Below are 54,748 nucleotides of genomic sequence, written 5' to 3' on the forward strand. Positions count from 1 at the left end.
CATATTTACTCCATTATTTAAACAATGCTCCCTAAAGTTATCATCTTTGCTTTCCTTTAGTGCTATCTCATGATGTATGATTTCCATTGGATCAGACTCATTTTTATCAACATAAACCAATTGAACCTCTTCAATATCGGATACATATTCAGGAATGCAAACATAAATATCTTTTCCTTTTGGAATATCTTTGATTTCTTTAACAGTCCAATCTTTAAGCATGACTTGTTCAAAAAACAATCTAGCTGCATTATCAAAATCAACTTTTCCTAAGTGAACTAAGAAATCATCTTGATAAGTACCGATTTCCTCTAACACTTCATTCAATGGCATATCATCAAATATGTATTCTTTAGTGTTCTTTAATTCATTTTCTCTTACAATTATCTTTGCACTATAATCATCTTCTGCCCAATAGACTAATACATCACTATCCATAGAAATATCACAATTCCACGCTTTATATAACTTCAACCTATCCCCTCCTTATTTTTGAACATTAATTTCAATATCTTTAAGTATGCCATTACATTTACAATGTTCTTTTGTAGCTTCATAGATTGTTAAGCATTTAGTACAGTATTTCTTATTCATACTCTCGCTCATTTTCCTTTTTCCATCTTGTATCATTCTTTTTCTTCTTTGCTTGAGATTGTAACTTTAAATTAACTGAATCTAAACCCATAACACACTGTTCAAAATCATCATTCATTTTATCGAAGAAAGGTAAAATACCTTTAAAGAATTCTTTTTCAACTTTCCTAGAAGCTCTATAAGCAGCCCTAAATACGATATCATCTAACTCAGCCATAGTCATTGTAACTAACATTTGATCCTTATTTTCCATTGCTCTGCTCCTTTTTTCTGATACTTACAATCAAAGGCTGGACTCAATATGAGTAAAGACACCAGCCCCTTGTAAGTACTAAATTAAATTAACATATATCAAGAGAGGATAATTAGCTATGAATGAACAAAACACCTAATAGCTAATATTCAACCTTTTCTTTAATGTCGGAGGTCAAACATTTGCGACAGTCAATATAGCTGCCGATACCGACAAGAATATTAATCTATAAATTTAATTGATAAATTAAAAATTTCTTCAATTTTTCGATTCACTTCAGGTGAGATATCCCTTTGATTCCGTTCCAGTAAACTCAAATAAGATTGACTCACTCCTAATTTCTCAGCTAAAACTTCCTGGTTCATACCACTAAGAAGTCTAAGCTTTTTCAACTTCGACATATTCACTTTAAAACACTCCTTCACCGCCTAACATTCTTATATCTAAAATATTTTATGACATTATGAATAAAAAAAGAGACAGTGCTTGCTAAAGGCACTGTCCATTAATGTTTTCTTTTGAACTAACAATTTAAGGAAAGGGGATTCCTTGTGAAGAGTATTACCTCTTCATATATATTAGAGAGTTCTATTATGTAATATTTTATTTTTAGAGTAATATTTTATTATACAATAAGTATTTTAACTATGTCAAACAATTCGTTTTCTACTTTTAGCTTTTTTGGCTGCACACCTTTTGCAAATGGATTTCAAGCCGTTTTTATTACGTTTGTCTACACCGTAATTGTTAGTACTAGCCATTTTTTCAACTCTGCATGAAGTACATTTCTTAATGTCCAAGCCTTTTTCTAAATCAGAATATGTATTAGCAATTGTTTTAGAGATACCTTTTTCAACCATTCTCATTATGTCTGTCTTAGTTTTCCTTTGTTGATATGTTTCGTTTATGTATAAAGCAATATATTCATAAGGATTTTTATTACCTTGAGTATAGATATTATATTGATGCTTACCCAGGATTAAATTCACTATATCTCTATCCATTTTAGTCAGATCAGCAACCTCTAACACTTCGATAAAGTCACTCTCAAGAAGGTTAAAAGCTTCATCTTCCCCACTCTTATACTTTTCCTTTATCATGATGTATAGAGGATGATATTCACCCACTTTTTTACCCTTCTGAATGGTCAACAGACCATTCACATGCTCTTGAATATCTAACTTCACCATTCCTAAAATAAAGGCTCCTGCATTCTCCTGAACAGCCTCAGAATGTTCTAAGGGTTGATTATTTTTCCTAACCTCTACTTGTTTAGATAATTGTTTTTGGATGACACTTAATTCATATCCAATGTTGTTATAATCCTTCAACAGTCGATAATACCTGTTTTTAGGTTTCGCTGGATGATTCTTTTCTTTGCTGAAGTGTTCAATCCACTGCTGCTTTAATTCCTCTTTTTGTTCAGGAGATAAACTTTCATCAAATCCATAACGCAAACCCATTTCCTTATAAACAATGTATCGTTCTTTAAGGGTAGGATATTTTTCAATACCTTCTAACACCTTTTTCTTTCTTAATTCCCTTTTGGTATCCTCACTGAAATTGAAAATGTCTTTTGCATATTTAGTATTCTGTTCCAGTTGATCAACATGAAATTCCCAACCTTTTAGAACTGTTTCACTCACACCATTTTCAAGAAAATCATCAGCTACACTTGTATCTAGCCCTACAATAGTTTTCTTGCTTCCTGCTTTCATTAAACGATTTAAATCATACTTGGATTGAACCGAATACTCATCAAGCAAAGGATTTTTTAATTCCCATTCCTGCCACTTTTCCATAATGTAATCAGAGATATTGGAAAGGCCGATTGCAAGATAAGTATCTTCATATTTTGGATGAGCCTTTTTCTTTTGTCCGTTTTGCTGCTTAAACAAGAAACTATTAATATATTCAAATATTGAATGAAAGTCTTCTTCATTATCGAAAACAAGCCTAATGTCAGGTAATAGTTGTTGTAAAAGTTGAATCCTTTCATCAATAGGTAATTCCTTTTTTAATTTAGCTTGAATACTTTTTAGTGATTTTCTATAATCAGTCATTAGTTAATACCTCCGATTCGATTGTTAGATTAAATTGTTTTGAAGCTTATGTATGTTTTATTCGATTAAAATATAGATGAAATATCAATAACTCGATTTTCCTCAATTAATTTTTTATGATTCTTATGTGTTTCATATATCTGCTTGCCAAAGTCTTCACCGTACTGTTCCTGATACTTTTTTAATTCAGCATCTTCATTTATTTCTATCATTTTTGGATTTCCACCTTCATTTGCTAAATCAAGAAATGTATCTATATTACTTGGAGTATGTATATGTTTTTCCTCAACATTTTCAAAAGGGTCTTCATCAAAGTAAGGATCGAATAAGTCTGGTTCACCCTGCACTATATCAACCTGTTTTTCTTCAACTTCCTTTTGTTTATTTTGTTTTAACGTCACATCTTGTGACTTTAATTTTTCACGCTGCTTCTTTTTACTTTTTGCTTTAGAATTGGCTCGATTAGTTATTGTGTCCATAGCTTCCTTATATCTGGACAACCAACCTTCCCAATGATTCATTTTTTCATTTGCATATTTATTGTTATCTTCAAATGTAATATGCTCATATTTGTATCCAGCATTACCACGCTTCTTATTTACCTTTCTGAATGAAACCATTAAGTAATTCCTATTCATATTAAATATCATTCTGTTGATTGTATCTTTGTCTATACCTAATACCTCTGCCATTGTTTCAATTCCCATGAAACAAACATTATCCTTACCTCTTTGCATCCTCTGAACCAGACAATGTAACGCAAAATGTTTTTCATCTAATTTAGCTTTTTCATATTGTTGTAATAAGTCGAATGAAACCCAAATATAAAAATCCTCTGTCTTATCAAAATCAGATAAGATAGTATAGGACTCTAATTCAGCAACAGTTATAAGTAGAATTTTCTCTTCCATCGGCTTACCATTTTCATCAAGCAGATACTCCCACCTAGATACACCTGCAATATTGATAACTTTTGCACCCTTTAACTTTTTCAATAAATTAAATACTTCCTCAGTTGTATAGCCTGTTTCTTTCCTTAACATTGAAATAGAGGTGATAAAGGTATGTTCATTTTCTTGATTGTGAATTCTAAACTTGTATAGTTGAAGATATAGGTAAAAACCTTTATATCCTCCCATTTTTTGAAACGTGTTCATTTTCCTTTCAGGTTGATCAAACCAACGTGAAGGAATACGAATAGATGTAACTGAATAATTCATAAGATTACCTCCTGATAGATTAATATATAGAGAACAAGGAAGATTCCTTATTCACAAGAGTAAATTTGATTTACGATTGTGTAATGTTATTATCTTACTTACTAAATATTTATTAACTTAATAACTCCATCCCCATTTAGAGATTTTACTCATTGGAAATAGAACTAAAATTGATACCCTTTTAGGAAAATATCATTGGGCTTAATAAACCTAATCACACTCAATCTCTTGCTGCTCTAAGGACAAAGAAGTTTTTTAATTTTGTATTCCCCATCCCTAAATCACTACTTTTATCATTTAAATTGCTTTAAAAGTACTAACCCTTATTATGTAAATATCAATATTTTTGTATCTGTTATGTACCCTTTTAGGAAAATATCAAGAGAATTGAATTTGATGCTTATGTATAGCCTTTTCTAATGTGGTTCATTTGTGTAAAAATCATAAAATTTGCATGCTACTTTTTCTTAATGAGTTTATAATCATCAATTGCTTGCTGAAGCTGACCATTCTTATGAAATATTGCATATATCCTGTCTGTTGTTGGATGCTTTGCCACAGCAATATAGTCAATCCCTTTTATATCTTTTATGAAGGTGTAAAGTCGCTTATTGTAGCAATAGAAAAAATCTGACTTAGTTAATATCATGATCACTACTCCTTTAATTTTGTTATCTTAAGTCCACATTTAGATTCATATATCGATTTATTCAAAATATATTAAGTTGACAATAGTTAAGGGGGGCTAAGCTAAATGAAAAAATTTATTGTGACTTTTTATTGTTCTGATGAGGGTTCCTATAATAAAACTTTTGAATCTAAAGACATTGACAGTTTATTGGCTCATATTAACTCGCAAAAATTTATAGTCTTTCCAGGTAGGATACATGATATTAAAAGTAAGAAATGGAAATCATATTCTGTGGTTTATATGAACAGTGTCCAGAGTTTAGATATTGAAGAAATTATTTATGAAGATAAAGTTAATCAACACACTCATTAAGTGGATGCTTTACCTATTTTCCGGAACCTTAAATGGTTCCTTTTTTATGTTTCAAGCTGAATCAAAAAGGATAAATTGATAAAAAGAGCAAAGCCAGATCCCACTTTTAACCCTTTCCCCCGTTGCTTTGCTCTTTTTATTTGATACTGTTACTGAGCAACTTAATCCATGCTGCAGTGTACTCCTTCCGAATATCCCGATTGTGTTTCTTATGTATGTAAACAGTGTCCTTTGATAAGTCTGGTTGTTGTATGTAGAATTTCTTATATTGTTTTTCTAATCGAACGCAATCCAACTGTACAATGCTCATGAATGATCTACTCCTATTTGATTTAAAGGGAGATTCACATTGAATCCCCCTTATTTAGTTTTTATGTAAATCATGTTGTTAAGTTAAAAAGTTTTAGATTCTTCCACCGCCTCCTGGATCATATTGAGGTGTTCCAGTATCAGCAGATTCTTTAGTGCTTACTTGGCTTGCTGCAAATACACCACTAGCCAACAAAGCAACAGCAACAATAATTCGTACTACTCTCATGTAATATCACCTCCTTTCAAGCCTTTGAGATTAAGAACTCAAAGCATTAAGAATTAAATCGTTAACTCCTCTTTTCTTTAATTCCAAAATAGGTAACTGTTTATAGAACTTTTCTCCACTTTTGTTAAACCACTTTATAGAGTCATAGAAATGCAATTGGTCATTGTGGAGTAATCCTGAATAAAAACAGTGAAAACCTTTCCTGTGACTTGTGAGGCTGTTAAAATCTATCTTCTGTATGGTTCGCAATGCTTCGCTTTTATTACTCTTTCTGATATAGAAAAACAATTCATTTGACAAGGTTCCATCCGGTTTAAAATATTCAGGTTTATTCCATAGTAAATAGGCAAAATTCATACTTTGATTTATTTCATGCTGAATCTTTTCTGTTGTATCTTCTAAGGCCAAACGATAGTAATGAAGTGACTTTTCACAACTTTTTAACATGAAGCTATTACCAATCTGTAAATATGTATGATCTTGTTGGAGGTAAAGCATTCTCTAATTGAAAACCTGATGTTAATAATTCACCTATCTTGTCATTGTGAAGGTTAATATCCACCTTCATCCTGAATATCCTGCCTTCATATGCATTGCGAATAAAATCATTTTTGATTAGCTTTACCTCATCCTCAACTTCCTTTAAAGCAGCTTTTATCATGCAAATGTTCCTGCAATCGTAATAGCAATAAGTCTGAGCAATTTTGGAATAAACTCTTGTTTCAACTCTGGAGTATTTCCTGGAGTTTAATTCGTTTATCCCTTCAATCAAACCTAATTTACCGATTGCAATAAGATGGTCAGTTTCATAAACGTGCAACCATTCTTTTGTTTCTGATTTAGTACTTTTTTTGAAGTTTTTAAGAATGATAGTTTTCAAATCATCAAAATGGTACAGAGTAGCATATTCAAGCATCATCCTTGCAGTGATCTTGTCAGGGTTTAATTTTTTAGCAAAATTGTTGAGTAATAAACGATAATCATCAGGAAACAGTAATTGAACAACTTTTATAAAACCATCTAATTTTTCAATTTCCTTTTCCTCATCCAAAAGGACTTTCCTGAATGCTGAACTACTTGAATAACCTGCAATTTCTGCATAATACTGTGACAAACCACGCTGCTTATCCAATTCGTTTACAACCATTAGCTTTAATGTTTTTGACATTGGATTCACCCTTTTATTAGATTTCCAAGGACATATGTTTTGAGATTTTAAGTTATGTATATATGAAATTACTCGTTTCCATTTAACCAAGCTTCAAAAACTGGACGAGCAACCTTTATTAATCGACCAATTCTAACTATGTGAAATTGACCGGAATTTACTAATTCATAAGCTTTTGTCCTACTAATACCTAAGTAATTTTGAATGTCTTCAACATCAAGTACCTGCTTATCTAACATTATTTCACCTCCACTTCTGTATCATGTAACTGTATCATATAATACAATATTGTATCATGTCAAACACTTTTTCTTCATAATTCACTATTTTATTTTTTGGGTGTTTGATGATATGATTATGATACAAAATGAAGATAGGTGGATTACATGGAAAAGAAGTTATCCTTTGGGGAAGTTATTAGGGATTTAAGGGAAAATCAGAAGATAGGATCTAGGGAACTTTCTAAGCTGGTTAATAAGGGAGCAGCTTATATAAGTCAGATTGAAAAGGGTAGAAATAAAAATCCTGATTATAGGATTGCTTGGACACTGCTAAAAATATTAGGAGTAGCAGAAAGTCAACGTGACGAATTATTAAGAAACTATGGTATTTATCCTCCTTCAAATGAGGAGTTACAAATTAATTTCGAGGAATCAATAAAAGAATTAAGAGAATCTTTAAATACCCCTGATAATGATGTGGTTTTTATAAAAAGAAGTAGTAAGGAAAAAAGAGAGTCAATAACGAAGAAAACAATTGAGGTAAATAAGTTTTTACAGGTGATACTTGATTTCAATCCAAATAAAGCAGAAACCATAATTAATGAATTACATGATTCACTTCGGGAACAAGCAAACAAAGTGATTGTTGAAAGAGTCCATGAAATTATTAAGAATACTGAAGACTTAGCAACAACCTTATCTTTAGGTAATCAGTTAGAAAAAGAAATTTCTCGAAGGGGTTTATCTGAGTCCTTAAATATTTCAACAAAGAAAGGTGAAGACAATAGTGGCTGGATCAATTCATAAATACAAGACAACCAAAGGCGAAACAAAATATATGGTTATGTTGGAATTGAGTGAGAACGGAAAAAGAAAGCAGAAAAAGAAAAGTGGATTTAAAACGAAGAAAGAAGCAACAGCTTACCTTGCTGAAACTCAAAATGCTTTGAATAAAGGAACATATATTGAACCGTCCAGGTCTTCCTTTAAAGAGTTTATTTCTGATTGGTTTACTAATATTAAGAAAAAAAGTGTTAGGACAAGCGATACGTATCAAATTTTAATTGATAAATATATTCTTGTTTATTTTGAGGATGTTCCATTAGCAAAGTTAAATAGTATGCATGTAGATAACTTCATTAATACTTTACATGACCAAGGCTATTCTGCATCTACAATTCGTAAGGTGTTTAATATTGTCAGCAATTCATTAGAATATGCTGTAGTTAAAGGCTTAATAATTAAAAATGTAGCAAAAGGAACCACTCTTCCTAAAGACGAGAAAAAAGAAATGCAGGTATGGACGAAAGCAGAAGTAAATAAATTTTTAGAAGTTGCTAAAGAGGATAGATTATACAGCTTGTTTGCGTTGGCCTTAATGAGCGGAATGCGACAAGGTGAACTGCTTGGACTCAGATGGAAGGATATTAATTTTGAAACAAATAAATTAACCGTTAGACAAGTATTGGCTCATAATAAAAATCAATTTTTTGTAGGTGCTAAAACTTCCGCTGGCGATCGTTCAATTGTGTTATCTCAATCACTAATTGAAAAACTAAAGGAACATAAAGACCTAATTGAAAAAGAAAAAGCTGAATTGGGACAATCTTATATTGATAATGACTTAGTACTCTGTACTCCAATGGGAACACCTCTTAATGGAGCAAACATAAGAAAAAGAGTATTTAATCCATTAATTAAAAAAGCTGATGTTCCAGCTATTCGTTTTCATGATTTAAGACATACACATGCAACCCTACTTTTCGAAGATGGAGTTAACGTAAAAGTAATTTCAGAACGTCTTGGTCACAGTAACATAAAAGTAACGCTCGACACATATTCTCATGTGTTACCTACAATGCAACAAGAAGCTGCAAATAAATTAGATCAAATGTTCAGCTTATGAGTATCGTTACTTAAAAATCGAATGTTACTTTTTCGTTACTTTTTATAAACGGACATGAATAAAGCCACTCTCACATTTAGCAAGAATGGCTTTAAATCAACGTTTTCTCGATGATCTGAGAGGGATTCGAACCCCCGACCCCTTCCCTGTCAAGGAAGTATTCTCCCGCTGAACTATCAGATCGCTTATTTAGTACATAAATAATTATATTTGAATTGGTTAGAAAGTCAATAGCTTTCCTGCCTTTCTTTTCTTCGTGTCTATTATTTAGATTTCTTAAGAAGTATTTTCCTAACCTAAAATAAAATTCAACTTGTTTGAATAAGGAACGTTTGTTCGTATATAATAGTAACAAAGGAGTGATAAATCAATGAATGGATTACTTTTACGTTCCCTTGAGGAAAAATTGCCGCTTGAGGTCATTTATCTTTCTGAAAAGCAGGAGATTTCCCAGAGAAAAATGATTATAAAGGAAATAAACAATAATACAGTAAGAGCTTATTGTCTTTTACGCCACCAGGTCAGGACCTTCCGCTTAGACAATTTTTTATCCGTTATGCCTGAAAAACGCTTGCTTCATTAAAAGCTATCTCGTGTACTGGATGTTCGGTCGCAGTTTTCTTTTCATTGCGATTAAAGTACCCGTATGCATACCTTCGTGATAAGTGTTCTAGCAAAGACATCTCCCATTGTAGTGATACCATGCTAGGATGGAGAAAGAAGTTTTTCTTCTAAGTGGTTATCAATAACGCTGGCTGTTCCTCCATGAGTTGTTTAATCGTTTCCATTGAGGGCACTGAGTCAAGATTCTTCCAATTCTTTGGGGAAGTTCCGCATCCAAGAATGCCGAAAACTCTTTTAATGGTATTACATCATGATTTTATGGTCGGACTATAAGTATTGGTCAGGTAAGATGTGACCTGCATTCCATCTGATAGAATTATTAAATCCCTCTGGAACAACATCGTTAATTCATCTTGAATATAATTTAATATCTCCAGAGTAATACTTCTTAAATCTTAAAAAGCTGCCATGCGAGTGATTCATTAAACTTCTCTCCCTCATCTCGGTCTTCTGCTATCCATATCCAAGTATCTCCTAAAAATCCTTCCTCCTTTCCAAAAAGCTTTTCTTATCCACTTATGATAAACTTCAAATATAAAAATAAATTGATTCAAGCCAGAAACGGGGGAGTTTAAATGGAGTTTCCAAGAGGAACCATTAATGAGATTACCATTGACAGTAAAGCCCTGGGAGAGAAAATGGATGTCCTGGTATACCTGCCGGCCAATTTTTCTCCGCTTTATAAGTATTCGCTTCTTATTGCTCAGGATGGACGTGATTATTTTCAGCTTGGCCGAATAGGAAGGATAGCTGACGAACTCCTGTATGAACATGAAATTGAAAATATCATTATTGCCGGAATCCCTTATAAAAATGTTAAGGATCGGCGCAGGAAGTATCACCCGGACGGAGATCAGCAGGATTCTTATACTCGATTTTTATCACACGAGCTCGTCCCATTTTTAGACAGTGAATTTCCTACCTATCATATGGGATCCACAAGGGCTCTTATTGGTGATTCTTTGGCAGCCACTGTCTCCCTAATGACAGCACTTCAGTATCCGCATACATTTGGCAAGGTACTCCTCCAATCTCCTTATGTGGATGAAAAAGTTGTGGATGCTGTAACAGCCTTTAGTGAACCCCAGCTTCTTGATATTTACCATGTTATTGGAACTAAGGAAACAGATGTTAAAACTACTTCCGGAGAAATCAGTGATTTCCTCACACCAAATCGACAGCTGGCCGATCTTTTAAAAAGCCGTCCTTTTCCTTATTTTTATGAGGAATTTGAAGGGGATCATACGTGGAAGCATTGGCAGCCTGATTTAAAACGCGCTTTGAAGAAAATGTTTTAACTGCTGCTTTTAGATAACCCAATATGCAAATAAGTTAATTTATTTCAGAAATTTGTTATAATAATATGAAAGCCTTTTCCAAAAGAGCCGTTTTTTTCTTCTGAAATTATTTAATCTATAATAAAAGAAGTAATTCCAACTAATGGAGGTAAATGTATGAAGTATGGTGTTGTAATTTTTCCATCAAAATCGCTACAGGATAAAGCTAATTCCTACCGAAAAAGATATGATTCACATTATGCCTTAATTCCTCCTCACTTGACCTTAAAAAGTTCTTTTGATGCAACTGATACAGAAGCACGGGAATTGGCCGGAAAACTGCAGACTATTTCAGAAAAACATAATCCTTTTACATTAAAAACAATAAAAATCAGTTCTTTTTATCCAGCAAATAATGTTATTTATCTTAAGGTAGAGCCATCATCTTTCCTTGAGAAACTTCACCAGGAAATTAACGGAGAATTAAAAATTGATGATTCAAATGGTTATGCATTTGTACCGCATATTACGATCGGACAGGACCTTTCCGATGATGAACATTCCGATGTATATGGATCATTGCGTATGATAAACATGGAACACGAAGAAACCGTTGATCGTTTCCACCTGCTTTATCAGCTAGAAAACGGTCAATGGACTGTATATGAAACATTCCGTCTGGGAAAGGAAGTATAACATCAATGAACGTTAAAATCGCAGCAAACCGGATGGAACTGGAGGACGCATTTTCAATCCGCAAAACAGTATTTATAGAAGAACAGAATGTGCCTGCCGAAGAAGAAATTGATCAATATGAAAATGACTGCACTCACTTTGTTCTGTATCAGGACGGTTTCCCTGCGGGAGCTGGCAGATTCCGTGTTACCGATGGATACGGGAAGGTAGAGCGTATCTGCGTTCTAAAAGAGCAAAGACAAAATGGTGCAGGCCAAGCTGTCATGAATGCAATCGAGGAATATGCACAGGAAAACGGAATCAAGAAACTGAAGCTCAATGCTCAAACTCATGCGATTCCTTTTTACAGCAAGCTTGGATATGAAACGGTATCCGAGGAGTTTATGGATGCTGGGATCCCTCATAAAACCATGATTAAACAATTATGATTTTCAAGAGTATATTAAGAAAAGCGCAAGCCCCACAGAGATGAAAACTCGCTTAGCGCTGGAGCTAGACAATATAATAGGTAAAACTTTATACTTTCCTATCCATTAAAAAAGCTCTTTTCCTGTCTCACCTGGAAAAGAGCTTTTATTTATTAGGATTAATTAGTTATACTGATTCATTAAACAATCTGCCGCGTCCAGTCATTTCTCCATATAGCTTTTGAACCCGTTCTTGCTTAACAGCTTTCTTTGAGGGTTTTTCCGGCATTATAAAAAATGGGGCCGGAGCCACTTCAGTATCCGCAAGGGCCGCCCTCTTCTGTGGTGGTGCTATGCGTGCAACCGGAATTATTTTATACGGGTCGTAGGAGACACCTATTTCTCTATTTTGATATTGTGCATATTCATATTGATTGATAGGAGCAATATATCCCATTTTCCGCACCCCAGTTCTCTTTTTATTATATAGTTCGTATGTTACTCGCTGTTTATGTACCCTGCTTGAAAGGGAAATAAACCTAAAGATGCTTTCAGGCTGCCAGAAATTTTGTTAAGATAGACTTTGTGTGATTTTTTATTTTAAATGAGGGAAAAAGTATGAAAACCGCTTTATATAACGGCAGGCTAATTAATTTAGATCTGCTTGATCGTTCTCAATTTCAAAAAATATATCTGGCAGGAAAAAACGGAGAACTTCAATGTCCCGTTTGTCATGAAAATATGACACTCTATCTAGGAATTGAAAAACTCCCCTGCTTTTTTCATATGATTTCAAAAGATAAAATATGCAAAGAGCCTGAAAAAGCTGTAGCGCCGCCACCAGCAGACAGGGAACTCTCTTCTGAACATAATGGCTTTACGCTGCCGCGTTCCAGATCGATAACGGAAGAAAAACCAATGTCCCCTTCCCTTTTTCAGCCTGCGAAGCGTATTTCGCTTAGCCTCACTCTACCCGAAAAGAATCTTAATACCACTCTTGATTCAGTACCAATGTATTTGGAGCTGCTCAAAGAAACAGGAGTAAATCTGGACAGCAGCCAGGCGTCAGCGGTTATGGATACAAATGGCCCGCTGCTGGTATTGGCTGGGGCGGGGAGCGGGAAAACAAGGGTGCTAACTGCAAGGACTGCATACATGCTTGAAGTTTTGAAAATTGATCCTGGCTCGATGATCCTTGTTACTTTCACAACAAAGGCAGCAGCCGAAATGAAAAAGCGGCTGTTAACCTATCCTGGTTTGGACATCAGAAAGGTAAATCGTCTGGTTTCTGGTACCTTTCATAGTATTTTTTATCGTATTCTTATGTTTCATGAGCCTCAACAATGGGCTTCAAATAAATTATTAAAAAGAGAATGGGAAAAAGAAAAAATTATTAAAGAGGCTGGAAAGGCACTCGATCTGTCCGACAAGGAATTTGCCTTTGACCTTGTCCTTCAGCAGATTGGATTCTGGAAAAACTCCATGCAGTTCCCTGCTGATGTTACTCCTACTACTGATTGGGAAGAAAAAGCTGTCTTCCTTTATGAAAAGTATGAAGACTATAAAAGGCGTGAAGGATTATTTGATTTCGATGATATGCTTCTAGGCTGTTATCAGCTTTTTAAGGATTCTCCGCAGCTTTTGGACAATTATCAAAATAGAATCCAATATTTTTTAATTGATGAATTCCAGGATATCAACAAGGTTCAATATGAATTAATTAAGCTTTTATCTGGCAAAAACAAAAATGTGTGTGCCGTTGGAGATGATGATCAAAGTATCTACTCCTTCCGGGGAAGCGATCCCTCCTACCTTCTGGAGTTTGAAAAAGACTTTCCTGGTGCCAGGGTAGCCCTTCTCGATCAAAATTATCGCTCCTCCAATGAAATCGTCTCTGCTGCAAACCATATCATTACGGCAAATAAATTGCGCCGTGCGAAAAAAATGAAACCGCAATTTGAATCGGGTCACCAGCCCGTCCTTTTCTTTCCTTATGATGAAGAGGAAGAGGCGACCATGATTGTAACAGATATTCAGGAGAGAATAGCGGCAGGTGCCAATCCTGGTGACTTTGCGATTCTCTTTCGTACTCATTCTAGTGCCAGATCCATATTTGAAAGGCTGGCAAGCTCTTCTCTTCCTTTTAAGCTTGATCAGGATTCTGAATCCTTTTATGAAAGGCGTATTGTAAAAAGCGTTCTGTCCTTTCTGCGATTAAGCCTAAATGAAGATGACCAGACTGCCCTTCCATACATTATGGCGCCGTTATTTCTAAAGCAAAATGCTCTTAGTGACATAAAGGCTTCAAGTATCCTTCAAGACTGCAGCTTTCTGGAAGCTTTACTTCACCTGAAAACAGGACATGCTTTTCAGGAAAGAAAGTTAAAGAAAACGGTTAGTATTATTCGTACTCTTAAGCATAAAAAACCTCTTGAAGCAATTGAGGCAATCGACAAAGAGATAGGTTTCCAGGATTACTTAAAAAAACGAGGAAATGAAGGCAATATGTTTGATAAGGGTTCTGACGATGTAAAAGATTTAAAGGTAGCTGCGAGAAACTTTGATTCCATTCAGGGATTGCTTGAGCATGCGGAGCATATGTCGGCCATGAATAAAGAAATAAAAAAATTAGCCAAGCATTTTGATCAGGCAATTACCTTAAGCACTATCCACCGCTCCAAGGGCCTTGAATATAACACTGTTTATGTTTTAGGGGCTGTTGATGGAAGCCTGCCTCATGATTATGCACTAGAAAGCTACCGCAATGGGGATACCAAGCCTTTTGAGGAAGAGCGAAGACTTCTCTATGTGGCGGTAACCAGGGCAAAAGAAAAATTATTTATTTCCGTTCCTGAGAATAGAAGAGGAAAGAAAGCAAACCGCTCCCGCTTTTTGCAGCCTATTTTAAAGGTACCGGCGAGAAAAGGGAATTTGAATATCAAAGTGAAAGGGGACCAATAATCTGGGTCCCCTTCTGTTATTTCTTATTAAGCATTTGTGAGATTGTATTGAAATCAAGCTGTTTACCATCGTTTACGATGGACTGAACAATCTTATCTTCCATTTCCTTGGCAACAGGTCTGTTGGCAATTTGAGAAACCCTGCGGATTACATTCCTTACCGTTTTTTCATCCTTAAAGTTCGCACTCTGCAAGGAGTTAGCCAGCTCAAAGATATCCTTCATATTGACGCCGGTTTTCTTTTCAATATTTTTAAAAAATCCATTATCCATTTAGTGATCACGCTCCTTCATAAACTACTTTATTGTATGAAGGAACAAAAAAAGTGTGATAAGAAAAGGGCTGTACCATGTGTACAGCCCTTCTTTTGGCAAACTGCCGCTATTAAGGATTAATAGAAGCTAGCGCCAACAATAATCAAGAGGATGAATAATACGACGATTAGAACGAAAGTGGAACCATATCCTCCACCGTATCCATAGCCGCCGTATCCGTAGCCACCACCACAGCCCCAGAACATATGCAGTCACCTCACTTTGGTTTTCTCTTTACCAACATATGAGGAAGTACATATATGTGTATAGGCGAGCTACCTAAGTTTGTTTTAGTTAACAGCCCAATTAGTAAACCCCTTTTTGCTTGGTGCTTTTATCCTTTTGGTTTAAAAATTAATGCTCCTATAAATCCAAAAACGATGGCCGCAGAAATACCTGAGCTTGTTACCTCAAACATGCCTGTCAGGACCCCTACTATACCGTGCCGCTGTGCTTCCTGCAGTGCTCCATGCACCAGGGAGTTTCCGAAGCTTGTAATGGGGATAGTTGCTCCAGCTCCAGCAAAGTCCACCAATGGTTCATATAGGCCCAGCCCATCCAACACCGCTCCCACTACTACCAATAAGCTAAGTGTATGCCCGGGTGTTAATTTTCCAACATCCATTAGCAGCTGACCAATCACACAGATTAATCCGCCAATTACAAATGCCCAAAAAAACATAGCAAGCATAGCTTCACCCCTTTTCTCCCTGCATTTCAATGGAAACAGCATGAGCAATACACGGAATGCTTTCCTTTTGCTGAAAGGTCAGCGGTGAAAGCAATGCTCCAGTGGCACAAACTAAAATTCTTTTAAATTCACCATTCTTCATCCGATTTAAAAGATGGCCGTAAAGAACCGTTGCAGAGCAACCAGCACCGCTGCCTCCTGACTGGACGGGCTGATCCTCTTTATAAAGAAGTAATCCGCAATCCTGAAACTTTTCTCTATCAATTTGGAGGCCGCTTTTTGTTAAAACTTCATAGGTGGCTTCCTGGCCAATTTTCCCTAAATCCCCGGTAACAATCAAATCATAATAGTTTGGTTCAATTTGCATGTCCCGGAAGTGGGCTTGAATGGTATCAGCTGCAGCGGGTGCCATAGCCCCGCCCATATTAAACGGATCCGTTAATCCCATATCAATCACTTTCCCGATTGTGGCGGAAGTAGTAACCGGATTTTTGAACGTCCCGTCATTCTTAGTAATGAGTGCCGCTCCTGCTCCTGTAACTGTCCACTGAGCGGTTGGCGGCTTTTGCCCTCCATACTCAGTTGGATATCTAAATTGCTTTTCAACAGCAGAGTTGTGGCTTCCAGCTCCTGTGAGTATATAATCTGCTCCAGCATTATCTATAATGAAGGAAGACAGCGCAAGCCCCTCCATGGAAGTAGAGCAGGCACCAAATAGACCGAAATAGGGAATTTGCATAGTCCTTGCTGCCATACTGGATGGCGTAATCTGATTAATTAAATCCCCTGCCAAAAGGAATTGCACTTTATCTTTTTGTAAGCCCCCTTTTTCAAGAGCTTTTTCCAGAGCCTCCTCCATTAAAACCCGATGAGCTTTTTCATATGAATCTTGTCCCATCCACAAATCCTCATGTAAAACATCAAAATCATTAGCCAAACGGCTATTTGCTTCGAAGGGTCCACCGGATACACCCGTAGAAGCTATTACGGGACGGTTTTGAAAAACCCAGGTTTGATGCCCCTTTAACAATTACAAAACCCCCCACATAACCAATAATGTTTTAATAAGCGCAACTACAAATGCAGAAAAGACACCAAATAAGATAACCGAACCGGCAAGCTTAAACATATTGCCACCAACACCTAAAACAAAACCCTCTGTCCGATGCTCAATAGCCGCGGATATAACAGCATTTCCGAATCCCGTTACAGGGACTGCGCTTCCTGCACCCCCAAATTGTGCAATATGGTCATATACGCCAAAACCGGTTAAGAGCATTGAAAAGAATACCATTGTGGCAACAGTAGGGTTTCCGGCCGTCTGCTCGGTAAAATTGAAAAAGTAAATAAAAAAATAAGTGACTGCCTGGCCAATCAGGCAAATAAGCCCACCTACCAAAAATGCTTTTATACAGTTTTTTAATACAGGTCTCTTTAATTCATGCTTCTTTTGCAGCTGCTGGTATTTCTGCTGTTCAGGTGTCAATTTTTTTTGCTTGTTTCCCATACTCTTTCCCCCTTATGTCATTTCCGTCTGCAGCTTAATAATTTTTTTCAATTCCTTTTCGGCTTTATCTTTTGGAAGGCCTTTTTTATCGATTCGCTCTTTTAGCCTGACCGCCTCAAGAAATACTTTATAATCGCTTGAAACAGTGAAGTTTTCTTTTGGATATTTTTTCTCAAGTCTTTTATTGAGTTCTTTTTCTATGGCTTTCATCCGAAACCTATGCATATGCTTTACCTTATAAGCAACAAGAGTATCCTTTTTTCCTTCAATAACAGCAACATCGTATATCTGAGACATTGAGCTAACATCTTTCTTTATCGTTTCTGCGTTATCTTTCCCTTTTGCTGCGATATTTAGGGGTTTCGGATTTGTTGCATTAAGAAGAGCATTATTGCTCTCGTTCCCGTTGTCCGCTCCACAGCCTGCCAGGAAAAAAACCATAAACACCGTAATACTGATTTGCCAATAATATTTTTTCAAACTTTTCACCATCCCTGACCCTCTCTTATGTAAACAAAAAATAAACCCATGCAATCGGCTGCAGGTTTGTACTTTTATAATTCAACAATTCAGGCAGTTATATGTATTTTTTTAAAGAAATTATCTTAAAAAGAAAACACCCATCAGTTTTAGATGATGAGTGTTCTCATGTTCTATTTTGTTTTTCTTCCGCAGCCACAGCCACCAGCTTTTCTACGCCTCTTCATATATTGCGGTCGAACTTTTTTATTTTCGTTCGCCTGATTTTGTGATTCTTTTGCTTTTTCCTTTTCGAATCCTTCCATTTATAAATTATCCTTTCTATATAGATTATTCTTTGGTTAAAAAATACTGAAAAAAAGATGCACATCCAGCAATGGCAAAAACTGTGATAACGGGTAATGAAATAGTTGGAATAAATTTATACGCAAGATAAAGTGTTAATGCTGACCAAAATCCAGTACACCAATGGCAGCTTAATAGCTCTCCTATCCAGTATTTAATTCCATTGCCCCTTATTTCGATAAAGGTTTCAGTACTCCCGTCTGGATTTGCCTCTTCAATAATAGAATGAAAGGGACTTCGAATAAATTCAGTTATTTTATCATAAACAATCAGACGGGTTAAACGTAAGCTGGCAAAAACCAACAATATAAAATCAAACCAACTATCCATACTTCTCCTCCTTTTCAAACAAACCTATCCCTTGCAAGATTGCTTTATTCCTTCTATCCTATGCAAATCAATTAAGATTGGATAGGTGTAATAATCAAGCAGTAAAAACTTTAAGTTTTCCATTTAGAAAACGCCTTTTCAGTAAAATAGACTAATACCCACACCAAAAAAAAGCGCCCTCATATTCTATTAAGGACATTAAGTCTAAAATAAATATAAGGAGTGGAAAACATGGTTTGTGGAAGTCATGGATCACATAGTGGTGACAATTGTGTATGCACAGTACTTCGAAGGATTGCTGATGTTCAGGAAGAAGTATCTCCTACAGTTTCTGGTTGTAATACGAGCTGTGAGAAATCCATTGATGAATTATTAAATGGAATTTCACCAGTATCAACAAATTTAGATACAATACCACTTATTCTGTATTGTGGATGTGACCCTTTCAAGGCAACGGGTGTCAAACTTAAATCACGGGGAAATGGAGGGAAAGTCAAGCTTAAATGTTTCCAGACTTTCTTCTTCAGAGTAACCTCAGTAGATGATGATTGCTGTGCCACATTGGAGTTATTAACTACTAATCAAGACCCTGGGGAGGACTTTGATGATCCTTGTGATCAAATCAAAGATCTACCAGATGAAACAATCTTTAAACGTACAGGTGTCTGTATAACCATGGACCTGCATTGCTTCTGTGGTGTAACTTGCTTAGACGCTGTAATGACATCATGATGAAGTAATTAGCAAAATGAGGATTACAAATGTAAACCTCCAGGCTGTTGAAAATCAACAGCCTTTTTTGCGTTCATATCCCTAAAGATGAATAAAAGTGTTGTAAAGGATACGATTAGAATGAAGGGAATTAACAGGAATAATCGCGGAAAACAAGTGACTGCTTCTATTGATCATCTGATACCAGAGAATTTTTTTAAAAGGAAGTTGAAGATATATTGGTTTTACCCTATTTTTTCATTATCAGCTTAGAACATAAGATGGAACAAGAGATTCAGATGAACAATGCTTATCATTGGTTTCTTGGATACCCCATTGAAGATCCAGTCAAGGATTAAATATCCTCAGAATACGGTTTCAACATAGAATCATTTTTTAGGACGTTTTAATGAGGTTGTCCACCAGGTACCACAATATGGCTAGTCACGGGAACACGCTTATATGACCGTAAATTGCCAAAACAGCAAAAATAGCCCTTCATCCCGCCAATAATGGTGGAATAAAGGACTATTTTATAAAGGTGAATAGTATTTTTCAATCAACTCGTTTTCTTGACAATTGAATAGGTTTACCCAAAAGAATTAAAGACCATTTATTGTTATATCAATCAGAGAGTCATACGAAATTCGCAAATATTCCTTTGTCTCAATACTATGGATAAGCAAGTCTCCTTCAATCTTAGAAATAAAGTATCCTAGGTACTGTTTATCCTTTGTAATAAAAATATAACGAATTTTAGCAACTGGATATGGAATGATCTTCATATATTCGCATTTTCCCTTTAAGTCCAAATTACGAAAGTTAGTTTTATTCATAGAAGTTGTTTTATCATTTTCTTGTTTCCCATCTTTTTCTTTAGTTATAAATTCCTCCTTTATATTTCCCTCTATTTTTTTACCTTGTACTTCGGCGTAATCTAAAACAGCTTCATAGCTGGGCTCCTTACTTTCCGCATTCGAATTGAACACAAGCTCATTTAAATCCTTTTCTTTAACATCATTATCTTTTTTCTCAATTTCGTTTTCGATTTCAATATCTTGTTTTTTTCCAGGCGGCTTCTTCGGTACATCATCTCCATTTGTTAAGGTTTTATAGCTGTTCTGCATTTGTGCTTTAGGCGGTTTCATAAATGGCTGATAAACATATAGCATTGGAATTATGGCTTTTATTTTTTTACTTTCCTTCATGTGGCTACCCTCCCTCAAAATCATAAATATAATATGAGAAAAGGTACGATTGGGTTCTTTAATTATCCTCAATGTTTCCTTAAGCCGTCATGCTCCCTAATTTTTTGTATAGATAAAAGTAAATCTATACTTCCCTGCAAAACTGGTCATATAATGTTAGAAACATTAACGTTAAGGGATAATGAGATGTGTTGATTCCGGATATTTTATAATTAATTTCTTCTGAAGCTGAAAAAATTAATGCATTTGTCGGAAAAAATCTGGATTTCCCAACAGCACCTTCAAACCAGGATATCATCGCTTTTAATTACTCAGTAAATAGGATAATTAATTCTGTAATAATGAAAGAGTGGCTTTTACTAAAAAAACTTGAAACACTACTCTCTCTGAAAGATAAAATAGCTGATGAAAAGCCTTTTGATATTGAGGAATTTAATGACGAAGAGTAAAGAGGTGAAATAAGTGGATTCTAAATTGCATTTAAAGTACATGGAATTATTTAATGATACGCAATTAGCCCTCAGCCACCATCAGGATTCCTTATATAGAATGAAATAAATGATACAAGAATTATTAAAAACTATTGTATTGAATCAATTTCTTTCCTTAACAACCTTCAGTTAAAAAAATTACAGTTATTTAATAACGCGCCCTATTCCGTTTTTCCTCTTGTTAACTTAAAAGCTCTCGAAAAACCGAACAAAATAAACTTACTCTTAATATGTCTCTGTTTAAAATTGATATCGAAGACTCAAATAGAAACATATCAAAAGAGGAGATTAGTCCATTGCCTCCCTGGAGACCAAAAACATAAAAAGATGATTCCAAAACAAATTACTAGGATCACTTTTTTAGTTTTATTATTTGTCTCTTTTCTAAAAGATCGCTGCAAATTGAAGAAACTGTGAGTAAAAAATAGGCGAGACATCACGAAAATACATTCGCATTTTCTTCGTGCCTGCTGATTTACTGAAGCAATCTCAACGACCGATGAGGCTCTCGGATTACCTGCGGAAGGCTAGTCTATTTTTGCTTTTATATAAAAACAAACCTTTACGAAAAGAGCCTATTATTTAGACCTTCTATATTCTTGAATTTGAAGTCATCTGCAGTTTAAGTTCAACGGCAACTTTTTTACAGGCAATAACATTTTTTTCAATTCTTTTTGCTTGAAAAATTATTGGCCTTAGCAAGCTTTATCCCCCCATCAAAAACGATTTAGAAAGAATATATAAGAATATTGTTATCAATATTGTTATCCTAATTCTACAATCACACAAACCCGCCTCTTAATAGAAGCGGGTTTTTAATTGGCTCTAACAGCTATTTTGATGGGAATCATAGGTACGAGACTCCAGTGGTAAAAGCGACCCAGCAGACTTCCGACCCGCCCACCTAAAAGCGAGCGCCGGTTGCGTACACCTGCTATTATTAAAGTATATGGTAACCGGAATCTACGTGAATGTTTTCTCCTGTAATACCGCGTGATAGGTCACTAAATAAGAATACTGCTGTATCGCCAACCTCTTCTGGTGTAGTCGGTCTTCTTAGAGGTGCTTTTTCTTCGATTTCCTTTAGGATTGAATTAAAGTCACTTATTCCTTTTGCCGACAGAGTACGGATTGGGCCAGCAGAGATGGAGTTAACACGAATTCCTTGTTTACCAAGGTCAGCCGCCAGGTAACGGACACTTGCATCTAAAGAAGCTTTAGCAACACCCATTACATTATAATTCTGAATAGCACGTTCTCCGCCAAGGTAGGTTAAAGTAACGATGCTTCCACCTTCTGTCATTAATTCCTTTGCTTCCTTTGCAACAGCCGTTAAGGAATAAGAACTGATATTGTGAGCTAATAAGAAGCCTTCACGAGTTGTATTCATGTAGTCTCCGCTAAGCTCTTCTTTATTGGCAAAAGCGATGCAGTGAGCGAAGCCATGAATCGTTCCAACTTGTTCTTTAATATCAGTAAAGCATTTGGCAATAGCTTCGTCGCTTGTAACGTCGCAAGGCAACACAATAGTACTCTCAGCTTCCAGTGAATCAGCAAGGTCGCGAACGCTGCTCTCAAGTCTTTCACCAGCGTATGTAAAAATTAGCCTTGCTCCAGCATTGTGAAGCGATCTTGCAATACCCCATGCAATGCTTCGTTTATTTGCTACTCCCATGACTACGTATGTTTTTCCAGCTAAAGAAAGAGTCATTATTTAAATCCCCCTATTATCACATGTTATTAGTAGTTGGTACTAATTTTACACTAACCCAGCTAAAATGAAAAGCCTCACCTCACCACATGTTTTAAGCTAACATGTTTCGCAAAACTCAAGTTCCCTTTTCAAATCATTCACGTACTCTTTCGAACCGCTGACGATTAAATGGTCATCCAGCTGCAGTTCTGTATCGCCATGAGGAATAATCGAGTCCTTCCCTCTAAAAATGCGTACAAAGATAATATCTCCTGTAAAAGGAAATTTCCGTATTGTCATACCGTCAAAACGTTTATTTTGCATGGAAATTTCATGAAGAGCTGTCTCCTGATTGGTTAAAATATTCATAATGCTAGGAGACTCAATTAATGCCCGGAGGAGAACCTTGGTTGACATATAAAGTGAATAGGTTTCCACCCCACTTGCCCGAAGGCCTTCCTCAAGAGTTGGAGTTTCAGTTCGGGTAATCACTCTTTCTACTCCCAGTTCCTTAAGCTTAAAGGCTAATTTAGCATTTACTTCCTCATCCTTTGTAGAGACAACAACAATATCAGTCTCAGATACATTCTGTTTCTCTAGGGTCTCAATAGAATAATCCACTATTTCTCTAATTTCAAACAAGGAATTAGAAATTTCCTCTTCTGATTTATCCAATTTGGTATGAAAAAGTACAGGTTCATATATAGAGGATTTGAGCTCGAGTGAAACCGGTAGGGTAACCTGGTTTGCCCCAATAAAGGCTACCTTGATTTTTCTGCCGGCAGCAGCTTCCTTTGGAAACAGCTTTTTAAAAACAATTGGTGTGATTATGGACGTAATGATTGCAACCAGAATAAGCGTACCGCTCATTTGCGGAGTAATAATCCTCATCCTTTCACCGATTGTTGCAGCAGCAATTACAAGCGATAAGGTACTTGTCAGCAAAAAGCCTGAAGAAATCACTGTCTTGGTGTCATACCATTTTTTTAGCAAAAAGACGGGCAAAAGTTTAGATAACAACAGCCCCCCTAATAAGAGCGGGATCAGCATAAGCAATCTTTTGTCACTGAAAAGTGACCAAACATCCAGATTAACCCCTACCATAACAAAGAAAATCGGTATTAGGAATCCATAACCAAACGAGTCAAGCTTATGGACCAAATCCTGATTAGGAGACAAAAGTGAGACCAGTACACCAGCAAGGAAGGCGCCTAATATATTTTCTGCCCCTACGGTTTCAGATAATCCTACCAAAACAATAATTAGTGTAAAAACTGCCCTCGTACCAATCTGAACTGTTCCTTTAGACAAAGCTTCTAGAAAGGATCTGTTTTTAAAGCCACGGCCTATAAAATAAAGGCCGATCCCAGCTGCAAATAAAACAAGCAGGAGCCATGTATTCCCATGGCTTTTCTCATTAAGTGAGACAAAAACAGCGAGCAGTATCATTGTAACCAGATCTGCAATAACTGCCACAAGCAGAATAATTTGGCCAATTCCTGTTTTCATCAGATGTGCTTCCTTTAGGGTAGGCACAACAACTCCAAGAGAAATTGTTGAAATGATAAGAGTCATAAGGAATGCGTTATGAATAAAGCCTGCAGCCACAAATACATAGGACAGTCCGAGTGAAACGGCAAAAATTCCTGCGAAAATAAGCCCGGCTACAGCAAATGTATTCGGCTCCGGTTTCCCCGATGGCAGCATCCCTCTCTTCTTATTTCCGGTAAAAGCAGTAAAATCAATTTCCAGGCCGCTCAAAAACATCAGAAAAATAAACCCGAGTGTTGAAAGTGTTGCAATCCAGGGATCCTTACCAATAAGATCAAAGCCGCTTTTTCCAATAATTAGACCCATGATAATCTCAGCAACTACAACCGGGATAAAGCCTAATTTTAATTTATGAAGTATGATTGGAGTAATAAATGCCGCAACAATCACGATGACCAGCGATGTAACTGATGAGTGTTCCATAACCAACGCCTCCTTTTGCCCCATTAAATAATATTATTCAGGAAAACATGTTATATAAATCATTTAAATATTTTCATCCATTATAAATGAAGGGTAAAGTGAAAAACTAATAATATGGATGCTTTAAAGGGAGGGATACATCTGAAAATCGATATTGTTGGTGATATACATGGATGTTTTAAGGAATTCAAAACAATTACACTGGAGCTTGGCTATAAATGGGATAATGGAATTCCCTTTCACCCTGATGGCAGGGTACTGGGTTTTGTAGGTGATCTCACTGACCGTGGACCAGAGTCACTAAAGGTAGTTGACCTTGTATGGAGATTGGTTGTTAAGGAGAAAACTGCTCAATATGTTCCCGGGAACCATTGCAATAAGTTATACCGTTTTTTCATTGGGAACAAGGTTCAGATAACACATGGTCTAGAAACTACAGCGGAAGAATTCCAATTGCTTGAAAAGAAGAACCAGCGCGAAATAAGGAACAAATTCATAGCTCTTTATGAATCTGCCCCGCTCCATCTGATACTAGATGATAAAAAACTGGTCATCGCCCATGCCGGTATTCGTGAGGACTATATAGGTAAAAATAATTCCCGAGTTAAAACCTATGTTTTATATGGAGATATTACTGGCGAAAAGCATCCGGACGGTTCACCGGTCAGAAGGGATTGGGCAAGGAATTACAAGGGGAAAGCCGTCATTGTATACGGGCATACGCCAGTAGCGGAGCCAAGGATTGTGAACAACACCTACAATATTGATACCGGCTGTGTATTTGGAGGAAAACTGACAGCTTTAAGATATCCTGAAATGGAACTTGTATCTGTCCCCTCCTCTATGCCTTTTATAGAAGAAAAGTTCAGAAAGATTGACGAAGAATAAGAAAAGCGTAAGCGCCCGTTCAGCGACGTATGGCCATTTGAAGAAAGGCTAAGGTCGCCACGTCCTCGAAAAAGCTGCGCTTTTCCTTCGTGCGATGATTAAGCTGACGAAGATTTCCTTGTCCTGTGGCAACGTCTTTCTGGACCAGCGTCCTGCGCGCCTCACTTCGACTGAGATAAAGGATAATGAAATGCTGAAGTGTCTTGACTAGGGGCGACAAGCATAAGACGAGCCGGCGAGAAGGTTGTTCTTTAACCTTCAGACGGATTGGCTTATGACCTCGAGCCCCTAGACACTGAAACTGGAGCTAGACAATTATAAGGGGCAAAAATTTTATACTTTATTATCTCTTTAAAGATAAGGCTGCCTGCTTTTTTAGGACAGCCTTTTTAAAATCGAGATCATATCATCGGGCATCGGAGCCTCTAATGACATTTCAGTTTCTTTAAAAGGATGGAAAAAAGTAAGTTTTTTGCAGTGAAGTGCCTGTCTTTGTATAATACTTCTTTCTCCACCATATAAGTCATCACCTAGTAAGGGATGTCCTAAATAAGCCATATGAACTCGAATTTGGTGAGTCCGGCCTGTTTCCAGGCGAAGTTCAATATGGGTGCAGCCTTTAAAACGCTGAATAACTCTATAGTGGGTGCAGGCGTACTGGCCGTCTTCCCGGACCTCTCTTTTGATAATACTGTCCGATCTTCTGCCAATTGGCCGATTAACGGTGCCCTGATCCTCAAAAAACCCCCCGCTTGCCAACGCTTCATACATTCGGTTCACTTTCCCTGCTTTCTGCTGCTTACTCATTAAATGATGAACATGGCGGTGCTTCGCAATAAGGACAATACCTGATGTATCACGGTCAAGACGAGTAACAATATGGGCAGTAGCTAAAATTCCTCTTAATTGATAGTATCCTACCAGAGCGTTTGCCAGACTCCCTGCTGGATGTTCCCTCGAAGGTATCGTATTCATATTCGCTGGCTTGTTAACGATGAGCAAATACTCATCTTCATATAAGATATCAAGAGGAATTTCTTCCCCCTTCAACCCATCTGAAGATTCCTCCGGAGGAAAAATAACCTTTAAAAGATCATTTACCTTAAGAATGTACCGAACATTTTCTTCCTGTCCATTCACGAGGATTTTTCCACCCTTAAATTTAATATCCGTAAGGGCCGTTTTAGAAATCTCATGTTCCTTTAAAAAGTGCCGGATGAGTTTTCCCGCACTGCTGCTTTTAATTTCCCAGTCCAAGCTAAATTCCGTTGACATATCTTATCAATCTCCATCAGCGATAAACGAATCATGTACCCTTTTCCAAAAAGGGAATGGCCGGAATCTGGCAAACCTGATTTTTTCCTCTGGAACTCTGAATTGAATCGATTTGACATCTTTATGAAGGAGAGTTAAATGATCAATTGTCACCTGGAAGTCCGTTCGATTAACAGGTTTAAGCATGCACGTATGATGAGCAGGCAAGATTAAGGGGGATCCGATTGTCCGGAATACCCGGTTATTAATCGATGCCATTTCAGCTACCTGAATGGCGGCAATCGACGGATGTATAATGGCTCCTCCAAGTGCCTTATTATAGGCTGTACTCCCTGAAGGAGTAGAAACACAAAGACCATCCCCGCGGAAACGTTCGAAATGCTGGCCTCTTATCTCTAAATCCATTACCAGGGTACCATCAATACTTTTTACTGTGGATTCATTTAAAGCAAGGTACCTTGATTCTTTCCCACCATGCTGATATCGGATAATGATCTCGAGGAGCGGATATTCAATTACCTGAAAAGGAGTTTTTGCAATGGCAATTACAAGCTTTTCAATCTCTTCAGGGACCCAGTCAGCATAAAAACCCAAGTGACCAGTATGAATTCCGACAAATGCCGTTTTATCCAGCCGGCTGCTATACCTGTGAAACGCATAGAGAAGGGTTCCATCCCCTCCTACTGAGATAACAATATCCGGCTGGTCCTCATCGTAAACAAGATCAAAATCAAGCAGATAGGTTCTTATCTTATGCATAAGCGTATTCGACTTTTGATCTCCCTTTGAGGTGATGGCAAATTTCATTTTTCAAGCTCCTTATTTTATAAGATTTTATCAGTTCTGATCTTCCTGCTTTTGATCCTTTTTTCTTGTAAAGAAAGCTTGCGCCTCTTGGATTTCCCCTCGAATAAGGGACATTTCCTCATCAAGCCTGAAAGCTGCTTCGGCTGCCCTCTTAAGCCTCAATTTTATATCCTGTGGAAAAGCCCCTTTATATTTATAGTTCAGCGAATGCTCGATTGTTGCCCAAAAGTTCATGGCCAGTGTCCTGATTTGAATTTCTGCCAGGATCTTTTTTTCACCATGAATTGTCTGAACAGGGTATCGGATCACCACATGATAAGAACGATAGCCGCTTACTTTTTTATGGGAAATATAATTCCTTTCTTCAACGATCTCAAAATCGTTTCTGTTTCTCAGGAGGCTAACCACTCCATGAATATCGTCAACGAATTGGCACATCATTCTTAGTCCGGCAATATCCTGCATTTCTTCTTCCAATTTATCAAGGGCAATCCCTTTATTATTGGCTTTATCAAGGATACTCGCTATAGGCTTTACCCGGCCTGTGACAAATTCAATCGGTGAATTGGAAGAGTCCATTTCAAACTGGCCCCTCATTCCTTTTAACTTTACCTTCAATTCTTCAACTGCCTGTTTATAAGGGGCTAAAAATTGATCCCAATGTTTCATTTTTCTATCACCCGGCCCTAAAACAAAATCTTAATGGATGAATGGCTGTTTATGAGAAAAACAAGTTAATCCTTTTAAGGTATTTACAAGTTCTCCTTTATCACATCTGTGGTCCTGCATTAAAAAACAGCTTCGACCTTTGTGACCATTTCCTCTCCGTAGTTACTATTACCCTTAATATTATCGGTTAAATATTCAAGTTCTTCAAACAAGTTTAAAAGTTCAATCTTTTGTGATCCATCTGATAAAATAACGGCAGCCTTTTGATCCAGCGCTGTTTTTAAAGATGGCCAAATGTTTTCCATAAGAACTATATATGTATAATCACCATTCTCCTCCATTAAGTAAATAAAGGCGAAACCGTCGGAATCAACAAGCATCTGCCCGGCAGGAACAAGACCGGAAACAGGCTGATCCGCAGACAGCAGCAATTGGTTCTTTTCTAATTTAGCTGTTTCTATTCGAAGCTTTTTTTTCATTATTTTCTACCTCCATATATACTCTCCTATTTTAGCATAAGCAGTTCAATTCTCCCAGAAATTGCAGTCGTCATAAATCAAGGAGATAATAAAGAAAAAGATATAGGAGGTAAATACCTTGTCACAACATCTTGAAATTGAATTTAAAAATATGCTGACGAAATATGAATATAACCAGCTGAAAGAAGCCTTTCAAATAAATGAAAACTACTTTTTCATTCATGAGAATCATTACTTTGACACAGCTGATTTTGCTTTGAAGGAAAAAGGATCTGCCCTTAGAATTCGCCAAAAAAAGGGCTCCTATGAAATGACTTTGAAACAGCCAGCCTCCCAGGGTCTTTTGGAAACCAACCAGATTCTTACCTCGAACCACGTTCATGAAGCTTTCAATGCAGGCAGGCTCCCTGAAGGTATAGTAAAGATGGCCGTTGAGGAATTAGGGGTCAATTTTAATATGCTTGCTTACTTTGGGGCTCTTAAGACAAAACGAGCTGAAGTAAAATATCTATCCGGCCTTCTCGTTTTAGATTATAGTACCTATTTAAATATGGAGGACTATGAGTTAGAATACGAAGTAGAAGACTATGAGACAGGCAAGGAAGCCTTCTCTGGATTATTGAAAGAATATAACATACCTGAGCGGCCAACACTTAATAAAATCCGCCGCTTTTATGAGGAGAAGTATCGTCAATCTACAAACTTCTCAGCGGAATAAAAATGCTTAAGGAGATTTTAGATGAGTATCGATAAATTAAAGGCCATGCTTGAATTAAAGGCCTTTCAAAGCTTTGGTTCTTCTTCAGAAGAACAGAATAACTCAAATATATTTACGGACCTTCTGACTCAACTTTTAGGGGATGAAGAGCCTAATTCTTTTACTTCTGATCCTTCTAAACTAGGATCATCGGGCGTAAGCCTGGTTAATGATCTAACTTTGCCTGAAATCTCAAATACTATTACTCCCATGGTTCCCGGCTTAAAAGCAGGCAATAATTCCCTTGGCTGGATTGGTAAGGTTCCTCTTTCAAATGTTCCTGCTGCTGGCCAGATTTCGTCTAAAAAATATGATGATATTATTGAAAAGGCATCCCGGCTTTATCAAGTGCCTGCAAAATTAATTCGTTCTGTGATACAGCATGAATCAAGCTTTAATCCTAATGCTGTCAGCAGAACAGGCGCCTCTGGACTAATGCAATTAATGCCTGGTACAGCACGCGCCATGGGAGCTGAAAATACACTTGATCCTGAACAAAACATCCTTGCAGGAACCAAGTATCTTCGTCAGCTTATGGATAAGTATGATGAAAATATCCACTATACCCTTGCAGCGTATAATGCTGGCCCGGGAAATGTAGATAAGTATGGAGGTATCCCTCCTTTTAAAGAAACACAAAATTATGTCAAGAAAGTAGCAAGCTCATTTTTAGCATAAGTTCAATGACACTCAAACAGTCCGAAATCTATAGTGAAGCCCCCCTTTTTGGGTGGCTTTTTTAGCTAATCATTCAGGAAATTACAGATTTTACCTTGATGATAACTTGAACTTGGCGTATTTAGCCTTTCATCATAAAAATAGGCCCATTGAATGCAGAAAAAAGAAGGGGGAACATTGGTCATGTTTCCCCTTCTTTCAGAATTACTCTACCTTTGCATACTTGCAATCTCAAATGGGCTAAACTCTTTGCCAAGCAGCTCCGAAATGTCATCGATAAATGTTAATGTAGTATGTGGCGTATCATAAAGAATATTGAAATATTCATCCCTTTTCCCAACTGGAGTTGCATCATACGCCAAACCGACCATCCAACGCCCATAGTAATAGGAAGGAAAATACGTTCGTTGAATTCTATCCGAGAAGAAACGGAATGCATTATTCGCTTCAATTGTATTAATACTTCCTTTATGAATCATATAATCAATAGCTTCCTCTTTGCTTCCTAGACCAAGATTATAAAGATAGCACGCATTCGTCGTGTACATCCTCTGCAGATCCAAATAATTGCGGGCCAAAATATATTGCTTCTTGGCTACCACATCTACTCCTGGGGTATCCTGGTCTAATTCATCCCATCCCAAGAAGTGAAGCGCTGTTTCCGGTCCTCCTTCAAACAAAGCATTCGTAGGACTATTAATTAAATAATAGGAAGCTTCTAAAGGAAGCTTTCCTTGCTTAAATAAATGATCCCAGCGGCAATAAAAAGCTTGATGACCTGGGTAAGCTTCGTGTGTCATGATTTGTGCCAAAATTGGCTCGCTCCATGGACGATCAATATTAAAAGTAAGATTACCACGATAATTTCCGGTGTATTTAGAATAACCACTCCAGAACACACCACGTATTGAGTTTATTGCGTCAATCCCGTCTTCTTTAGGAAGGGAAACAACACGGCTCAAAGTACCCGCCTTGCTTCGTTCCATAAACTTTTCTGCCACCTTCGTCACAAGTTCGGGTTCAATCAGCGTATCCTTTCGCCATTCTTCACCCATCTCTGCAACACTGCCCTTGTAGCCAAGGTCTTTTAGTCCCTTTTCCACCTTTTCTTTCATAAAAATAATTTTTTCATCGGAAATCAATACAGATGGAAGCTCTTGAATATTCAATATTAATTGATCATAGGGAACGTTATCACCTTGGAGGCTCCTGGCAAAATAACGGAAGCTGTTTACCATGGACCTTAAGTAACGGCCAGGATGTCCTTCTACCGATTTAATCTCCTTTTCCACTTCCTCAATCGTTTTGCCTATTTCATCAAAGGTATGAAGACTTGACCTTACCTCGCTGTAGCTGGCAGTTGCCACTTCCTGTTGATATAGCTTTTGTGCCTGATCATTTAAGCTTAAAACGATATCAACTATTTTTTCTCCTGTCTGCTCCTTCGTCCAACGCAACATGGAAGTTCCCCCTTAAATTTGAGTTTGTACTGTTTGGTTAACCTTCCACATGTCATCAAAGTCCTTTAACATGAGGGGAATCATTGCTTGATACAATTTTTCTCCTTTTTCCACAGTTGCTGCTCCGGCATTTCCTAAATAGCCTTCTGGAAAAATTGATTTCCCCCAGTCGCGGTACTTTATTTTTGGTGACAGCTCGATTTGGTGATTGCCTACTTGGCTAGTATCAGCAAGAGATTCTGAGATTGCCAGTACTAAGGAAGTCTCATCTTCACCGGCATGGCCAGGCTCTGCTGCAATAGTTTTTATCGTATCACGGTAATCCACCCACCAATTAATCATTAAAATAGTTAATCCTAAATCGGCTAACTTTTCACCAACTGTATTTAAGCTGTTCATGTTTCCACCATGCCCATTAAAAAACACTAGATTTTTAAAGCCGCTCCGGTGAAACTCCTTCCCTACTTCAAGTACATAGTTAGAAAATGCCTCGGCTGAAACATCAATGGTCCCTTTGAAAGATTGCAGCGCCCAGGAATGCCCATAAGGAATTTCTGCTCCAATAACTACTTTTTCACCTATGATTCTGTCAAGCCGTCTTAAAAACTCCCTAGGAATTAACACATCCGTTCCTAGCGAGCAATGGGGACCGTGTGCTTCAACCATACCAATCGGTAAAATGGCTGTATCAACACCGCTTCTTAACACATCTTCAAATTGGCGTAAACTTAAATCCATCATGTACATGAATCGTCACTCCCATTAAATATTTTTTTTCAATGCTTCAGCCAACAGTGCTGCACGATATGGCAGGTTGGCTAATACCACATGCTCATCATCAGAATGGGCTCCTGCTCCCTGTGGCCCAAGGCCATCTATGGTTGGGATTCCAAGGGCTGCGGTAAAATTCCCGTCACTTGCCCCGCCTGATGAACCTTCTTTCAATTCATATCCATGGCCGGCTGCAATCTCTTTAAGTTGTTCATATAACGTTATGACTTCATCATTCCTCTCCAGTGGATAACGGTTTATCCCACCGGTCACCTCAACTGCTGTACCATTTAAAAATGGCTTAAGGTTTTGGAATGCACGTTCCAACTCATAGGCTTGTTCCTTTGCCGTGAATCTTACATCCACTTCTGCCTGTGCATGCTTAGCAATAACATTGGGCCGGCTGCCGCCTTCAATTAATCCAACATTCACCGAAATTCCTTTTTCTTTGTCTGCTAACTTTTTCATCTCCACAATTTGCAATGCCAGCTCTTCAATCGCACTTGCACCTGCCCACGGATCTATACCGGCATGACCGGTGACTCCTGAAATATTAATCGTGAACCATCCAACACCTTTTCGAGAGGTTTTTACTGCTGCATCCGGAGAAATACTGGATTCTGGTACATAGACAATTGCGCTGTCTTTAGCCAGATTTTCAATTATTTTCCTGGAAAAAAGGCTGCCGATCTCCTCGTCCGAACTAACAAAGAAGACAACCTTTCTTTTACCAAAAATATTGAACTCTTTTAATGCGTTTAAGGCCCAAAGAGTAGTGGTTAGACCGCCCTTCATGTCAAACGTGCCTGGACCATACAAATTGCCATTTTCTTTTTTAATCGGGAGTGCCCCTTGGCTCCAAACGGTGTCATAGTGGGCAATGATTAAAATTTGCTCTTGTTCCTCACCTGTCCCGTATGTAAAACAATATTGGTTTCCGACACTATCCTGAGGAATAATCTCAGCCTTGCCGCCAACTAATCTTTCAAATTCCTTTTGCAGTACAATGCCGCATTGGTCGGTTAATTCTTTGTTAGTAGAGGGTGATTCCGCTTCAACTAGCCTCAAGAGCGTTTCTTCCATTTCTGACTGATGATCCTGTAAAAAAGACAATATATCAGACAATATTTCTCACCCCTTATTTAAATTCGCCCCTTGTTCAAAAGCACGAGCGATAAGTAATAATTCCCTATCTTTATTCAAAGGTCCTGCTAATTGCATCCCAATCGGCATTCCCTCATTTGAATACCCAAGATTAATTGTGACTGCAGGATGGCCAGAAACATTAAAGGGACCAGTAAATGTCATTTCATTTTTGTCATGGTCACCAATCACTGGATCCTCTGCGGGTGCAGAAAACGCGACCGTTGGCATCAACAGTGCATCCACTTTAGTAAAAATCTCAGAGACGGTCTCCCGAAACTCCTTTTGCTGCTGTAGTCCTTCAAGGTAATCTACTGCTTTTTGTTCCATACCAAGTTTTAGTTGACTAAAGGTCAGTGGTGCGTAATCCTGTTTACGATGCAGCCAATGTTTATGAATTTGCGCCGCTTCAGGAAGCAATATCCTCATAAGGATATCCTCTGTTTTCTCCCAGCCTGGAATCTCTACTGTTACGAGCTGCCAGCCAAGCGCTTCTGCAATGTCTAATGAGTGATTGTAAACTCCTCTTATATCAGACTCTATACTTCTTAAATAAGAGTCTGGGAGTATACCAATCCTCTTTATTTCATCTAATGAACCTTGGGTATTGGATTTAGAGATTGCATCCCAAACTAATAATAAATCCTCGGCTGTTTTGGCAATAGGCCCGGCGTGATCGAGTGACCGAGAAAGTGGGAAAACACCCTGTAGGCTAATCGCATCATAGGTTGGCTTTAATCCGGCAACACCGCAATAGGAGGCCGGAATTCTAATAGAACCGCCTGTGTCCGAACCCATAGAAAAAAAGCCGAGCCCGGCGGCTACTGAAGCTGCAGAACCGCCGCTAGAACCTCCAGCAGTTTTGTTCAAGTCCCAAGGATTGTTGGTTTGCTTATATTTCGGATGAACAATACCATAAGCAAACTCAAGCATATTGGTTTTCCCTATTAAAATAGCACCCGTGTCCATAAGCTTCTCTACCACAGCAGCGTTATGGTCAGGAATAAAGTTTTTCAATATCGTTGACCCACAGGTTGTTAGCCTTCCCCTTGTATAAAATAGATCTTTTAAGGAATACGGCACCCCAGTTAGTAGGTGAGTTGGTTTGCCTTGTAAAAATAGTGCTTCTGCTTTCTTCGCTGAAGCCAGAGCATCCTTCTCGAAAAGTGAAATAAACGCATTTAACTCTGGCTCTTCTTTTTCAATACAAGAAAACAAATAGCTTACAAGTTCGACTGGAGAAAGCTGTTTACTGCGATATAAATTTGCAATATTGATTATTGATCCTTTTAATATTTCCTTCAATCTATTCACCTACTGCAAGAAGTGGGTCATTTTCATTAATCGCTAATGAGGTTACCAGGAACAAGACAGCTCCATTTGTGTCAGAATGGAAGGTTTTCACCACTTGGCCAAACTCATCAGTTAAATCGCCAAGCTTATCGCCCTTACGAACCATCTCACCAATTTTCACGCTCGGGTACCATAAACCTCTTTGGTTGGCACGATACCAATCAAAAACCGATAAATATTTTGACTTAAACCTACTCACTTCTCCCTTCAGAACGCCAAGAGAACGAAGGATATTTTTCGTCCCTTCCTGTAAAAGGGTGGAATTCTCATCACTTAAAATTCCTTGCTGTCCCGCTTCTGCTATAATGGCAGGAATCCCTTGCTCGGCAGCTGCCCCGTAAGTAGAACCGGGAACCTGTCCGCTGCTGCCGACTACATATTCAATTTCAAAGAGTGATGCCATTTCTTTTGATTTCTCGGCCACCTGTTCGTCCTTTGTTAAATGGTAAATCGTAAAGGGAACCAAGGCTTCAATCATATCGCCGCCATGGAGGTCAATCAGGTAATCCACATTTTTAATGGCTGTTTCATTTAACCAGTACGCCAGTCGTTCCGCATCTGTGCCGTCTTCCTTCCCCGGGAACATCCGATTTAAATTTTTACCGTCACGGGGATGAACATAGATACTCCGGGAATAAAAGGAAGCAGGATTGGCTATTGGCAAAATAGCAACCTTGCCTTTTACTTCCTCTGGGTTAAGGCTCTGGCCGAGCTTTAAGGCTGAGTCAATTGAGGTATATTCGCAGCCATGAATGCCGCCAATAATAAGAACCCGGGGACCTTCCTGGCCATTAATCAAAAATAACGGAAGCTTTTCGTCAATGCCCGTAAGTTCTAAATATCCTTGAACTTTTTCATTGCTCGATGCAGTTAAATTACCAAATTCCCACATTAGCTTCGCCCTCTCCAACATTTCTATAAATTTCCTGAACGGCAGATAATAGTCTTCCGGCCGTTCAAGAAGAAACTATGATTATTCCTTTGTCATCTTTTGGAATGGCACATACCAAGTATTCATTGGGTTAATTTCAAAGCCTTTTACCCAAGTTTTCTTGGCAACTTGGACCTTTCTTTGTGCTACGAAAATATATGGTGCTTCATCTGCCATAATAGCCTGAACTTCTTTATAATCTGCTTCACGCTGTGCATCATCAACACTAACACGAGCCTCTTGTAACAGCTGGTCAACCTTCTTATTATCATAGAATGCAAGGTTAAAGCCAGGCCCTTTACTAGAGGAGTGTGCAAAGTACCATAGGTTATAATCTGGATCGGCATAATCCGGTGTCCAGGCAGCTAAAGCAAGCTGATGCTTACCATTCGTTACCGTGTCAAGGAATGTTGGCCATGCCAGGGTCTTAATATTCAATTTAACCCCGATTTTCGCCAAGTCGGATTGAAGCATGACTGCAATATTCTTACGGACTTCATTGTTCTCAGAAATGACAATTTCTAAGTCAAAGCCTTTTTCATAGCCAGCTTGTTTCAGTAAGTCCTTCGCTTTATCTAAGTCGTAATCATACAAAGTAGCTTGATCGTTATAACCAAACATTCCCTTTGGAACAATGCCATTGACGCGCTCTGCACCACCAAGCAGAACGTCTTTGATTATAGAATCATAGTTCACTGAGTGAGCTAATGCCTGGCGGACTAACTTATTATCTAACGGTTTTTTCGTCATGTTCATTGAAAGATCATCAATTTGGTAGCCAGGTGACTTCACAACTTCCACTCCATTTTTTCCATCCATTTGGTTTAGGACATCTGGAGAGATCATCGTGTCATCTAATTGATCGAGCTCACCCTTTTCCAGCATTAAACGGGCAGTCGATGGTTCTGGAACAATTAAAATATTTACTGTCTTCATTGTTGGAGCACCGCCCCAGTAGCTGTCATTAGCCTTTAATACAAGCTTTTGGCCGCGGTCCCAGGTTGCCAGCGTATATGGACCAGAGCCCATTTCGTTAGAAGCTAAGTATGATTCTCCATTGTCTTTTCCTTCATGCTCTTTTAATTTTGGATTAACGATATTTCCATACACGGTTCCCAGTGATTTCACAAAAGGACCAAACGGTTTTTTCAAATGGATTTTAATCGTGTTAGCATCCACAATTTCGAAGCTTTTGTCATCGACAATACCTTCAAAAATTCCAGCTGCTGATTTTTTCAATTTCATGGCACGTGTAAAGGAATATTGAACAGCCTCCGACGTAACAGGTGTACCGTCATGGAATTTGACATCCTTGCGTAAAAAGAAGGTATACGTTTTGCCGTCTGGAGTAACTTCCCATTTCTCGGCGAGTTGAGGTTTAATTTCTGTAGTAGTTCCATCATAAGTTACAAGGCGGTCGTAGAGCATATAGGTAACACGAAATGAGGTATTGGCGGCAGTTCCATGTGGGTCAAGGTGCGGAATATCTTGATTTGTAGCAAAGTTAAATACATCTTTATCCTTTGGCTTTTCAGCATCCGTCTGATTTCCTGTATTTTGTTTCCCGTTATTTTTAGCAGGTGTTGAAGATTCTTGATTATATTTGTTGCACCCTGATAAAACCAGCCCAACAATCATCGCAAACATAACCAACTGCATCCATAACCTTCTTTTCTTCATGCTTTATTTCCCCCTTGTTTTTTTAGAATATTCTGAAAGTATTTTTAACAATTGTTCGACATCCCCCCCAACTCAAATGGTTTTTCTTAAAATATTAACGCTGCTTAGGGTCCAGGACGTCACGCAGTCCATCACCTAGCAGGTTAAAACCTAGAACCGTAAACAAAATGGCTAAGCCAGGGAACGTTGCTGCCCACCATGCTTCTCGAAGAATCTCACGGCTTGATGAGAGCATCGCTCCCCATTCAGGTGACGGCGGCTGTGCACCTAATCCTATGAAGCTTAATCCTGCTGCTGCTAATATTACAAACCCTAAATCAAGGGATGCTTGAATACTTGCTGGTGCAATTGAATTGGGGAGGATATCTTTAAATAAAATTCGAAACGGATGAGCACCAAGCGCACGCGATGATTCGATAAACTCGGCATTCTTGATTGAAAGCACAGATGAGCGAACAATCCTTGTGTACCATGGCCACCAAACAACCGCTAAGGCTAATAATACGTTTTCAATTGATGGTCCAAGTGCAGCCGCGATAGACATTGCAAGTATGATTCCAGGAAAGGATAGGAAGATATCTGTTAAGCGCATGATAATTTGATCGACTAACCCACCAAAAAATCCGGCAATTGCTCCAAGCATGGTGCCAACTGGAAACGAAATCACCACAACTAAAAGACCTATTTTTAAGGAAATTCGCGAACCATAAACGATACGGCTAAAGATATCTCTTCCTACTTCATCTGTGCCAAAAATATGGGCACTGCTCGGTGGCTGCAATTTATTTGAAAAATTCACTTCTAAAGGATTATAGGTTGCGATCCACGGAGCAAACGCAGCCAGGACCAGTAAAATAAACACTAAAATAAAACCGATTAAGGTTAACGGACTGGAAAAAATTCGCCTAACCATCAGCGTGCTCCTTTCTACTCATATTTCAATCTTGGGTCAATCACCTGATAGAAAATATCAATGATTAAGTTTACAAAAATGAACAGAACAGCAATTAATAATGTTACGCCCATAACAGCAGGAAAATCCAGATACGTAATCGCATTTACTGCGTATTTTCCAAGTCCAGGCCAAGAATAGACAGATTCCACTAAAACACTTCCACCCAGAGAATGACCAAACGTCATCCCAATTAATGTTAATATGGGCATCATCCCGTTTTGTAAGGCATGGCCGTAGAGGACTCGATTTTGAGAACCGCCCTTTGCATAAGCTGTACGGACATAATCGCTTCTTAAAACTTCAAGCATGCTTGATCTTGTCATCCTGGTAATCATTCCAATGGTTACCGCAGCTTGAGTAATACCTGGCAGAATGAGATGGATTAATGCAGATTGAAAGACTGGCAAGTTCCCAGTTAATAACGCATCTACCGTATACATTCCAGTTATATGCGCCGGAGGTGAAACCCAAGTGTCCAGCCTGCCCGCGCCGGGCAGCACCCCCAGCTGAAGATAGAAGAATAGTAGCAGGATAATCCCCAGCCAAAAAGCAGGCATGGCGACACCGATTAATGCTACAAATCTTGTAATTTGATCCGGAATTTTATCCTTTTTGTTCGCACTGATAATCCCGAATGGAATACCGACCAAAACGGTTATGATCATGGAAAATAAGGTTAGTTCCAGTGTTGCTGGAAAATAACGTTTTAAATCATTTGCCACCGCTTGCTGCGTGTACGTGCTGTTACCCAAGTCGCCTTGAAGTATGCCGCTTACATAACGTCCATATTGAACATATACCGGGTCATTTAGACCCATTTTTTCCTGAAGCTCTTTTATGATTACCGGATCTGCCTTTGGTCCCAAAATGAGTCGGGCGGGGTCACCGGGAATCGTATGTGAGATAAAAAATGTTAGGACACTAATTCCAAATAGAATTGGAATCATTAACAGCAATCGTTTTGAAATGTAACGAATCGCATCCAACTTTTTCTCCCCCTCCTCCTATACATGAATACAAGCAGTCCAATGACCAAACGATTTTTCACGGAGCTCTGGAACAATTGTCTTACATTCGGCGGTTGCCACAGGACAACGGGTATGGAAGGCGCAGCCTGTCGGCTGATTCACCGGACTTGGCAAATCTCCTTGAAGAATAATCCTATCCCTTTTTTGTTTTGGATCTGGGACAGGCACAGCTGATAATAGTGCTTTTGTGTAAGGATGCTGAGGGTTGCTGTACAACTCATCAACTTCTGCAAGCTCAACAATCTTGCCTAAATACATGACCGCGACCCGGTCGGAAATATGCTGTACCACGGATAGGTCATGGGAAATAAACACATAGCTTAAGCCGAGCTCCTCCTGCAGACTGGACATGAGATTTAATACCTGTGATTGCACAGAAACGTCGAGAGCTGATACCGGTTCATCGGCAATAATTAATTTTGGATTCAGCGTTAAGGCGCGTGCAATTCCAATCCTTTGCCGCTGCCCGCCGGAAAACTCATGTGGAAAATTGCTCAATTGCTCTTTTCGAAGACCAATTTTACCGATTAAGTTTTCCGTCATTTCTAGGCGTTGTTTTCGATTGCCGACTCCATGGATAATCAACGGCGCTTCTAAAATATCTCTCACTGTATTCCTGGGGTTCAGTGAGGCAAACGGATCCTGAAAGACAATCTGCATTTCTTTTCTCAGATTCTTTAGATCTTTTCCCTTTAAATCAGTAATGTTTTTTCCTTTGTATTTGATTTCACCTGAGGTTGGCTCAATTAATCGTAGAATCGAACGCCCCAAACTAGATTTACCGCAGCCTGACTCCCCAACAATTCCTAAGGTTTCACCCTCATTTACTGAAAAGCTGACACCATCCACAGCTTTAACCGTTGTCTTTTTTCCTAAAAAGCCTTTGTTAATGGTGAAATGTTGCTTCAGATCTTTCACCTCGAGAAGCGTCATACCTGCCCAACCCCTTTTCTTCATATAACCAGCATGCTGCTGTATGGTTAGGTCCAACCTCCACCGTTGTGGGCTGCTTTCCTCTGCATATATCCATTGCTTTATTACATCTGTCAGCGAAACGGCAGCCAAGAGGCATATTTTTTGGGGAAGGAACTGTCCCTGGAATCGAACCTAGTTTGTTTTTTCGTTCTCCCAGTTTCGGAATTGATTGCATCAAACCAATTGTATAGGGATGTTTGGGATTGGCAAATAACTCCTCCGCCATTCCCTGTTCAACAACCTTTCCTGCATACATAACGATAACCCTGTCACAAACCTCTGCGACCACTCCTAAATCGTGTGTAATCATGATGATTCCCATGTCATTCATTTGCTTTAATTTGTTCATTAAATCGAGAATTTGGGCTTGGACCGTAACGTCTAATGCAGTAGTCGGTTCATCACAGATGAGCAGTCTTGGATTACAAGCCATGGCAATCGCAATCATTACCCTCTGCCGCATTCCACCCGACAGCTGGTGAGGATATTCATTCACAATTTCATCAGCCCGGGGTAAGCCAACTTCTTTTAGCAAGTCGACCGTTCTTTGTTTTCTTTCCATTTTCGTCAGGTCCGTATGCAGGTAGAGTGCTTCACTAATTTGTTTGCCTACAGAATGTAAGGGATTAAGTGATGTCAAAGGATCCTGGAATATCATTGAGATTTGATTTCCACGTATTTTTTCAAGCTGTTTTTTTGATAACGCGGTAATCTCCTCTTTTTCAAGATTTACCTTCCCCTCAAGCTTCGCCTTGTCAGGCAGCAGCCTCATTATGGAGAGAGCGGTCATGCTTTTGCCACAGCCAGATTCACCGACTATCCCCAGGGTCTCCCCTTTTTCAACCTGAAACGAAACATTTTCGAGGATTTTCAAATAGGAACCATCTTTTTTAAGCGATAATGATAAATTATCAACATTAAGTAACAATGGATAACACCTCCATCCTTTGTTAATCTGCTTTCTGCCTCGCTAAAGCCTTCACTGCGTTAACATAGTGTTCTGAAAATACCCGTTGAATTTTTTGCAGTTCCCTGGTTCTCAGTGTATCAATCAATAACTGGTGATTTTCGACCACCATACTGGCCCTGCTTGGAAGCTTGTTGGCAACAGTCAAAAACATTGCTCCAACTTGTGTATCAAGCTGCTGGTGCATCCGAATTAACCGTTTATGCTTTGATAATTGGACAATCGTTCCATGGAACTGAATATCGCACCTTGCTTCCTGCTCTAAATCCTTTTTTAAAAAGGCTGTCTCTAATTCTCCGAGCAATTCTTCTAATCTGGTAAAATCCTTCTCTGTTATGTTGGCGGAAGCCAATAACGCAGATTCCCCTTCCAGCAGGGCTCGCAAGGTATAAATCTCATAGGCGTCCTGCATCGACAAGGTTGTCACGAATGTTCCCTTATTGGTTTCATGTTTGATGAGCCCCTCATTTTCTAAAAGCTTTAGAGCTTCCCTTACAGGTCCTCGGGAAATGTTCATTTCCTCTGCAAGCTGTGCCTGATTGAGACGTTCCCCCGGTTTTAATGTTCCGTTAAAAATCATTTTTCGTATGATTTTGGCAACGTCATCAGATAAATTACGCTGTTCGAGAAAAAATTTCATCGCTGTTGAACCCTTTCGTATAGTTTTTTTAATTCATAAAGGTTTTCCCAGCTCATTTGTCTTACACCTGTCTCAAGCTCTTTGATTTGCTGTATTAACGCGTTGGTTAATGGCATTTCTAAACCGTATTGATTTCCAATTTCTACAATCGGTACGAGCTGTGCATCAATTTCCGTTTTCCGTTTTCGGACGGCTAAATCTCTCCAAATTCCACTTTTTGTCTTTTTATTAGCTGCCATTCTTACTGATAGTTTTTCGAGTTGTGCATCAAGTACTCCACGATTACGAGATTCTCTTGGGTAGACTAATTCTGGCTCCCAATCATCAAAACCCAGGGGTGTCACACCCTCTTTGTCAGCAACCTCCAATATCTCTGAGCATAGCTCCATTAAGGTCTCTCTTAAATCCTGCTTCCGTACTACTGCTGCCATGGTTTCATCAGCCAATGCAGTGGCATACAGCAGCCCGGCGTAGGACATTTTCCCCCATAAAAATCCCCAAATATTGTCGGTAATCTGTGCTGGCCCCCATGCCTGCAAGCGATGTTGGAGGTCGCTGAGCCTGGAAGTTACTTTGGAATCGAGCTCACCAATGTACAGTGACGCCACTCCCCCATAAAGTATTCTTCCTGGTTCTAGATAATCTGCAGAAAAGTTAACAAAACAGCCAATCGTACGTTCTTCTCCAACCATACTTGCAATCTGTTTTTCACATAATCCGTTTTGAACCGAAACGATATAGGATTCTTCCGACAGCAACGGAAATATTTCTTCCACTGCCTCTTTCGTATGTTGAGCTTTTACACAAATCAAAACGGTTTTTAGCGGTTTCCCTCTCTTTCTAAGCTGTTCTGGAGTAAAAGAAGGGCATTTTGCAGTAAAGGTTTCTTCCGGACCTTCGATAATTAATCCACTTTCATTAATTTTATTTACATGGTTTTCAGCGATATCACAGAGGACAATCTGTTCCCCTTTTGCAGCTAAGTGTGCACCAATAACACCGCCAATGGCACCCGCTCCTACAATTGTTATCTCCATAACGCCCCTCCTAGAAAAGTTGTAACCCACCATCTGCAGAAATAATCTGTCCGCTGACATAAGCCGAATAGTCTGATGCAAAAAATAAAACTGGGTGGGCAATATCCTCTGGCTTGCCAATCCTTTTAAGCGATATGGATTCGATCAGCTGCTGCTGTTTTTCCTCTCCCATTGCATCCCATTGTTTGATCGAGGAAGGATTAGACAAGACAAAGCCTGGTGCAACATTGTTTACAGTGATTCCATAAGGCCCCAGTTCTCTTGCCATTTGCCGTGTAAAGCCTATTTGACCTGCTTTTGAACCTGTATAAGCCTGGATCCCGGTCAAACTGCTGCTGCGGCCAGCACCGCTTGAGATATTAACGATTCTCCCGTATTGCCGTTCCTTCATGTAGGGTACAACCGCCCTAGTCATATAAAAACAGGCGTACAGATTGATCTCCAATACCTTGTGCCACTCGTCATCCGTTACTTTTTCAATCGGCTGATGGACCTGGTCAACAACCCCGCCTGCATTATTAACCAAAATTTCAATAGAGTGAAATTGCTTAATCACATCGATAATGAATTCCTGAACTCGTTTGGATTGGGTTAGGTCCACCTGATAGGTATGTATGGTCCCTTGCGATTGAGTTTGTTGTATGGATGAGGTTACTTCCTCTCTCGTCCCCTGTAGCTGTTCCTCTAAAATATCAACAGCTATTACATTAGCACCCCGTATGGCAAATGCCTGACAGATTGCACGGCCAATCCCATGCCCCGCCCCTGTTACAATCGCGGTCTTATTCTTAAAAACAGTTGAATGTAAAATGTTAACACTTTCAGACAATGTAAACACCTCTTTTTTCTAAACTTTCTGACTATTTAAAATGTATCTTACAATCCTATTCACCTGGGTGCAATAGCTTCGACTGAACTTCCTATAAAGATTGTTTAAATGTTACTTTTCTGCTTTTTTCTTATTTCTCTACTTAAGGATCAAAAGTGTACTTCCAAAAGTACACTCAAATTTTTAAAGAATCCAATTACCCAATTTAAATTACTGTGTAATGCTTTGCCCAAAATGCTTTAAAACCAATTTGTATTGATGATTGGTTAAATTGGGCAGAATACCTCCATATAGTTTCAACGATCGATAACTTTGTTCAAGTACTTTTCGGCTTTCTTTTAACTTCGACAATTTATACTAATTTCTGGAATATTGGGTAAGACTTTGTTTCTCTACCCATCAAAATATAGAGATTTTTTGATATTTCCAAAGAAATTCCCCATTCCAAAGCGATTTATTTGAGATATAAAAGGGGCATTGCTAAAATAAGGCATACAAACTCATTATAAGGAGTTGTCAACATGATCGAGAAAATGCCCACTCCATTCGAGGCTATTGGAGAAGATAAACTACATGAACTTGTAGACACATTTTATGGCCTGGTTGGAAAGCATCCTGATCTAGCACCCCTGTTTCAGAATGATTTTTCCGAAATCGCCAGGAAACAAAAACAATTCCTGACTCAATACTTAGGTGGTCCTAATTTATATACACAAGAACATGGGCATCCCATGATGCGTGCCCGTCACTTACCATTCCCCATCACACCTGTAAGGGCAAAGGCCTGGCTTTCCTGCATGCACCAGGCAATGGATAAAGTTGGATTGGAAGGACCTCTTCGCGAGGAATTTTATTCCCGGCTTTTCCTTACTGCCCAGCATATGGTGAATACACCAGATGAGAACGAAACACAAGGTGATTTGCTGTGATGGAAGGGGAAAAGTATGTAAATCAAGCTTCTGCGCATTGCCATGGCAGTGAGAAAAAACCGATCGAAATTTATCTCTTTGTTGATCCTCTCTGTCCTGAGTGCTGGGCACTTGAACCTATACTCAAAAAGCTGCAAATTGAATATGGCCGATATTTCTCTATACGTCATATTTTAAGCGGAAAATTAGCTATGCTGAATATGGGTAAAAAGCATAAGTATGAAAGCATCGCAAATCTTTGGGAGAAGACAGCTAGCAGGTCAGGAATGTCATGCGATGGAGACCTGTGGTTTGAGAACCCAGTTTCATCACCCCATATTGCTTCTATTGCTGTTAAAGCAGCAGAACTTCAAGGGAGACGAAGAGGACATCGTTTTTTACGAAAGCTGCAGGAAGCGTTATTTGTAGATAAACAAAACATATCTAATTTTGATGTCCTCAAAGATTGTGCTCGCAGTGTAGGTTTGGATGTTGAAGAATTTATTACTGATATCCATTCAGATAGTGCAGCCAAAGCTTTTCAATGTGACTTAAAGATCACTTCCGAAATGGAAGTTAGTGAAATTCCTACTTTGGTTTTTTTTAATGAGAACGCTGAAGAGGAAGGAATAAAAATTGCAGGTTCTTATCCATATGAGGTGTATGTACAAATTCTTGAAGAAATGCTGACCGAACAACCGATGAAATCGCCTCATCCCCCACTCGAAAACTTTTTAAAGTTTTTCCGTCTGGTTGCGACTAAGGAAATTGCAGTGGTCTACAATATGTCCATCTCTCAGGTGGAAAAGGAAATGAAAAAACTTTTACTAAAAAAGAAAGTGGAACAGATCCACGCTAAGTATGGAAGTTTTTGGAGATATATTGAAACCTAGGCCAGCCATCTTCCTAAGTGGGCGGGCCTTTTTTTATGAATAAAGAAAAAGGCCTGAAGCACTTGGCTTCGGCCTCTTTTATAAATACGAACAAAGGGGATGGGAGAAATTTTTCACGGTCAAACAAAGGGGTATATGTTTGTTTGTGATCAACTTCACGTATAAAATATATCATGGGAATGCCTTCATGACAATAAGTTTGTTATACATTTCACAATATTGTCAAATTCATATTAGCGATAAATGGACAATATATTATCTTTAAAAGAGATCTATTTGAGGTGAAAAGTATGAGGAAATTTTTTTATCTTTCGATGTCGGCACTTCTATTGTGCTCCTTCTTTATACATTTACTGGCCCTAATGCACCTGGCTCCGCTCCTGTTAAGCATTCCTCTATTGTTTTTCTCCATTTTTATTTTCATCATGAGCCTAATCGACCGCAAACGATTCAAAGGATTTCACTAGTATAAAAGGGATGGCGGCAGCCATCCCTTTTCTCTTATGACAATAACTTTTCCATTTCGTCCAGTTTTTCTTCAAACACCTTACAGGCATCTGCGATTGGCTGGCTGCTTGTCATATCGACACCAGCTCTTTTTAATACTTCAATCGGATAATCGGAACTTCCGGACTTCAAAAATTCTACATAGCGCTTAACTGCAGTTTCCCCTTCTTCCAAGATTTGCTTACTAAGAGAGGTTGCTGCACTAAATCCGGTTGCGTATTGATATACATAATAATTGTAGTAAAAATGAGGAATTCTGGACCATTCAAGACCGATTTCTTCATCGATTAATAAGTCCTCTTCACCAAAGTACTTCTTGTTAAGCTTATAGTATTCCTCTGTCAAAAGATCAGCTGTTAATGGAACATTGTCCTGTGCTTTTTGATGGATAAGATGCTCGAATTCTGCAAACATCGTCTGGCGGAAAACAGTACCTCTAAAACCTTCAAGATAATGGTTAAGAAGATAGAGGCGTTTTTGCTCATCATCAACTGTTTTTAACATGTAATCATTTAGAAGTGCTTCATTACAAGTTGAAGCAACCTCTGCTACGAAAATAGAGTAATTTCCATATGGATAAGGCTGTGTTTTTCTTGTGTAATAGCTATGGACGGAGTGACCGAATTCATGGGCTAGAGTAAACAGGTTATTCACATTGTCCTGCCAGTTCATCAAAATATATGGGTTTGTTCCGTAGGTACCGGAAGAGTAAGCTCCGCTGCGCTTCCCTTTATTTTCATGCACATCCACCCAGCGATTTTCAAATCCCTCTTTCAGAACCCCAAGATATTCTTCACCTAAAGGTGCGAGTCCTTTTAAAATAATCCCTTTTGCTTCTTCATATTTGATTTCCATTTTTACGTCTTTAACAAGAGGAGTGTAAAGATCGTACATGTGAAGCTCATTAAGTCCTAATAGCTTTTTCCGTAGCTTTATGTAGCGGTGCAGCAAGTGCAGGTTATCATTTACTGTCTTAACCAGGTTGTCATAAACACTTTCCGGAATATTATTAGCTGCAAGAGCTGCCTGCCGGGCTGAGTCATATTTTCTAATGCGAGCATTGAAATTATCCCTTTTAACATTACCGCTTAATGTGCTTGCAAAAGTATTACGAAATTTGCCATAAGTATCGTAAACCGCTTTGAAAGCATCGTGACGGACCCTCTGTTCTCCGCTTTCAAGAAATCTTGAGTAGCGTCCATGAGTTACTTCAACTTCTTCTCCATTTTCATCCTTAATCGAAGGAAATTCGATGTCTGCATTGTTGAGCATACCAAAAGTAGTGCTTGATGAGTTTAGAACTTCTGAAGCTTCTGCAAGAAGTGCTTCCTGGTCTGCTGGCAGTACATGCGGCCTTTGGAGATTGATTTCCTCTAAAGCATGCTCATAAAGCTTTAATTCCTCCTTTTCTTCAAGGAAGCTTTCAATCTTTTTCTCATCAACTGATAAAAGTTCTGGAACTATAAAAGCCAATTGACTTGCTGCCTGAGAATAAAGGCTTTTAATTCTTCCATCAAGGCTCTGATAAAAGGAATTTGTTGTATCCTGGTCATACCGCATATGTGCATAGGTATACAATTTGCTCAGCTTTTCCATGAGCCTGTCTTGATATTGTAGCGCATCATATAGTGCAGCTGAGTTTTCGCCTAGTTTACCCTCAAATTCTTTTATCCCAGGAATTAAATCTTTAACCTCATTAAATTCCTTTTCCCATGCTTCATCACTTGAAAATATATCCTCCAGCTTCCAGGTATCCTCTACGGATATCTCCTTGCGAGCTGGAAGTGCTTTTACTGTTGATTCGTTCGCCATGTTCATCCTCCATTCGACATTTCGGGATTCGAAAAAAATGCTCTTCAATATATTCTACTTTTCCCTTGATATTCCTTTCTATTTTTATAAAATTAATTGGAATATTCAACTATTACTATTACAATCACTATCATTTATTATTCCCCAGTATGTCTGATAAAAAGCATCTTCCATTACCTTTTGTTCAGCAGAATTCTGCGGAACTCTGAATACATTGTTAAGTTTATAAATCCCTGTTTCTACTGAACTTAGTTTACCCATCCGCGTTAATACTTCAAAGTATTGCTTAATAACTCCATAGCTGCCGGAGCAATCAGCTAGTGGAAGCGTTCTAGATACGATGTCGTTTAATTTAATCCTGAGATTAATCTTTCGCACTGCTTGTTCTAGAGTTACAATGGCCCCTGGCTTTATAAATCTAAGGTAATCGAGATACAAATAGATTTGCCAGACTAAAGGCGGAGTTAAAAAGTGAGTGGCTCCCGTTAAAGGAATTCCAATTTCAGGAGGAAGAAGAAAGAGGTTCAGGTGGTTTCTATATAACTCATTTAGGACAAGTATAGGTTTTGAGGAATGAAATTGGATAGAATTCATTTTGAAGGTATATAGTGCTCTTTTCCAATCATTTGCACTTATACGAGAAGAGTTGCCAGAAGGCTCAATTAAGCTTCCTATTGAGGTATTCTGAAGTGGAGATACAGTTATGTCTGCCAGGGCATTTTTTGAAGAATACGGAAAAAGAGCGTTCAATTGGATAAGGGATTTACTGTCAGGAGAATAAAAGGGAAGAGTCCAGTTTAGTGAATGATTTTGTCTAACAAATAAATATTGAAAACCGGAGAGTGAAACTGCGGAGGCATTTTTCCTTTGAAAGTGTATTGCCCCCAATAGCCAAATTGGGATATAGCCATGATTTAAATAGTATTTTGTCCTTTTTAACACTATTTCAGGGGAGATAACTGAGCATTGGAATTCAAGGGCGTATTTTTTTCCTTCATATTCAAACATCATATCTGGCCTCTGACGAATTTCTTTAATATAATACTCCATCTCTACTGTTGAAACCTGCCGCTTAAGCCACTGGTATAAGTGTTTCTTTCCAAGCAAATGATATTCGGTTTCATTTTCAAAACTATCCAAGCAGGTATGCGCCTTTAAATGAGAAAAATGAGATATTCGTTTTTCACCTAGTTTTAATATTACCTTTTCACCGCATGACGGGCAGAAAAATTCCTCTTTATTACGGAAATACATCAGGCTTGCTTTTTTATAATTATTACCCAGGCATAGCTTTTTGCCTGTTTTTGTGATCGCCGTTAACAAAGTGATCCCTCCTTTAATATAAGGCTTTGTTAAACTAGTTTATTGATTTTCACTCCAAGACACTCTTTAACACAGCCTAATATAAAAATTCGAGATATAAAAATAAAACCCTTTAAATATTAGAAAAACTTGGCATTCACCAAGTCTCTGGCGGATGCCCTAGTTTTACTTATCACGCTCAAATCGGCACATCCTGTGCTTTTCGCCTGACTAGGACTTCCTGTCCGTCGTGCGTTCAGAATTTAGGGATATAGATTCTGATTAGCTTAGAAAAACTTGGCATCCACCAATTCTTTTTGATCTTATCAGCTCAAAACGTCACATCCTCGAGAGCTATGCTTTTTCTTCCACGGAGGCAAAAACTAACGAAGTTTTTTTGTCCTGTTCCTTTCGCTTGTCTAGGACTTCTCGAAAAGCAGGAGCTTTACCTACCTGCGGTGATATACCTGACAAAGCCTTCCTTGTCCTGTCCGTCATGTGTTCAGAATTTATGAATATAAGTTCTGAATAGCAAAGAAAAAACCTCCATAAAGGAAGTTTTTAAAGAAGAGGGGAAAGCAGCCTTGAGGTAGACTCTAAAAGGCGGTAACCCAGATGCCTCTTATTAAAAGATTCTAGTTCCAACTTTTCTGAGTATTTAAGATCAAGGAGAAATTCATCCACAAGCTTTTGGGTACTTTTAGTCCTATATAAGAAAGCGTTAACCTCAAAGTTTAAGTGAAAACTTCGCATGTCCATATTCGAGGTTCCAATGGAGGCGAGTTCATAGTCAACTATGACAATTTTGCTGTGCATAAAGCCGCGTTCATACTCGTAAATCTTTACTCCAGCTTCTAGCAGTTCCGGGAAATACGATCGTGAAGCATGAAAAACGATTCTTTTATCGGGTTTATTGGGTACCAGGAGCCTGACGTCAATACCGCTTAACGCAGCAACTTTTATGGCAGAGAAAATATCTTCATCCGGAATGAAGTAAGGAGAAGCTATCCATACTGATTCACGGGCAGATGTAATCATAGAAAAAAAGATATTCTTGATGACGCTCCATTCATTATCAGGTCCTCCCGCAATAAGATGAACTCCCCCATGGCTTTTACCGTCTATGACCGGTGAAAGGTATTCATCTGTCAGGAAGCTGTGATTTGTAGCATAATACCAATCCTGGAGAAAGATGAGCTGTAATGACCTGACTGCTTCACCCTTTAACAATAAATGAGTGTCTCTCCAAAAACCAATGCTCTTAACTCTTCCTAAGTATTCATCCCCAATATTCAGCCCGCCGACAAAGCCTACAGATCCATCAATAACGATTATTTTTCGATGGTTTCGGAAATTAAATTTGTTATTTAAAAATGGAAGCTTAACTGGTCCGAATGATACGGTTTCAACCCCTGCATTCTTTAATTCATTAATATACTTTTTGGCTAGCTGCCAGGAGCCTACTGCGTCATATAAAAATCGGATTTTTACTCCTTCAAGTGCTTTTTTAATGAGAACATCCTTTATCTCATTCCCGATTTTGTCATTCCGAACTATATAGTATTCTATATGAATGTGGTGTGTTGCCTTGTTTAATTCTTTAATAATATGGCGAAAAGTTTCGTTTCCATTTGTTAGAGTTTTTGTTGCTGTATCGAAAGAGATAGGACTGTTTCCAAGCCTTTGTGCCAAAGAGAAGAGTCTTTTCTGATGGTCACCCATCTGCTGAATTTTTTCTTCACTCCTGGGATCAATGTCCCCTTCAACTGTTAAAAAAGCCTGCTTATCAAGGAAGTATTTTTTTCTGTACATTTTTTCTTTTCGATAGCTTCTCCCAAAAAGCAAATAAAAGAAAAATCCTATTAGGGGAAAACTTCCGAGAACGACAAGCCAGGTCAGTGTCTGCGTAGGATGTCTGTTTTCAAAAAAGATTAAAACTCCTATAAATATAACAGAAAGTGTAACAAATACACTTAGAAAACTAACAATTCCCCCTTCAAGCTTTTGCCTGAAAATAAAGAAAAAAACAAAAAGAAACACACCGAATATAATAACCCGTACGGTATTTTTCAAAAATCCTCACCACCCCATACTCCATAAACAGAAAACATTTTATCTTATTTTATGTTAAGTGTGTGTTATATCTTTTGAAATTTTTTACATTTTCATTTAACAACCCAGAAATTTCTCAGGTCCCAAAAAAACGTCTACCTTATTAGCTTTTAAAAAAGCCGATTTCAAATGAAATCGGCCTGGTTTATCTAAAATGCTTTCTTAATTCAGCAAAAACATTTTCAGATATTATTTCTTTTCCATACTCTTCGATGCGATGAATGGTTACTTGTGTTTCATGCCCATATTCAAGAAGGATACTTAAAATATCATCAATTTGGTCCTCTTCAAATTGTTCTTCTGGGAACTCAGCGAATAAATAATAAGTTCCATCGAAGTGAAAAAGACTTGTATTTATATCATCCAAACCAGGATAAAGAGATAACTGGATAATGTCTTCAAAATCTTTAAAAGCGAGCAGGAATTCCAAAGGCTCATCTTCGAGCAGTTCTTCCTCAGAACCATATGTCCGTGGATTAAAATGCTGGTCCAGAAGTTCCTCAATTTTCTCATCTACAGGAATATCCTTCATTTTGTCACTTGGTATAGGAAGCTCAAATTTTTGTCCATCTCTGGATAACTGAGCTTTTGTCACCAAGACCTCAAGACCTTTTTCTAAAGCCTGAACTTGAATCCAAAGCGGTCCCTCGACGGTAAATTCCTCTTCCTGATGTACCTCATCCATCATTTCCCAGAAGAGCTCTTCACTTCGTTCCCGATTGTACCAGATCTCTTCTCTGTCGAAGCCTCTTTCCTCTATATCAATATATGAGATATAAAACTTAACGGTGTTCTCATTAATGCGTTCTATTTCCATCATCAACTCTCCCTCCCTTTCCATGATTGAAGGGACTAATAACCCCCACGAAGAATGATAATGCTTATCTATTACCCATTTTAGACCTATTTATTCTTGGCTAATGGGATAAAAGTCAGCCTTGTACTTTTATTTTATGATAAAAAAATGAATATGGGAAACAAAATATCCCGGCAATTCAAAAAACGGCAAATGCCTATTGATATTCCTTCTATTTTATCAAAAAAGTGGCTTTTTTACAATAAGACGGTGTTCTTTGTGCTTATTCCGACAACAGGGTTTGTACAAAATTAAATGCAATGAAGTTTAATTTAACCTCCTTCACTAGGTGTTATTCTTTATACTCCGTTAACTTTTACAATTGTTTTTTATAAAAGAGGAATCCGCTCCCTTAGGAACAACAACATCGTTTAGCTCAGAGACTTTTAAAAGGAGGTATGGGTTAAGCTGCATCGCTTGTCGGGGCTGACCAAGGCGCTTCTGTACTTCTTTCTCCTCGGCACGTTGTACTTTGTTTCTCCCTTTGATCTGCTTTTTCCGAAGCAAATTGAACTTGCTTTCGTGGAAAATTACCGCAAGAATTAAATTTGATTGCACAAGAAATGCATTATTGAATTTACGCACACGAAATTATGTGAGAAATAAGTAAGGAGTTACGAGGAATCACCTTCCTATCCAATAGAAAATCTTGGCATTTGCCAAGCTCATTTGGCGGAGTGGTTAGGTTTGCCTATCATGCACAAAACGGCATTCCCTCTAAAAGCTTTCTTGTTCTTCGAGTGAAGGTATAGATAACGATGGTTTTCTTTTTTTGTCGCTTTTTCCAGCTAACGACTTCCTCGAAAAATTTTCTTTATGCGATGATATAGCTGACGAAGCCTTCCTTGTTCTATTCGTGTGCGTTCAGAAATTATGGATATAAATCCACATATAACCCTTTGTCCCAGATATAGAACCTTTCTTATCATCGAAAACTCGAAACATCTCATCATTTGATTAGTAAAAAACTCGACCATTGCCGAGCCTTCTTATAAACCGGCAATAATGCTTTATTAACACAAAAAAAACCCCTTCTTTAAATTGAAGGGGTTTTGAAAGTTAATTTACCATACGTTGTGCTTCTAGTAACTGGAAAGTACGTACTTTCCTTGGAAGGAAACGGCGGATTTCATCTTCATTATATCCTACCTGCAGACGCTTCTCATCTAAAATAATTGGTCTGCGCAGTAAGCCTGGATTATCTTTTATAAGTTCAAATAGATTTTGCAATGGCATAGTTTCAAGATTTACATCGAGCTTTTGGAATGTCTTTGATCGTGTTGAAATGATTTCATCTGTTCCATCTTCTGTCATACGAAGAATTTCTTTAATTTCATCAATAGAGAGCGGCTCGGAAAAAATATTTCTTTCGGAATATGGGATTTCATGCTCTTCCAGCCAGGTTTTTGCTTTTCTGCATGATGTACAACTTGGTGAAGTGTATAGTGTTACCATTTTGGTTTCACACTCCTTAATTATTTTCAAACTATATATGGGAAATAGTAGCTTAGCAATCAGAATATATCTTCTAAATTATAATTAATTTAAATAAGTAATTTATATCATTAATTATACACTACCACTCTAAAAAAAGTAACCCTATTAACAAATAAGTTTTCAAGAGATTATTTAATAATTACTTTATATTAGACGATAGATTTCCATAAAAGTTTCAAGTTTTTATCAAATAATTATTTGACATCCACCCTTTTACGGGAAGATAATCAGCTAAATTAATAAATCATTCGTATTTTATTGCAGCTTTATGTACGTGACTGCTATAAAATTTAAAAAATATATTCTTATAAGTTAAATACCCTTTTCGTTTTTATCTTAAACCTCTTAAAATAATTTTTTTTATTCTCAATTAAAATGGACTTTTGAAAACGCTTAACTTGTTATGTGTTTCATTTAAATGAATGGTGAAAAAGCATAACCTTTTCATTTAAATAAAATTTTGCGTATTTTTCCCTTTTCATATGTTTGAAGTTCTTTTAAAATAAAGGTAGGAAAATGCTTTCAGGCCTGAATCGGTTGAGCCTGTTCCCAATTTGAATGGAGGGTTTATCTTGGCTGGATTGGCTGGTTACATAACAGATTTAACAATTGTTGCAATCCTTGTTGTAGGTATTACTGCTTTTCTGGGTGTTATCACTAATGGTATCGGTGAAAAATTATTTGGCGGAAAGAAAAAATCAGAATTTGTCCAAGAATCTGCAAAATACCAAACTGGTTGGAAAGCAGTGGGTGGCAATAAAAAATAAATACAAAAAAAGAACTCAGACTTTGTACTGCACCCCAAAAGTTAGAGCTAAAATCTAACTTTTGGGGTGTTTATTTTTGGCTAAATATAGTGAACGAT

At 38.1% G+C, this 54,748-nt stretch carries 61 protein-coding genes and 1 tRNA gene; 17 read left to right on the forward strand and 45 right to left on the reverse strand.

Going from position 1 to position 54,748, the window contains the following annotated elements:
- The 6 genes from AC3WR0_RS21615 to AC3WR0_RS21640 all read right to left on the reverse strand — a co-directional run.
- Window positions 1-474, reverse strand: a 474-nt coding sequence (locus AC3WR0_RS21615; RefSeq protein WP_492554233.1) for a hypothetical protein, incomplete at its 3' end; no start/stop codon positions are given.
- Between the two features lie 112 nt (window positions 475-586).
- On the reverse strand, window positions 587-847 hold the full coding sequence (locus AC3WR0_RS21620) for a hypothetical protein (protein ID WP_492554234.1): 261 nt from the start codon (window positions 845-847) through the stop codon (window positions 587-589).
- Between the two features lie 221 nt (window positions 848-1,068).
- Window positions 1,069-1,248 carry a helix-turn-helix domain-containing protein gene (locus tag AC3WR0_RS21625; RefSeq protein ID WP_492554279.1) on the reverse strand — a complete coding sequence of 60 codons (180 nt, stop codon included), beginning with the start codon at window positions 1,246-1,248 and terminating at the stop codon, window positions 1,069-1,071.
- A 249-nt stretch (window positions 1,249-1,497) separates the two neighbouring features.
- Window positions 1,498-2,910 carry a hypothetical protein gene (locus tag AC3WR0_RS21630; protein WP_492554235.1) on the reverse strand — a complete coding sequence of 471 codons (1,413 nt, stop codon included), beginning with the start codon at window positions 2,908-2,910 and terminating at the stop codon, window positions 1,498-1,500.
- Window positions 2,911-2,975: 65 nt separating this feature from the next.
- Window positions 2,976-4,130 (reverse strand): hypothetical protein, encoded by a 1,155-nt coding sequence (locus AC3WR0_RS21635; protein WP_492554236.1) that lies wholly within the window; start codon window positions 4,128-4,130, stop codon window positions 2,976-2,978.
- Between the two features lie 457 nt (window positions 4,131-4,587).
- Window positions 4,588-4,779, reverse strand: a complete 192-nt coding sequence (locus tag AC3WR0_RS21640; RefSeq protein WP_492554237.1) for a hypothetical protein — start codon at window positions 4,777-4,779, stop codon at window positions 4,588-4,590.
- A gap of 105 nt (window positions 4,780-4,884) precedes the next feature.
- Between AC3WR0_RS21640 and AC3WR0_RS21645 the strand changes: the two genes are divergently transcribed.
- Complete coding sequence (locus AC3WR0_RS21645) at window positions 4,885-5,133, forward strand: hypothetical protein (protein ID WP_492554238.1); 249 nt, start codon at window positions 4,885-4,887, stop codon at window positions 5,131-5,133.
- A 403-nt stretch (window positions 5,134-5,536) separates the two neighbouring features.
- On the opposite strand, the gene AC3WR0_RS21650 is transcribed toward AC3WR0_RS21645, so the two are convergent.
- The 4 genes from AC3WR0_RS21650 to AC3WR0_RS21665 form a co-directional block, all read right to left on the reverse strand.
- Window positions 5,537-5,671: a hypothetical protein gene (locus tag AC3WR0_RS21650; RefSeq protein ID WP_492554239.1), complete on the reverse strand. Its 135-nt coding sequence runs from the start codon at window positions 5,669-5,671 to the stop codon at window positions 5,537-5,539.
- Window positions 5,672-5,701: 30 nt separating this feature from the next.
- Complete coding sequence (locus tag AC3WR0_RS21655) at window positions 5,702-6,169, reverse strand: hypothetical protein (protein ID WP_492554240.1); 468 nt, start codon at window positions 6,167-6,169, stop codon at window positions 5,702-5,704.
- Complete coding sequence (locus AC3WR0_RS21660) at window positions 6,126-6,839, reverse strand: AimR family lysis-lysogeny pheromone receptor (RefSeq protein ID WP_492554241.1); 714 nt, start codon at window positions 6,837-6,839, stop codon at window positions 6,126-6,128. Before AC3WR0_RS21660 ends, AC3WR0_RS21655 begins: the two co-directional genes overlap by 44 nt.
- Window positions 6,840-6,907: 68 nt before the next feature.
- The gene (locus tag AC3WR0_RS21665) at window positions 6,908-7,078 is read right to left on the reverse strand and encodes a helix-turn-helix domain-containing protein (RefSeq protein WP_492554242.1); all 171 of its coding nucleotides are present in this window, start codon (window positions 7,076-7,078) and stop codon (window positions 6,908-6,910) included.
- A gap of 147 nt (window positions 7,079-7,225) precedes the next feature.
- Between AC3WR0_RS21665 and AC3WR0_RS21670 the strand changes: the two genes are divergently transcribed.
- Window positions 7,226-7,867: a helix-turn-helix domain-containing protein gene (locus tag AC3WR0_RS21670; protein ID WP_492554243.1), complete on the forward strand. Its 642-nt coding sequence runs from the start codon at window positions 7,226-7,228 to the stop codon at window positions 7,865-7,867.
- On the forward strand, window positions 7,848-8,966 hold the full coding sequence (locus AC3WR0_RS21675) for a tyrosine-type recombinase/integrase (RefSeq protein WP_492554244.1): 1,119 nt from the start codon (window positions 7,848-7,850) through the stop codon (window positions 8,964-8,966). The genes AC3WR0_RS21670 and AC3WR0_RS21675 overlap by 20 nt, the downstream gene beginning before the upstream one ends.
- Window positions 8,967-9,077: 111 nt before the next feature.
- Here AC3WR0_RS21675 and AC3WR0_RS21680 read toward each other — a convergent pair.
- Window positions 9,078-9,149, reverse strand: a tRNA-Val gene (locus tag AC3WR0_RS21680).
- 187 nt (window positions 9,150-9,336) lie between these two features.
- Here AC3WR0_RS21680 and AC3WR0_RS21685 point away from each other — a divergent pair.
- The 4 genes from AC3WR0_RS21685 to AC3WR0_RS21700 all read left to right on the forward strand — a co-directional run bounded on the left by AC3WR0_RS21685 (window position 9,337) and on the right by AC3WR0_RS21700 (window position 11,991).
- Window positions 9,337-9,549 carry a hypothetical protein gene (locus tag AC3WR0_RS21685; protein ID WP_492554245.1) on the forward strand — a complete coding sequence of 71 codons (213 nt, stop codon included), beginning with the start codon at window positions 9,337-9,339 and terminating at the stop codon, window positions 9,547-9,549.
- Window positions 9,550-10,165: 616 nt separating this feature from the next.
- Complete coding sequence (locus tag AC3WR0_RS21690) at window positions 10,166-10,888, forward strand: alpha/beta hydrolase (protein WP_492554246.1); 723 nt, start codon at window positions 10,166-10,168, stop codon at window positions 10,886-10,888.
- Window positions 10,889-11,044: 156 nt separating this feature from the next.
- Complete coding sequence (locus AC3WR0_RS21695) at window positions 11,045-11,563, forward strand: YjcG family protein (protein ID WP_492554247.1); 519 nt, start codon at window positions 11,045-11,047, stop codon at window positions 11,561-11,563.
- A gap of 5 nt (window positions 11,564-11,568) precedes the next feature.
- Complete coding sequence (locus AC3WR0_RS21700; RefSeq protein WP_027321727.1) at window positions 11,569-11,991, forward strand: GNAT family N-acetyltransferase; 423 nt, start codon at window positions 11,569-11,571, stop codon at window positions 11,989-11,991.
- A 166-nt stretch (window positions 11,992-12,157) separates the two neighbouring features.
- Here the strand turns inward: AC3WR0_RS21700 and AC3WR0_RS21705 are convergent, their stop codons facing one another.
- Window positions 12,158-12,427 carry a hypothetical protein gene (locus AC3WR0_RS21705; RefSeq protein ID WP_492554248.1) on the reverse strand — a complete coding sequence of 90 codons (270 nt, stop codon included), beginning with the start codon at window positions 12,425-12,427 and terminating at the stop codon, window positions 12,158-12,160.
- A gap of 161 nt (window positions 12,428-12,588) precedes the next feature.
- On the opposite strand from AC3WR0_RS21705, the gene AC3WR0_RS21710 reads away from it, so the two are divergent.
- A complete protein-coding gene (locus AC3WR0_RS21710; RefSeq protein WP_492554249.1) occupies window positions 12,589-14,931 on the forward strand; it encodes a UvrD-helicase domain-containing protein in 2,343 nt (780 codons plus the stop codon).
- Between the two features lie 16 nt (window positions 14,932-14,947).
- Here the strand turns inward: AC3WR0_RS21710 and spoVIF are convergent, their stop codons facing one another.
- The 8 genes from spoVIF to AC3WR0_RS21750 all read right to left on the reverse strand — a co-directional run bounded on the left by spoVIF (window position 14,948) and on the right by AC3WR0_RS21750 (window position 18,597).
- On the reverse strand, window positions 14,948-15,202 hold the full coding sequence (spoVIF, locus tag AC3WR0_RS21715) for a sporulation-specific transcription regulator SpoVIF (protein WP_027321730.1): 255 nt from the start codon (window positions 15,200-15,202) through the stop codon (window positions 14,948-14,950).
- Between the two features lie 119 nt (window positions 15,203-15,321).
- A complete protein-coding gene (locus AC3WR0_RS21720) occupies window positions 15,322-15,450 on the reverse strand; it encodes a YjcZ family sporulation protein (protein WP_492554250.1) in 129 nt (42 codons plus the stop codon).
- A gap of 128 nt (window positions 15,451-15,578) precedes the next feature.
- Window positions 15,579-15,935, reverse strand: a complete 357-nt coding sequence (spoVAE, locus tag AC3WR0_RS21725; RefSeq protein ID WP_027321731.1) for a stage V sporulation protein AE — start codon at window positions 15,933-15,935, stop codon at window positions 15,579-15,581.
- A gap of 4 nt (window positions 15,936-15,939) precedes the next feature.
- Window positions 15,940-16,965 (reverse strand): stage V sporulation protein AD, encoded by a 1,026-nt coding sequence (spoVAD, locus tag AC3WR0_RS21730; protein ID WP_492554251.1) that lies wholly within the window; start codon window positions 16,963-16,965, stop codon window positions 15,940-15,942.
- A complete protein-coding gene (gene spoVAC, locus AC3WR0_RS21735) occupies window positions 16,966-17,442 on the reverse strand; it encodes a stage V sporulation protein AC (protein WP_492554252.1) in 477 nt (158 codons plus the stop codon).
- Between the two features lie 12 nt (window positions 17,443-17,454).
- Window positions 17,455-17,934 carry a sporulation protein gene (locus tag AC3WR0_RS21740; protein ID WP_492554253.1) on the reverse strand — a complete coding sequence of 160 codons (480 nt, stop codon included), beginning with the start codon at window positions 17,932-17,934 and terminating at the stop codon, window positions 17,455-17,457.
- A gap of 161 nt (window positions 17,935-18,095) precedes the next feature.
- Window positions 18,096-18,227 (reverse strand): hypothetical protein, encoded by a 132-nt coding sequence (locus AC3WR0_RS21745; protein WP_492554254.1) that lies wholly within the window; start codon window positions 18,225-18,227, stop codon window positions 18,096-18,098.
- A 25-nt stretch (window positions 18,228-18,252) separates the two neighbouring features.
- Complete coding sequence (locus tag AC3WR0_RS21750; protein ID WP_027321735.1) at window positions 18,253-18,597, reverse strand: DUF1360 domain-containing protein; 345 nt, start codon at window positions 18,595-18,597, stop codon at window positions 18,253-18,255.
- Between the two features lie 231 nt (window positions 18,598-18,828).
- Here AC3WR0_RS21750 and AC3WR0_RS21755 point away from each other — a divergent pair, with 231 nt between their 5' ends.
- On the forward strand, window positions 18,829-19,329 hold the full coding sequence (locus AC3WR0_RS21755; RefSeq protein ID WP_027321736.1) for a CotY/CotZ family spore coat protein: 501 nt from the start codon (window positions 18,829-18,831) through the stop codon (window positions 19,327-19,329).
- A 581-nt stretch (window positions 19,330-19,910) separates the two neighbouring features.
- On the opposite strand, the gene AC3WR0_RS21760 is transcribed toward AC3WR0_RS21755, so the two are convergent.
- Window positions 19,911-20,516, reverse strand: a complete 606-nt coding sequence (locus AC3WR0_RS21760) for a hypothetical protein (protein WP_492554255.1) — start codon at window positions 20,514-20,516, stop codon at window positions 19,911-19,913.
- A gap of 215 nt (window positions 20,517-20,731) precedes the next feature.
- Between AC3WR0_RS21760 and AC3WR0_RS21765 the strand changes: the two genes are divergently transcribed.
- Window positions 20,732-20,965 (forward strand): alpha-helical endospore appendage domain-containing protein, encoded by a 234-nt coding sequence (locus AC3WR0_RS21765; protein WP_492554280.1) that lies wholly within the window; start codon window positions 20,732-20,734, stop codon window positions 20,963-20,965.
- A gap of 982 nt (window positions 20,966-21,947) precedes the next feature.
- On the opposite strand, the gene fabI is transcribed toward AC3WR0_RS21765, so the two are convergent.
- Window positions 21,948-22,718, reverse strand: a complete 771-nt coding sequence (gene fabI, locus AC3WR0_RS21770; RefSeq protein ID WP_492554256.1) for an enoyl-ACP reductase FabI — start codon at window positions 22,716-22,718, stop codon at window positions 21,948-21,950.
- A 99-nt stretch (window positions 22,719-22,817) separates the two neighbouring features.
- Window positions 22,818-24,674 carry a monovalent cation:proton antiporter family protein gene (locus tag AC3WR0_RS21775; protein WP_492554257.1) on the reverse strand — a complete coding sequence of 619 codons (1,857 nt, stop codon included), beginning with the start codon at window positions 24,672-24,674 and terminating at the stop codon, window positions 22,818-22,820.
- Between the two features lie 141 nt (window positions 24,675-24,815).
- Between AC3WR0_RS21775 and prpE the strand changes: the two genes are divergently transcribed.
- Window positions 24,816-25,562 (forward strand): bis(5'-nucleosyl)-tetraphosphatase PrpE, encoded by a 747-nt coding sequence (prpE, locus tag AC3WR0_RS21780; RefSeq protein ID WP_492554281.1) that lies wholly within the window; start codon window positions 24,816-24,818, stop codon window positions 25,560-25,562.
- 375 nt (window positions 25,563-25,937) lie between these two features.
- Here prpE and AC3WR0_RS21785 read toward each other — a convergent pair whose 3' ends face one another.
- From AC3WR0_RS21785 to AC3WR0_RS21800, 4 genes are all read right to left on the reverse strand, one after another.
- Entirely contained in the window at window positions 25,938-26,837 is a 900-nt protein-coding gene (locus tag AC3WR0_RS21785) for an RluA family pseudouridine synthase (protein ID WP_492554258.1), read from the reverse strand.
- Window positions 26,838-26,843: 6 nt separating this feature from the next.
- Window positions 26,844-27,644 carry an NAD kinase gene (locus tag AC3WR0_RS21790; protein ID WP_027321742.1) on the reverse strand — a complete coding sequence of 267 codons (801 nt, stop codon included), beginning with the start codon at window positions 27,642-27,644 and terminating at the stop codon, window positions 26,844-26,846.
- 30 nt (window positions 27,645-27,674) lie between these two features.
- Window positions 27,675-28,313 (reverse strand): GTP diphosphokinase, encoded by a 639-nt coding sequence (yjbM, locus tag AC3WR0_RS21795; RefSeq protein ID WP_027321743.1) that lies wholly within the window; start codon window positions 28,311-28,313, stop codon window positions 27,675-27,677.
- Window positions 28,314-28,432: 119 nt separating this feature from the next.
- Window positions 28,433-28,792 carry a UPF0738 family protein gene (locus AC3WR0_RS21800; RefSeq protein ID WP_492554259.1) on the reverse strand — a complete coding sequence of 120 codons (360 nt, stop codon included), beginning with the start codon at window positions 28,790-28,792 and terminating at the stop codon, window positions 28,433-28,435.
- A 118-nt stretch (window positions 28,793-28,910) separates the two neighbouring features.
- Here AC3WR0_RS21800 and AC3WR0_RS21805 point away from each other — a divergent pair, with 118 nt between their 5' ends.
- Both AC3WR0_RS21805 and AC3WR0_RS21810 read left to right on the forward strand, forming a co-directional pair.
- On the forward strand, window positions 28,911-29,510 hold the full coding sequence (locus AC3WR0_RS21805) for a CYTH domain-containing protein (protein ID WP_492554260.1): 600 nt from the start codon (window positions 28,911-28,913) through the stop codon (window positions 29,508-29,510).
- 21 nt (window positions 29,511-29,531) lie between these two features.
- Window positions 29,532-30,227 (forward strand): lytic transglycosylase domain-containing protein, encoded by a 696-nt coding sequence (locus tag AC3WR0_RS21810; RefSeq protein ID WP_492554261.1) that lies wholly within the window; start codon window positions 29,532-29,534, stop codon window positions 30,225-30,227.
- Between the two features lie 209 nt (window positions 30,228-30,436).
- Here the strand turns inward: AC3WR0_RS21810 and AC3WR0_RS21815 are convergent, their stop codons facing one another.
- From AC3WR0_RS21815 to AC3WR0_RS21875, 13 genes are all read right to left on the reverse strand, one after another.
- Window positions 30,437-31,687 carry a hypothetical protein gene (locus AC3WR0_RS21815; protein WP_492554262.1) on the reverse strand — a complete coding sequence of 417 codons (1,251 nt, stop codon included), beginning with the start codon at window positions 31,685-31,687 and terminating at the stop codon, window positions 30,437-30,439.
- A gap of 12 nt (window positions 31,688-31,699) precedes the next feature.
- Window positions 31,700-32,434 carry a creatininase family protein gene (locus AC3WR0_RS21820; protein ID WP_492554263.1) on the reverse strand — a complete coding sequence of 245 codons (735 nt, stop codon included), beginning with the start codon at window positions 32,432-32,434 and terminating at the stop codon, window positions 31,700-31,702.
- 15 nt (window positions 32,435-32,449) lie between these two features.
- Window positions 32,450-33,583, reverse strand: a complete 1,134-nt coding sequence (locus AC3WR0_RS21825; protein ID WP_492554264.1) for a M20 family metallopeptidase — start codon at window positions 33,581-33,583, stop codon at window positions 32,450-32,452.
- A 6-nt stretch (window positions 33,584-33,589) separates the two neighbouring features.
- The gene (locus tag AC3WR0_RS21830) at window positions 33,590-34,906 is read right to left on the reverse strand and encodes an amidase (RefSeq protein ID WP_492554265.1); all 1,317 of its coding nucleotides are present in this window, start codon (window positions 34,904-34,906) and stop codon (window positions 33,590-33,592) included.
- A 1-nt stretch (window position 34,907) separates the two neighbouring features.
- Window positions 34,908-35,846, reverse strand: a complete 939-nt coding sequence (locus AC3WR0_RS21835) for a M14 family metallopeptidase (protein ID WP_492554266.1) — start codon at window positions 35,844-35,846, stop codon at window positions 34,908-34,910.
- An 81-nt stretch (window positions 35,847-35,927) separates the two neighbouring features.
- The gene (locus tag AC3WR0_RS21840; protein ID WP_492554267.1) at window positions 35,928-37,565 is read right to left on the reverse strand and encodes an ABC transporter substrate-binding protein; all 1,638 of its coding nucleotides are present in this window, start codon (window positions 37,563-37,565) and stop codon (window positions 35,928-35,930) included.
- Window positions 37,566-37,659: 94 nt separating this feature from the next.
- Entirely contained in the window at window positions 37,660-38,478 is an 819-nt protein-coding gene (gene nikC / locus AC3WR0_RS21845; protein WP_492554268.1) for a nickel transporter permease, read from the reverse strand.
- Window positions 38,479-38,492: 14 nt separating this feature from the next.
- Window positions 38,493-39,506, reverse strand: a complete 1,014-nt coding sequence (locus AC3WR0_RS21850; protein WP_492554269.1) for an ABC transporter permease — start codon at window positions 39,504-39,506, stop codon at window positions 38,493-38,495.
- Between the two features lie 18 nt (window positions 39,507-39,524).
- Complete coding sequence (locus AC3WR0_RS21855) at window positions 39,525-40,481, reverse strand: ABC transporter ATP-binding protein (protein ID WP_492554270.1); 957 nt, start codon at window positions 40,479-40,481, stop codon at window positions 39,525-39,527.
- Window positions 40,435-41,451 carry an ABC transporter ATP-binding protein gene (locus AC3WR0_RS21860; protein ID WP_027321754.1) on the reverse strand — a complete coding sequence of 339 codons (1,017 nt, stop codon included), beginning with the start codon at window positions 41,449-41,451 and terminating at the stop codon, window positions 40,435-40,437. Before AC3WR0_RS21860 ends, AC3WR0_RS21855 begins: the two co-directional genes overlap by 47 nt.
- Window positions 41,452-41,473: 22 nt before the next feature.
- A complete protein-coding gene (locus AC3WR0_RS21865; protein ID WP_492554271.1) occupies window positions 41,474-42,130 on the reverse strand; it encodes a GntR family transcriptional regulator in 657 nt (218 codons plus the stop codon).
- On the reverse strand, window positions 42,127-43,167 hold the full coding sequence (locus AC3WR0_RS21870) for a ketopantoate reductase family protein (protein WP_492554272.1): 1,041 nt from the start codon (window positions 43,165-43,167) through the stop codon (window positions 42,127-42,129). The genes AC3WR0_RS21865 and AC3WR0_RS21870 overlap by 4 nt, the downstream gene beginning before the upstream one ends.
- Before the next feature lie 10 nt (window positions 43,168-43,177).
- Window positions 43,178-43,996, reverse strand: a complete 819-nt coding sequence (locus tag AC3WR0_RS21875) for an SDR family NAD(P)-dependent oxidoreductase (RefSeq protein ID WP_492554273.1) — start codon at window positions 43,994-43,996, stop codon at window positions 43,178-43,180.
- A 521-nt stretch (window positions 43,997-44,517) separates the two neighbouring features.
- On the opposite strand from AC3WR0_RS21875, the gene AC3WR0_RS21880 reads away from it, so the two are divergent.
- From AC3WR0_RS21880 to AC3WR0_RS21890, 3 genes are all read left to right on the forward strand, one after another.
- Window positions 44,518-44,925: a globin domain-containing protein gene (locus AC3WR0_RS21880; RefSeq protein ID WP_027321757.1), complete on the forward strand. Its 408-nt coding sequence runs from the start codon at window positions 44,518-44,520 to the stop codon at window positions 44,923-44,925.
- The gene (locus AC3WR0_RS21885; protein WP_492554274.1) at window positions 44,925-45,797 is read left to right on the forward strand and encodes a ClpXP adapter SpxH family protein; all 873 of its coding nucleotides are present in this window, start codon (window positions 44,925-44,927) and stop codon (window positions 45,795-45,797) included. Before AC3WR0_RS21880 ends, AC3WR0_RS21885 begins: the two co-directional genes overlap by 1 nt.
- A gap of 314 nt (window positions 45,798-46,111) precedes the next feature.
- Window positions 46,112-46,264 (forward strand): hypothetical protein, encoded by a 153-nt coding sequence (locus AC3WR0_RS21890; RefSeq protein WP_492554282.1) that lies wholly within the window; start codon window positions 46,112-46,114, stop codon window positions 46,262-46,264.
- A gap of 34 nt (window positions 46,265-46,298) precedes the next feature.
- Here AC3WR0_RS21890 and pepF read toward each other — a convergent pair whose 3' ends face one another.
- From pepF to spxA, 5 genes are all read right to left on the reverse strand, one after another.
- On the reverse strand, window positions 46,299-48,116 hold the full coding sequence (gene pepF, locus AC3WR0_RS21895) for an oligoendopeptidase F (RefSeq protein ID WP_492554275.1): 1,818 nt from the start codon (window positions 48,114-48,116) through the stop codon (window positions 46,299-46,301).
- 105 nt (window positions 48,117-48,221) lie between these two features.
- Entirely contained in the window at window positions 48,222-49,439 is a 1,218-nt protein-coding gene (locus tag AC3WR0_RS21900) for a competence protein CoiA (protein ID WP_492554276.1), read from the reverse strand.
- A 540-nt stretch (window positions 49,440-49,979) separates the two neighbouring features.
- Window positions 49,980-51,491, reverse strand: coding sequence for a cardiolipin synthase (gene cls, locus AC3WR0_RS21905; RefSeq protein ID WP_492554277.1), 1,512 nt, complete (start codon window positions 51,489-51,491; stop codon window positions 49,980-49,982).
- Window positions 51,492-51,675: 184 nt separating this feature from the next.
- Window positions 51,676-52,347, reverse strand: a complete 672-nt coding sequence (gene mecA / locus AC3WR0_RS21910) for an adaptor protein MecA (protein WP_492554283.1) — start codon at window positions 52,345-52,347, stop codon at window positions 51,676-51,678.
- A gap of 1,098 nt (window positions 52,348-53,445) precedes the next feature.
- Window positions 53,446-53,841 (reverse strand): transcriptional regulator SpxA, encoded by a 396-nt coding sequence (gene spxA / locus AC3WR0_RS21915; RefSeq protein WP_492554278.1) that lies wholly within the window; start codon window positions 53,839-53,841, stop codon window positions 53,446-53,448.
- A 623-nt stretch (window positions 53,842-54,464) separates the two neighbouring features.
- Here spxA and AC3WR0_RS21920 point away from each other — a divergent pair.
- Window positions 54,465-54,650 (forward strand): hypothetical protein, encoded by a 186-nt coding sequence (locus AC3WR0_RS21920; RefSeq protein ID WP_492554284.1) that lies wholly within the window; start codon window positions 54,465-54,467, stop codon window positions 54,648-54,650.
- Window positions 54,651-54,748 lie beyond the last annotated feature (98 nt).

The organism is Neobacillus sp. FW104-15D2 (assembly GCF_058790155.1).

What these genes read in the sequence shown, in the direction of transcription:
- AC3WR0_RS21620 (WP_492554234.1), bottom strand. Translation starts at nt 847, where the DNA reads ATGGAAAATAAGGATCAAATGTTAGTTACAATGACTATGGCTGAGTTA.
- AC3WR0_RS21625 (WP_492554279.1), bottom strand. Translation starts at nt 1,248, where the DNA reads ATGTCGAAGTTGAAAAAGCTTAGACTTCTTAGTGGTATGAACCAGGAA.
- AC3WR0_RS21630 (WP_492554235.1), bottom strand. Translation starts at nt 2,910, where the DNA reads ATGACTGATTATAGAAAATCACTAAAAAGTATTCAAGCTAAATTAAAA.
- AC3WR0_RS21635 (WP_492554236.1), bottom strand. Translation starts at nt 4,130, where the DNA reads ATGAATTATTCAGTTACATCTATTCGTATTCCTTCACGTTGGTTTGAT.
- AC3WR0_RS21640 (WP_492554237.1), bottom strand. Translation starts at nt 4,779, where the DNA reads ATGATATTAACTAAGTCAGATTTTTTCTATTGCTACAATAAGCGACTT.
- AC3WR0_RS21645 (WP_492554238.1), top strand. Translation starts at nt 4,885, where the DNA reads ATGAAAAAATTTATTGTGACTTTTTATTGTTCTGATGAGGGTTCCTAT.
- AC3WR0_RS21650 (WP_492554239.1), bottom strand. Translation starts at nt 5,671, where the DNA reads ATGAGAGTAGTACGAATTATTGTTGCTGTTGCTTTGTTGGCTAGTGGT.
- AC3WR0_RS21655 (WP_492554240.1), bottom strand. Translation starts at nt 6,169, where the DNA reads ATGCTTTACCTCCAACAAGATCATACATATTTACAGATTGGTAATAGC.
- AC3WR0_RS21660 (WP_492554241.1), bottom strand. Translation starts at nt 6,839, where the DNA reads ATGTCAAAAACATTAAAGCTAATGGTTGTAAACGAATTGGATAAGCAG.
- AC3WR0_RS21665 (WP_492554242.1), bottom strand. Translation starts at nt 7,078, where the DNA reads ATGTTAGATAAGCAGGTACTTGATGTTGAAGACATTCAAAATTACTTA.
- AC3WR0_RS21670 (WP_492554243.1), top strand. Translation starts at nt 7,226, where the DNA reads ATGGAAAAGAAGTTATCCTTTGGGGAAGTTATTAGGGATTTAAGGGAA.
- AC3WR0_RS21685 (WP_492554245.1), top strand. Translation starts at nt 9,337, where the DNA reads ATGAATGGATTACTTTTACGTTCCCTTGAGGAAAAATTGCCGCTTGAG.
- AC3WR0_RS21690 (WP_492554246.1), top strand. Translation starts at nt 10,166, where the DNA reads ATGGAGTTTCCAAGAGGAACCATTAATGAGATTACCATTGACAGTAAA.
- AC3WR0_RS21695 (WP_492554247.1), top strand. Translation starts at nt 11,045, where the DNA reads ATGAAGTATGGTGTTGTAATTTTTCCATCAAAATCGCTACAGGATAAA.
- AC3WR0_RS21700 (WP_027321727.1), top strand. Translation starts at nt 11,569, where the DNA reads ATGAACGTTAAAATCGCAGCAAACCGGATGGAACTGGAGGACGCATTT.
- AC3WR0_RS21705 (WP_492554248.1), bottom strand. Translation starts at nt 12,427, where the DNA reads ATGGGATATATTGCTCCTATCAATCAATATGAATATGCACAATATCAA.
- AC3WR0_RS21710 (WP_492554249.1), top strand. Translation starts at nt 12,589, where the DNA reads ATGAAAACCGCTTTATATAACGGCAGGCTAATTAATTTAGATCTGCTT.
- spoVIF (WP_027321730.1), bottom strand. Translation starts at nt 15,202, where the DNA reads ATGGATAATGGATTTTTTAAAAATATTGAAAAGAAAACCGGCGTCAAT.
- AC3WR0_RS21720 (WP_492554250.1), bottom strand. Translation starts at nt 15,450, where the DNA reads ATGTTCTGGGGCTGTGGTGGTGGCTACGGATACGGCGGCTATGGATAC.
- spoVAE (WP_027321731.1), bottom strand. Translation starts at nt 15,935, where the DNA reads ATGCTTGCTATGTTTTTTTGGGCATTTGTAATTGGCGGATTAATCTGT.
- spoVAC (WP_492554252.1), bottom strand. Translation starts at nt 17,442, where the DNA reads ATGGGAAACAAGCAAAAAAAATTGACACCTGAACAGCAGAAATACCAG.
- AC3WR0_RS21740 (WP_492554253.1), bottom strand. Translation starts at nt 17,934, where the DNA reads ATGGTGAAAAGTTTGAAAAAATATTATTGGCAAATCAGTATTACGGTG.
- AC3WR0_RS21745 (WP_492554254.1), bottom strand. Translation starts at nt 18,227, where the DNA reads ATGGAAGGATTCGAAAAGGAAAAAGCAAAAGAATCACAAAATCAGGCG.
- AC3WR0_RS21750 (WP_027321735.1), bottom strand. Translation starts at nt 18,597, where the DNA reads ATGGATAGTTGGTTTGATTTTATATTGTTGGTTTTTGCCAGCTTACGT.
- AC3WR0_RS21755 (WP_027321736.1), top strand. Translation starts at nt 18,829, where the DNA reads ATGGTTTGTGGAAGTCATGGATCACATAGTGGTGACAATTGTGTATGC.
- AC3WR0_RS21760 (WP_492554255.1), bottom strand. Translation starts at nt 20,516, where the DNA reads ATGAAGGAAAGTAAAAAAATAAAAGCCATAATTCCAATGCTATATGTT.
- fabI (WP_492554256.1), bottom strand. Translation starts at nt 22,718, where the DNA reads ATGACTCTTTCTTTAGCTGGAAAAACATACGTAGTCATGGGAGTAGCA.
- AC3WR0_RS21775 (WP_492554257.1), bottom strand. Translation starts at nt 24,674, where the DNA reads ATGGAACACTCATCAGTTACATCGCTGGTCATCGTGATTGTTGCGGCA.
- AC3WR0_RS21785 (WP_492554258.1), bottom strand. Translation starts at nt 26,837, where the DNA reads ATGTCAACGGAATTTAGCTTGGACTGGGAAATTAAAAGCAGCAGTGCG.
- AC3WR0_RS21790 (WP_027321742.1), bottom strand. Translation starts at nt 27,644, where the DNA reads ATGAAATTTGCCATCACCTCAAAGGGAGATCAAAAGTCGAATACGCTT.
- yjbM (WP_027321743.1), bottom strand. Translation starts at nt 28,313, where the DNA reads ATGAAACATTGGGATCAATTTTTAGCCCCTTATAAACAGGCAGTTGAA.
- AC3WR0_RS21800 (WP_492554259.1), bottom strand. Translation starts at nt 28,792, where the DNA reads ATGAAAAAAAAGCTTCGAATAGAAACAGCTAAATTAGAAAAGAACCAA.
- AC3WR0_RS21810 (WP_492554261.1), top strand. Translation starts at nt 29,532, where the DNA reads ATGAGTATCGATAAATTAAAGGCCATGCTTGAATTAAAGGCCTTTCAA.
- AC3WR0_RS21815 (WP_492554262.1), bottom strand. Translation starts at nt 31,687, where the DNA reads ATGTTGCGTTGGACGAAGGAGCAGACAGGAGAAAAAATAGTTGATATC.
- AC3WR0_RS21820 (WP_492554263.1), bottom strand. Translation starts at nt 32,434, where the DNA reads ATGTACATGATGGATTTAAGTTTACGCCAATTTGAAGATGTGTTAAGA.
- AC3WR0_RS21835 (WP_492554266.1), bottom strand. Translation starts at nt 35,846, where the DNA reads ATGTGGGAATTTGGTAATTTAACTGCATCGAGCAATGAAAAAGTTCAA.
- AC3WR0_RS21840 (WP_492554267.1), bottom strand. Translation starts at nt 37,565, where the DNA reads ATGAAGAAAAGAAGGTTATGGATGCAGTTGGTTATGTTTGCGATGATT.
- nikC (WP_492554268.1), bottom strand. Translation starts at nt 38,478, where the DNA reads ATGGTTAGGCGAATTTTTTCCAGTCCGTTAACCTTAATCGGTTTTATT.
- AC3WR0_RS21855 (WP_492554270.1), bottom strand. Translation starts at nt 40,481, where the DNA reads ATGACGCTTCTCGAGGTGAAAGATCTGAAGCAACATTTCACCATTAAC.
- AC3WR0_RS21865 (WP_492554271.1), bottom strand. Translation starts at nt 42,130, where the DNA reads ATGAAATTTTTTCTCGAACAGCGTAATTTATCTGATGACGTTGCCAAA.
- AC3WR0_RS21870 (WP_492554272.1), bottom strand. Translation starts at nt 43,167, where the DNA reads ATGGAGATAACAATTGTAGGAGCGGGTGCCATTGGCGGTGTTATTGGT.
- AC3WR0_RS21880 (WP_027321757.1), top strand. Translation starts at nt 44,518, where the DNA reads ATGATCGAGAAAATGCCCACTCCATTCGAGGCTATTGGAGAAGATAAA.
- AC3WR0_RS21885 (WP_492554274.1), top strand. Translation starts at nt 44,925, where the DNA reads ATGGAAGGGGAAAAGTATGTAAATCAAGCTTCTGCGCATTGCCATGGC.
- AC3WR0_RS21890 (WP_492554282.1), top strand. Translation starts at nt 46,112, where the DNA reads ATGTCGGCACTTCTATTGTGCTCCTTCTTTATACATTTACTGGCCCTA.
- pepF (WP_492554275.1), bottom strand. Translation starts at nt 48,116, where the DNA reads ATGGCGAACGAATCAACAGTAAAAGCACTTCCAGCTCGCAAGGAGATA.
- mecA (WP_492554283.1), bottom strand. Translation starts at nt 52,347, where the DNA reads ATGGAAATAGAACGCATTAATGAGAACACCGTTAAGTTTTATATCTCA.
- spxA (WP_492554278.1), bottom strand. Translation starts at nt 53,841, where the DNA reads ATGGTAACACTATACACTTCACCAAGTTGTACATCATGCAGAAAAGCA.